This window comes from Microbulbifer discodermiae (genome assembly GCF_040742695.1).
In the GTDB taxonomy this organism is placed as follows: Bacteria; Pseudomonadota; Gammaproteobacteria; order Pseudomonadales; family Cellvibrionaceae; genus Microbulbifer.
Genome location: NZ_JBFLAB010000036.1, coordinates 1 through 43,535 on the forward strand (window position 1 = coordinate 1; position 43,535 = coordinate 43,535).

53 protein-coding genes and 3 tRNA genes are annotated in these 43,535 nt (G+C 55.6%); 21 read left to right on the forward strand and 35 right to left on the reverse strand.

The features are described 5' to 3' along the window. From AB1S50_RS12965 to AB1S50_RS13030, 14 genes are all read right to left on the reverse strand, one after another. The coding region (locus tag AB1S50_RS12965; RefSeq protein WP_367151206.1) for a terminase large subunit at positions 1-1,359 on the reverse strand (1,359 nt) is incomplete at its 3' end. After that, entirely contained in the window at positions 1,356-1,817 is a 462-nt protein-coding gene (locus AB1S50_RS12970) for a phage terminase small subunit P27 family (RefSeq protein ID WP_367149261.1), read from the reverse strand. The genes AB1S50_RS12965 and AB1S50_RS12970, both read right to left, overlap by 4 nt. Before the next feature lie 103 nt (positions 1,818-1,920). Continuing rightward, positions 1,921-2,295, reverse strand: coding sequence for an HNH endonuclease (locus AB1S50_RS12975; RefSeq protein WP_367151207.1), 375 nt, complete (start codon positions 2,293-2,295; stop codon positions 1,921-1,923). Next, positions 2,295-2,543 carry a phage holin family protein gene (locus tag AB1S50_RS12980; protein WP_367151209.1) on the reverse strand — a complete coding sequence of 83 codons (249 nt, stop codon included), beginning with the start codon at positions 2,541-2,543 and terminating at the stop codon, positions 2,295-2,297. Before AB1S50_RS12980 ends, AB1S50_RS12975 begins: the two co-directional genes overlap by 1 nt. Then, positions 2,540-3,049: a hypothetical protein gene (locus AB1S50_RS12985; protein ID WP_367151210.1), complete on the reverse strand. Its 510-nt coding sequence runs from the start codon at positions 3,047-3,049 to the stop codon at positions 2,540-2,542. Before AB1S50_RS12985 ends, AB1S50_RS12980 begins: the two co-directional genes overlap by 4 nt. A 90-nt stretch (positions 3,050-3,139) precedes the next feature. Then, positions 3,140-3,616, reverse strand: a complete 477-nt coding sequence (locus tag AB1S50_RS12990; protein ID WP_367151211.1) for a hypothetical protein — start codon at positions 3,614-3,616, stop codon at positions 3,140-3,142. Positions 3,617-4,337: 721 nt separating this feature from the next. Further along, positions 4,338-4,940, reverse strand: coding sequence for a hypothetical protein (locus AB1S50_RS12995; RefSeq protein WP_367151212.1), 603 nt, complete (start codon positions 4,938-4,940; stop codon positions 4,338-4,340). Between the two features lie 44 nt (positions 4,941-4,984). Next, positions 4,985-5,362 carry a D-Ala-D-Ala carboxypeptidase family metallohydrolase gene (locus AB1S50_RS13000; RefSeq protein ID WP_367151213.1) on the reverse strand — a complete coding sequence of 126 codons (378 nt, stop codon included), beginning with the start codon at positions 5,360-5,362 and terminating at the stop codon, positions 4,985-4,987. A 181-nt stretch (positions 5,363-5,543) separates the two neighbouring features. Continuing rightward, positions 5,544-6,401: a hypothetical protein gene (locus AB1S50_RS13005; RefSeq protein ID WP_367151214.1), complete on the reverse strand. Its 858-nt coding sequence runs from the start codon at positions 6,399-6,401 to the stop codon at positions 5,544-5,546. A gap of 318 nt (positions 6,402-6,719) precedes the next feature. Further along, positions 6,720-7,070: a PaaI family thioesterase gene (locus tag AB1S50_RS13010; protein WP_367151215.1), complete on the reverse strand. Its 351-nt coding sequence runs from the start codon at positions 7,068-7,070 to the stop codon at positions 6,720-6,722. A gap of 136 nt (positions 7,071-7,206) precedes the next feature. Then, positions 7,207-8,862 carry a hypothetical protein gene (locus AB1S50_RS13015; protein WP_367151216.1) on the reverse strand — a complete coding sequence of 552 codons (1,656 nt, stop codon included), beginning with the start codon at positions 8,860-8,862 and terminating at the stop codon, positions 7,207-7,209. A gap of 177 nt (positions 8,863-9,039) precedes the next feature. Beyond that, positions 9,040-9,408, reverse strand: a complete 369-nt coding sequence (locus AB1S50_RS13020; RefSeq protein ID WP_367151217.1) for a hypothetical protein — start codon at positions 9,406-9,408, stop codon at positions 9,040-9,042. Positions 9,409-9,720: 312 nt separating this feature from the next. Further along, a complete protein-coding gene (locus tag AB1S50_RS13025) occupies positions 9,721-11,409 on the reverse strand; it encodes a DUF5906 domain-containing protein (RefSeq protein WP_367151218.1) in 1,689 nt (562 codons plus the stop codon). Beyond that, positions 11,406-12,464 (reverse strand): PriCT-2 domain-containing protein, encoded by a 1,059-nt coding sequence (locus AB1S50_RS13030; protein ID WP_367151219.1) that lies wholly within the window; start codon positions 12,462-12,464, stop codon positions 11,406-11,408. The genes AB1S50_RS13025 and AB1S50_RS13030 overlap by 4 nt, the downstream gene beginning before the upstream one ends. A 420-nt stretch (positions 12,465-12,884) precedes the next feature. Here AB1S50_RS13030 and AB1S50_RS13035 point away from each other — a divergent pair, with 420 nt between their 5' ends. After that, positions 12,885-13,058 (forward strand): hypothetical protein, encoded by a 174-nt coding sequence (locus tag AB1S50_RS13035; protein ID WP_367151220.1) that lies wholly within the window; start codon positions 12,885-12,887, stop codon positions 13,056-13,058. Positions 13,059-13,069: 11 nt separating this feature from the next. On the opposite strand, the gene AB1S50_RS13040 is transcribed toward AB1S50_RS13035, so the two are convergent. Continuing rightward, the gene (locus AB1S50_RS13040; protein WP_367151222.1) at positions 13,070-13,240 is read right to left on the reverse strand and encodes a hypothetical protein; all 171 of its coding nucleotides are present in this window, start codon (positions 13,238-13,240) and stop codon (positions 13,070-13,072) included. Between the two features lie 137 nt (positions 13,241-13,377). Then, positions 13,378-13,674 carry a helix-turn-helix domain-containing protein gene (locus tag AB1S50_RS13045; protein WP_367151223.1) on the reverse strand — a complete coding sequence of 99 codons (297 nt, stop codon included), beginning with the start codon at positions 13,672-13,674 and terminating at the stop codon, positions 13,378-13,380. Positions 13,675-13,711: 37 nt separating this feature from the next. On the opposite strand from AB1S50_RS13045, the gene AB1S50_RS13050 reads away from it, so the two are divergent. From AB1S50_RS13050 to AB1S50_RS13100, 11 genes are all read left to right on the forward strand, one after another. Beyond that, entirely contained in the window at positions 13,712-14,383 is a 672-nt protein-coding gene (locus AB1S50_RS13050) for a LexA family protein (protein ID WP_367151224.1), read from the forward strand. 243 nt (positions 14,384-14,626) lie between these two features. Beyond that, positions 14,627-14,953 (forward strand): response regulator transcription factor, encoded by a 327-nt coding sequence (locus AB1S50_RS13055; RefSeq protein WP_367151264.1) that lies wholly within the window; start codon positions 14,627-14,629, stop codon positions 14,951-14,953. Beyond that, positions 14,950-15,141: a hypothetical protein gene (locus tag AB1S50_RS13060; protein ID WP_367151225.1), complete on the forward strand. Its 192-nt coding sequence runs from the start codon at positions 14,950-14,952 to the stop codon at positions 15,139-15,141. The genes AB1S50_RS13055 and AB1S50_RS13060 overlap by 4 nt, the downstream gene beginning before the upstream one ends. Then, entirely contained in the window at positions 15,138-15,470 is a 333-nt protein-coding gene (locus tag AB1S50_RS13065; RefSeq protein WP_367151226.1) for a hypothetical protein, read from the forward strand. The genes AB1S50_RS13060 and AB1S50_RS13065 overlap by 4 nt, the downstream gene beginning before the upstream one ends. Then, positions 15,467-15,781 (forward strand): DUF7673 family protein, encoded by a 315-nt coding sequence (locus AB1S50_RS13070; RefSeq protein ID WP_367151227.1) that lies wholly within the window; start codon positions 15,467-15,469, stop codon positions 15,779-15,781. The genes AB1S50_RS13065 and AB1S50_RS13070 overlap by 4 nt, the downstream gene beginning before the upstream one ends. Next, positions 15,778-16,152 (forward strand): dATP/dGTP diphosphohydrolase domain-containing protein, encoded by a 375-nt coding sequence (locus tag AB1S50_RS13075; protein ID WP_367151228.1) that lies wholly within the window; start codon positions 15,778-15,780, stop codon positions 16,150-16,152. The genes AB1S50_RS13070 and AB1S50_RS13075 overlap by 4 nt, the downstream gene beginning before the upstream one ends. Next, positions 16,145-16,306 (forward strand): hypothetical protein, encoded by a 162-nt coding sequence (locus tag AB1S50_RS13080; RefSeq protein WP_367151229.1) that lies wholly within the window; start codon positions 16,145-16,147, stop codon positions 16,304-16,306. The genes AB1S50_RS13075 and AB1S50_RS13080 overlap by 8 nt, the downstream gene beginning before the upstream one ends. Continuing rightward, the gene (locus tag AB1S50_RS13085) at positions 16,303-16,599 is read left to right on the forward strand and encodes a phage antirepressor KilAC domain-containing protein (protein ID WP_367151230.1); all 297 of its coding nucleotides are present in this window, start codon (positions 16,303-16,305) and stop codon (positions 16,597-16,599) included. Before AB1S50_RS13080 ends, AB1S50_RS13085 begins: the two co-directional genes overlap by 4 nt. 76 nt (positions 16,600-16,675) lie before the next feature. Next, positions 16,676-17,128, forward strand: coding sequence for a hypothetical protein (locus AB1S50_RS13090; RefSeq protein ID WP_367151231.1), 453 nt, complete (start codon positions 16,676-16,678; stop codon positions 17,126-17,128). A gap of 167 nt (positions 17,129-17,295) precedes the next feature. After that, positions 17,296-17,514, forward strand: a complete 219-nt coding sequence (locus AB1S50_RS13095; protein WP_367151232.1) for a DUF4224 domain-containing protein — start codon at positions 17,296-17,298, stop codon at positions 17,512-17,514. Positions 17,515-17,615: 101 nt separating this feature from the next. Next, entirely contained in the window at positions 17,616-18,596 is a 981-nt protein-coding gene (locus tag AB1S50_RS13100; protein ID WP_367151233.1) for a site-specific integrase, read from the forward strand. 24 nt (positions 18,597-18,620) lie between these two features. On the opposite strand, the gene AB1S50_RS13105 is transcribed toward AB1S50_RS13100, so the two are convergent. The 3 genes from AB1S50_RS13105 to AB1S50_RS13115 all read right to left on the reverse strand — a co-directional run bounded on the left by AB1S50_RS13105 (position 18,621) and on the right by AB1S50_RS13115 (position 19,015). Continuing rightward, positions 18,621-18,696, reverse strand: a tRNA-His gene (locus tag AB1S50_RS13105). A gap of 150 nt (positions 18,697-18,846) precedes the next feature. After that, a tRNA-Arg gene (locus AB1S50_RS13110) sits at positions 18,847-18,923 on the reverse strand. Positions 18,924-18,938: 15 nt separating this feature from the next. Then, positions 18,939-19,015, reverse strand: a tRNA-Pro gene (locus tag AB1S50_RS13115). 314 nt (positions 19,016-19,329) lie between these two features. Between AB1S50_RS13115 and folD the strand changes: the two genes are divergently transcribed. The 3 genes from folD (at position 19,330) to AB1S50_RS13130 (ending at position 21,982) form a co-directional block, all read left to right on the forward strand. Next, positions 19,330-20,175, forward strand: coding sequence for a bifunctional methylenetetrahydrofolate dehydrogenase/methenyltetrahydrofolate cyclohydrolase FolD (folD, locus tag AB1S50_RS13120; RefSeq protein ID WP_367151234.1), 846 nt, complete (start codon positions 19,330-19,332; stop codon positions 20,173-20,175). 5 nt (positions 20,176-20,180) lie between these two features. Further along, the gene (gene rsuA, locus AB1S50_RS13125; RefSeq protein WP_367151235.1) at positions 20,181-20,885 is read left to right on the forward strand and encodes a 16S rRNA pseudouridine(516) synthase RsuA; all 705 of its coding nucleotides are present in this window, start codon (positions 20,181-20,183) and stop codon (positions 20,883-20,885) included. A 74-nt stretch (positions 20,886-20,959) separates the two neighbouring features. Continuing rightward, a complete protein-coding gene (locus AB1S50_RS13130) occupies positions 20,960-21,982 on the forward strand; it encodes a class I SAM-dependent methyltransferase (RefSeq protein WP_367151236.1) in 1,023 nt (340 codons plus the stop codon). Positions 21,983-22,321: 339 nt separating this feature from the next. On the opposite strand, the gene AB1S50_RS13135 is transcribed toward AB1S50_RS13130, so the two are convergent. The 11 genes from AB1S50_RS13135 to AB1S50_RS13185 all read right to left on the reverse strand — a co-directional run bounded on the left by AB1S50_RS13135 (position 22,322) and on the right by AB1S50_RS13185 (position 35,626). After that, on the reverse strand, positions 22,322-22,777 hold the full coding sequence (locus AB1S50_RS13135) for a hypothetical protein (protein ID WP_367151237.1): 456 nt from the start codon (positions 22,775-22,777) through the stop codon (positions 22,322-22,324). Positions 22,778-22,877: 100 nt separating this feature from the next. Beyond that, a complete protein-coding gene (locus AB1S50_RS13140; RefSeq protein ID WP_367151238.1) occupies positions 22,878-23,642 on the reverse strand; it encodes a spermidine synthase in 765 nt (254 codons plus the stop codon). Continuing rightward, on the reverse strand, positions 23,618-24,088 hold the full coding sequence (locus tag AB1S50_RS13145) for a GAF domain-containing protein (RefSeq protein ID WP_367151240.1): 471 nt from the start codon (positions 24,086-24,088) through the stop codon (positions 23,618-23,620). Before AB1S50_RS13145 ends, AB1S50_RS13140 begins: the two co-directional genes overlap by 25 nt. A 318-nt stretch (positions 24,089-24,406) precedes the next feature. Then, positions 24,407-24,856 (reverse strand): hypothetical protein, encoded by a 450-nt coding sequence (locus AB1S50_RS13150; protein WP_367151242.1) that lies wholly within the window; start codon positions 24,854-24,856, stop codon positions 24,407-24,409. Between the two features lie 149 nt (positions 24,857-25,005). Continuing rightward, the gene (locus AB1S50_RS13155) at positions 25,006-26,253 is read right to left on the reverse strand and encodes a hypothetical protein (protein ID WP_367151243.1); all 1,248 of its coding nucleotides are present in this window, start codon (positions 26,251-26,253) and stop codon (positions 25,006-25,008) included. Between the two features lie 4 nt (positions 26,254-26,257). Further along, on the reverse strand, positions 26,258-29,884 hold the full coding sequence (locus tag AB1S50_RS13160) for an ATP-binding protein (protein WP_367151244.1): 3,627 nt from the start codon (positions 29,882-29,884) through the stop codon (positions 26,258-26,260). Further along, positions 29,874-30,698 carry a DUF4194 domain-containing protein gene (locus AB1S50_RS13165; RefSeq protein WP_367151245.1) on the reverse strand — a complete coding sequence of 275 codons (825 nt, stop codon included), beginning with the start codon at positions 30,696-30,698 and terminating at the stop codon, positions 29,874-29,876. The genes AB1S50_RS13160 and AB1S50_RS13165 overlap by 11 nt, the downstream gene beginning before the upstream one ends. Then, the gene (locus AB1S50_RS13170) at positions 30,691-32,118 is read right to left on the reverse strand and encodes a Wadjet anti-phage system protein JetA family protein (protein WP_367151247.1); all 1,428 of its coding nucleotides are present in this window, start codon (positions 32,116-32,118) and stop codon (positions 30,691-30,693) included. The genes AB1S50_RS13165 and AB1S50_RS13170 overlap by 8 nt, the downstream gene beginning before the upstream one ends. Positions 32,119-32,132: 14 nt before the next feature. After that, entirely contained in the window at positions 32,133-32,321 is a 189-nt protein-coding gene (locus AB1S50_RS13175; RefSeq protein ID WP_367151248.1) for a DUF3012 domain-containing protein, read from the reverse strand. 206 nt (positions 32,322-32,527) lie between these two features. Then, on the reverse strand, positions 32,528-33,901 hold the full coding sequence (gene cysS / locus AB1S50_RS13180) for a cysteine--tRNA ligase (RefSeq protein WP_367151249.1): 1,374 nt from the start codon (positions 33,899-33,901) through the stop codon (positions 32,528-32,530). 51 nt (positions 33,902-33,952) lie between these two features. After that, the gene (locus AB1S50_RS13185; RefSeq protein WP_367151250.1) at positions 33,953-35,626 is read right to left on the reverse strand and encodes a glutamine--tRNA ligase/YqeY domain fusion protein; all 1,674 of its coding nucleotides are present in this window, start codon (positions 35,624-35,626) and stop codon (positions 33,953-33,955) included. 219 nt (positions 35,627-35,845) lie between these two features. Here AB1S50_RS13185 and AB1S50_RS13190 point away from each other — a divergent pair, with 219 nt between their 5' ends. The 4 genes from AB1S50_RS13190 (at position 35,846) to AB1S50_RS13205 (ending at position 38,787) form a co-directional block, all read left to right on the forward strand. Continuing rightward, positions 35,846-36,355, forward strand: a complete 510-nt coding sequence (locus AB1S50_RS13190; RefSeq protein WP_367151251.1) for a peptidylprolyl isomerase — start codon at positions 35,846-35,848, stop codon at positions 36,353-36,355. Positions 36,356-36,377: 22 nt separating this feature from the next. Beyond that, the gene (locus AB1S50_RS13195) at positions 36,378-37,106 is read left to right on the forward strand and encodes a UDP-2,3-diacylglucosamine diphosphatase (protein WP_367151252.1); all 729 of its coding nucleotides are present in this window, start codon (positions 36,378-36,380) and stop codon (positions 37,104-37,106) included. A gap of 77 nt (positions 37,107-37,183) precedes the next feature. After that, entirely contained in the window at positions 37,184-38,338 is a 1,155-nt protein-coding gene (locus AB1S50_RS13200; RefSeq protein ID WP_367151253.1) for a saccharopine dehydrogenase NADP-binding domain-containing protein, read from the forward strand. Beyond that, positions 38,335-38,787, forward strand: coding sequence for a DUF2269 family protein (locus AB1S50_RS13205; RefSeq protein ID WP_367151254.1), 453 nt, complete (start codon positions 38,335-38,337; stop codon positions 38,785-38,787). The genes AB1S50_RS13200 and AB1S50_RS13205 overlap by 4 nt, the downstream gene beginning before the upstream one ends. Here AB1S50_RS13205 and AB1S50_RS13210 read toward each other — a convergent pair whose 3' ends face one another. Both AB1S50_RS13210 and AB1S50_RS13215 read right to left on the reverse strand, forming a co-directional pair. After that, a complete protein-coding gene (locus AB1S50_RS13210) occupies positions 38,788-39,420 on the reverse strand; it encodes a malonic semialdehyde reductase (RefSeq protein ID WP_367151255.1) in 633 nt (210 codons plus the stop codon). It lies immediately after the preceding gene. A gap of 185 nt (positions 39,421-39,605) precedes the next feature. Further along, positions 39,606-40,082 (reverse strand): DUF3429 domain-containing protein, encoded by a 477-nt coding sequence (locus AB1S50_RS13215; protein WP_367151256.1) that lies wholly within the window; start codon positions 40,080-40,082, stop codon positions 39,606-39,608. 84 nt (positions 40,083-40,166) lie between these two features. Between AB1S50_RS13215 and AB1S50_RS13220 the strand changes: the two genes are divergently transcribed. Beyond that, positions 40,167-40,427 carry a DUF3081 family protein gene (locus AB1S50_RS13220; protein ID WP_367151257.1) on the forward strand — a complete coding sequence of 87 codons (261 nt, stop codon included), beginning with the start codon at positions 40,167-40,169 and terminating at the stop codon, positions 40,425-40,427. Between the two features lie 24 nt (positions 40,428-40,451). Here the strand turns inward: AB1S50_RS13220 and miaE are convergent, their stop codons facing one another. The 3 genes from miaE to AB1S50_RS13235 all read right to left on the reverse strand — a co-directional run bounded on the left by miaE (position 40,452) and on the right by AB1S50_RS13235 (position 42,232). Further along, on the reverse strand, positions 40,452-41,090 hold the full coding sequence (miaE, locus tag AB1S50_RS13225; protein ID WP_367151258.1) for a tRNA-(ms[2]io[6]A)-hydroxylase: 639 nt from the start codon (positions 41,088-41,090) through the stop codon (positions 40,452-40,454). A 108-nt stretch (positions 41,091-41,198) separates the two neighbouring features. After that, complete coding sequence (locus AB1S50_RS13230) at positions 41,199-41,927, reverse strand: hypothetical protein (protein ID WP_367151259.1); 729 nt, start codon at positions 41,925-41,927, stop codon at positions 41,199-41,201. Positions 41,928-41,938: 11 nt separating this feature from the next. Further along, complete coding sequence (locus AB1S50_RS13235) at positions 41,939-42,232, reverse strand: hypothetical protein (protein ID WP_367151260.1); 294 nt, start codon at positions 42,230-42,232, stop codon at positions 41,939-41,941. A gap of 182 nt (positions 42,233-42,414) precedes the next feature. On the opposite strand from AB1S50_RS13235, the gene AB1S50_RS13240 reads away from it, so the two are divergent. Further along, a complete protein-coding gene (locus AB1S50_RS13240; RefSeq protein ID WP_367151262.1) occupies positions 42,415-43,341 on the forward strand; it encodes a hypothetical protein in 927 nt (308 codons plus the stop codon). The last annotated feature ends 194 nt before the right edge of the window (positions 43,342-43,535 follow it).

The window sequence follows — 43,535 nt, forward strand, 5'->3', positions numbered from 1 at the left end:
CGTGAGCCGCTGGGACAAGTACTCAGCCTGCCAAGGGTCATAGGCCACGCATTCGATGCGGAAGCGGCCGGCGAATTCTTCCAGGTCGCGCTCAATGTAGCCGTAGTCGGTGACGTTGCCCGGGGTTACTACTAGGCGCCCATCTCGCTCCCAGCCGCTGTACTGGCTGTTGCGGCCATCCTCCACCGCCGCTTCATTCAGGTAGTTGAGCAAGAAGCCGTGCAACTTGTCTCCGCGCTTGAACAGCAGGGCCATGGAGGCGATGTCCGTTTTGCTGGCGAGGTCGAGGCCGATCCAGCAGGGTTGTCCGTCGAAGTCTTCCAGTGTCAGGGGGGACTCGCAGCGATCCCATGCACGCATATCCATCCATGCCGTGTCGGCGTTCACCCACACGTTGAGGTGCTTGGTAAGAAAATTGTTCTGCGCAGCGGACATGGCCATGGCCTTGCGCGCCTTTCTGGTGATGTCTTCCGGCTTAACCGAGACGCCCCAGTTGGGGTTGGCCTTCGCCCAGCTTGCGGGATCTGTCCAGTCGTCCCCCTCGTCGAGGGTGTAGATGATTCCGAAATATTCTTCGTCTCGCTCCGCGCCGTTCAGCACCTTGGCGGCGTAGCTACGCTGTTCGTAGCAGATCCCGGAGCGGTTGAAGCCCGCCGTGGTAATCAGCCAGAGCAGCGGTTGCGAGCGCGCGCCGGTGGCCGTCTCGATCACGTCGAAAACTTCGCGCGTCTTGTGCGCGTGCAGCTCGTCGATGATCGCGCAGTGCACATTAAGGCCGTCCAGGTTGCCGCCCTGGTCCCGGGACAGAGCCTTGAAGGTGCTCGCCGTCTCCTCCACATAAATTGCGTGGGCGCTGGTGTTCACGCCGAAGCGCGCCCGCAGGCCGGAGCTGCGCTCTGCCATGCGCTTGGCATCGGCCCAAACGATGCGCGCCTGGTCGCGGGTAGTGGCCGCGCTGTATACCTCCGCACCCGCTTCCGCATCCGCCGCCAGGCAGTACAGGGCCACGCCGCTGGAGAGCGTGGACTTCGCGTTCTTTCGCGGGACTTCAACGTAGGCGGTCTTGAATCGCCGGTTACCGCGCTCATCCACCCAGCCAAAAATCGCGCAGAGGATAAATATCTGCCAGGGATCCAGGGTGATGCGCTGGCCAGCCCATTCGCCCTTGATGTGCGGCATCAGTTCGATGAACTTGCAGACCCGGGCGGCGAGCTCCGGGACGAAGTAATAATCCCAGTCCCGCTCCAGGTCGGCGAGCTGCCGCTCGCAGGCTCGCTTCACATGCTCACAGGCAACGACCTTTCCGGCTACCACATCCCGCGCGTAAGCGGTTGCGATGTCCGCATACTGTCTGCTCACAGATCCTCAAACCCACCCAGAGATAACTGCTTCTGGTCCGGTGCCTTCACCCGGCTTGCGGCCGCAGGTGTGAGGCCAAACTCGCTGGCCGATTTCAGCACCTGGTCCCACAGCTTATTGCGAATCGTAAACAGGGCGCTCTGAATCTGCAGGCCGTTCGGGGTCTTGTCCATCATGTCATCCAGCTTCTTGAGCTTGCGGGTGACCTCTTCGAACTTGCCCACAGAATCGCAATGTGCCGCGAAGGCTGCGGTATCCAGCAGGGACACCAGACCGGCCTCCGCCAGCTTCGGGCCAATTTCCTTCCAGTACTTCTTCGCAGTGCGAGGCAGCCAGACCGGGCACGGCGGCAGGCCTATCGGCTTGAACTGGCCCGCGCCATGGTCGTCGCGGTCTTTACGGAAACTCCCCTCCAGCACCTTCAGCTGTGGAGCTTTCCGGGGTCTACCTGCCGTCATATCAATCACCGAGAGCATCCAAACCGGATACCCCCCCTACTTGAATTTAGCCAATATGAAAATTTGATTAGGGCGGCGGTCTTGGTGAGATAGACTGTAGAAATCAACCCCTCCCCTCCCTTCTCGCACCCTTGCCTTCTTGCGCGGTCTTGCGCTTGTGATGCTCCACACATAGAAGCTGCAGGTTGTGCGGCTCGTCTGTGCCGCCCTGTGCCTTTGGTGTTATGTGGTCTACATGTGAACCAGACTGGTACTTACCTTCGGCCTTACACGCCTGACACAGACCGCTGTCTCTTTCGATGATGATTGCTCTCAGTCGTCGCCACTTGGCTCCGTAGCCGCGCTTGGCACTGCTGCCACGCTCTCTCTGCCATTGGTGCCAGTTAGTGGCCTGCTGCTGGTGGCTATCACAGTAGCCGTTTGCATTGCTGTGCGCAGCCTTACACTTTCGGCAGGGCTGCTTGGCCTTCTGTGGCATCAGACCTTATTTCGTTCGCGCTGCTGTATCAGGATGTGGTGGCGCTGGTGGGTCTCTTCCGCCCGACGGTTATCCTGGCGTTTGTAGTACCAATTCATCACAAAGGAGGCGACAGCTACCAAAGCACAGATGAAGCCAATGGGGTTTTGGGTAAACAGGCTGTAGAGACTGCCAATCGCACCGGCGGTTACCGTAGTGGCGTGGCCGGCCTTCTCCGCCAACTCTCGCATTAGGTCGTGAACGGTCATGGTTTCACCATCGCCTTTGTCTTTTCCTTACTCCCCTGGCTGGAGCCGTACCAGAACTGCAGGATCATTGGTATTGCACCGGTGATCACGCCGAGCATCAGAGTTCCGGTCTGTTCGAATGCCGGGGTTACCTCGACGCTGCCGGAGAACAACAGGTAGGTCAGGAAGAAATAGCCGCTGATAAACACAAACGACAGCACCGCCTGAACCCACAGGCCCCCTTTAATACCAAGTTCCCGTGCACTCTTGCGGTCTTCTACCTCAAGCTGGTACACATCGATGTCCAGCTCGCGCATCTTCACCTTGAAGTCGTTGTCGAGACCCCGCAGCTCCAGCAGCTTGTCAGGGCTCGCGTTCTGTACCAGCTCCGCGATGTCCTGCTCACTACCCTCGCCATCCTGCAGGAAATGATCGGAGAGGAACTTCACCGCAGTACCCGCCACCGGACCACCCAAGGCAGCGCCCAGGGTCGGAGCCACGCTTTTAACGATTGCTTTCCAGCTCATAGTTATCTCCGGGCATAAAAAAACCGGCTCAGGGGCCGGTTTGTTTATTTAGGTGTAAATGTTGCAACAAGCACAACATATCCTTATTTGTTATGAGTGTATTCTCTTGTTTGCATATGAATTTACGATACTACTACATATAGCTGGCGGCACTGTAAATATTAACAATAAGACTACACTGCTATCTAAATAGCTTGGAAAGCCTGTTAGTATTGTTAAAATAACAAACAATATAAACCCGTTTGCTACGCCCATTAAGTAGTTGGGAATTTCTAGCTTGTTCTTAAGCGACAAAAATAAAATCCAATTTATTGAACATGATGCCGCAGCTGGAATTAAGCCCATAAAATAGGCGAAAAACAAAACCTCCAAAAGTGACTCTCCCGCCACCCCAGCAAAAATAATGGCCCCGATAAATGGACCAACAATACAAAAGACAACCAGAGAATAAATAGCTGACTTCATTATCTCGATGCTGCGATTACTCATAAATTTTAAATACTGATCACCATGACCACTATTATCCTGATAACAGTCTTGGAAGCAATGATATACCATTCCCTTCATTCGCCCTCCCTTGGATATCTCCAGATTATGAGACCTTAGGAATTAACTTTCTCTAAGTATAAAAAACCGGCTCAATGGCCGGTTTGGGTAGTTGAATAAGAGCAGCTAGCGGAGGGCCGTAGCATACTGCCTGCGATTGCTAAACTTGACCGAGCCTAGGCGCCTCTACGCCTTTTGAAAGCTGACACGAGGAGGAACAAACCAAAACCAATAAACATTGGACTCATGCCAAGCGACATAAACCCGCCAGTATATTCTTCCTGCCTTTCTATAAAGCTGTTGTATAAGACCCAAATAACTAGCCCAACTCCAATTCCTAGCGAAGCGAAACCAAAGAGAGCTTGCGGGATACCGAAGATAAACCCCACTACCTTTATTAGCCAAGAACGAGTTTTCAAACTTTTTAAGTAGCTTCCAAAATCTACCCAGCTTAGGATTAAAACCGGCAACCCGACAAAGATGAAGACTCCAATAAAAATGCCAGCCCATAACTCAGTTTCGCTTGCTCCTATAAGTTTGCAAAGTAGTAAATAAAAAGGATGCTGAGAACAAATTGGATTACTGGCTTCTTCATTCTTTTTACCATATGCTACCGCTCAATCTGTATCTCTGTACCAATACTGACAAAATCCTAAACTCATCCATTTCTTTAACATATGGTTTAATTGGCCTAGGATTATTCGATTTGTATAAATAGCCATATCCAAATTGGGACGATAGTTTAATTCCTCTGGCTGCCTTGTACGGACTGTTCAGTTAGCAATTTAATGACCTTATACCATAGGTCTTTTTTAGTGGAAATTTTTTCGTAGGCACGAGGATGTGAGTTTCTGCGAAGAAATATCAGATATTCTTGCCCAACCTCAAACAACCCATACGCTTCGCAATCTCCTGGCTGGATGCTATTGCCTGTATTAAATGCCCAAAAGTGAGGCATAAGGTGATTTTGAAAATCTCCTGGGCCATTTTCTTGCTCTTTTGCTGAGTACCCATTCAAAGTAAAATTTTCTGGAGGGTTCCCTTTTAGAATTTCTTTTACTTGGAATTCAAATGATGGTAACCGGTCTTCTTTGGTTGGTATTTCATTCATCGCCGTGGCTAGCACTATGATAGGTGTATTAGCCACTAGCCGTGCATCGCTCTCCATTAAATATGCAGGCGGAGCAAAACATGCCCACACCGTTGCTGGAGCAAGCAATGAGATAAAGAACAATGCTCGAATCATTTTGCACCTAACATTTATATACTGATCATCATGACCAGTATTATCCTGATTACTACCCTGGAAGCAATTCTGCGCCGGTTCCCCTTCGTTAATAATCATCAAATCAGGCCATTGAACAAATATTATACAACCCAGAAAGGCTGCTAGTAGCTCCAGACTGTGGGCCGGGCCCGCTCGCCCGGTACGGGTTCAAGGTCATCCAGATGGATGAACCGGCCGCCATGAGCGCCCTTCTGCTTCACACCAATACCGGTAAAGCCCTCCTCCTGCGCGATACTCAGCATCTCATAGGCCCGCCCACCAGCAACTGATACATCCACCGCCTGCCCCGTGGTATGCGTCATGGTGGAGCCGATCTTGGCGCAGTGCGCGGGGCAGCGATAACCCGAATTGATCACCATCGGTTTGTTAAACCGCTCCCTCACCCTGATCAATCGGCACAAGGTGTCATCCGAGAAGTGGTTCTTGCCACAACAACGGCAAGCCAACTCCTCTTCTGTGAAGTAATCGTTCTTGAACATAGGATCACCAGAAATGAAAAGCCCGCACTGGGCGGGCTCAACAATAGTTTCGACTGTAAAATACTCTACTAAGGAGTATTATTTTTTTAGAATGCCAACAATTTCCACACTTAATAAAATAGTGTTAACTTTCTCTGATAGAGCTTCTTATACATATAAACTTCGGCCATGCAAGAATAACTTATAGTGATGAGATTATTTTATTTTTTGTAGCGTCACTAGAGGTTTCAAATACAACTCTATTGTCCTGCAGCAATCTATACACTCCGTACCCATAATGAATAACATTTCCCCAAGCTCTATTCCTAAAAATCACCTGATTAATTGACTCCCAACGAGAATTATAAAAAACATTATAGTCGCCAGAAATATCAACGGCATACTTAGCAACGTTGCCCTCTAAAGAAGCTCCAAACCATGTATTATTGTTTGGAGGTCCATGCGGATCTTCGGAATTATAGTCATCTACAAGGACAATGTGTGAAACTCCATCCAATACCTCTCCCTCATTAGACCAATGCGAGTATCGTCCACCGTAAAAATTGTTCTGATTTACCCATCCTCTATTCCAAGGCTGTAACAGAAGATTTCTTTGATTATTCTCCAAGTGCCTTATATGTACATTGTTATATGCTGTACCTTGGCCATTTCCGATCAGTGCCAATCCATACTTAAAATTTCTAATATTGGCAATTTCAATATGTGAGTTGATAACGTTTACTATGTAAACCCCTGTCCCAGGATCAGTCCAAAGTCCGTTACCAGGGTCGGTACTAACATTAATTACGTGAGGCAGGATAAGCTTCACATTGGAAAGCCCTTGCACAACTAGAGCCCTAATTGAACCATCTTCTACGTATACCGTATTATCTTGCGCATCCATACTGCACTTGACATAGATTGGCTCGTTAATACGATAGTCTTGATCCAGTCGCACGAACCCGTCATTTAGACACGAAGAATCAATAAGCTCTTGTAATTCTTCACCGGTCCCCTCAGAGAACGCTAGTTGAGAACAAAGCAGAAAAGCTAAAGTCATTACCCTCTTTATCATTCCAATCCTCACTTGGTAAAAATCTAAATTACCGACAATTGATATTAAGTTTTGTAAATATCCCGGATAGAAGCATAACGCGCCCAGCTGAAAAGTCTACAGAGTGTAATATCATGTAATAGTAAAACTACACACTTTGTTCACATTTCCAATAAAAAAACCCTGCAGATCCGCCCGCAGGGCTTTTAAGAGGGAGAATGGTCCCGCTGTGCATACTTCTGCGACAGCTTACCTAAAAATAGTACCTAGGCTCCTATGCTGTTAATGTATAAAAGCTGCATTTAAATACAGTTAGGTTACATTTTACTTAGATAATTTTACCACTGTTCCCTGAGCAATGGCACACAACAATCTCGACTCCTCTTCCACAGCCGTAATTTCGCACTGGCAAACAGATTGTCGCTTACCGGCACTGATGACCTTGGCCTGAGCACTGAGATAATTTCCCTTCGCTGGTTTTATATAGTTAATTTTGAACTCTGATGTCAGAGCATCCCCACCCAGAGCTATACCGCCTGCAAAGGTGATTGCAGTATCTGCAAGATATGAAAGTACACCACCATGGACGAAACCATGCTGTTGTAATAGTTCAGGCGTGATGGAAAGCCTAATTTCGACACTTGACTTATCAGCCTGGTAAAGTTCGGCATGCAAAAACTGCGTAAAAGGTTACGCATCAAATATTTCTTTTGCCAAACGAAGGATATCCTCCATAGATTTATTCCCTTTGTCACCCTGCCAGGATCGATAGAGTAAGATTCAATGATTACTGTATATTAGTAACTGATATTCAAAGCCGCAACTTGTTGCGCAGCGCCAGGCCAATCAAGAAAATAAAAATCAGGGATAAGATACTTTGTCCGTATGCGACAAAATTAACCAATTGCAGTTCGGAAATCTTTTGCCCATAGAGTGCCGTCACATAATCTGGTCGGGCAGCCCTACTCCAGGGCACAAAAGGCAGTGCATTTGAGACAGATAACCAAAGAGCATCCCAAAAACTCCCTTTCCAAGATTGATCATAAAAAACCCAAGCTGACCCAAAAATCGTGAAAAGCAGACCAACTACTGGGCGTAATATACTGCGTCCGAAATCACTAAAAAAATCATACAAAAAAATGGGAAAGTACTGGAAGAGATTTAGCTCGTGGATATATTTTGCACGATTTTCCTTAGCGAAAAAATCCATCTCACGCGTATGATCCCTAGCCTCTGCCGCCATACGCCGCAAGCCTCTTAACCGATCGGAGGCCTCCTCATTCACTGCTTTTTTTAAGAATATGCCATACCATTCTTCTTGATACCCTACTTCGGTATTGTGAAGAGAAATCTCACGACCAAAATTGACTTGCCGAAAATCAGGCACCCGATGAAACCTTGCCTTGTCCAACACAATTGCACCAGGAAATGATGCCCCTCTGAAGCTCACATCACCATCACCAAAGATTACCTGATCGAAGTGCACGTCACCATCTCCGAATCTGGCACCAAAGAAGTCCACGTCCCCATCACCGAAGTTGGCTTCCTCGAAGGACACGACCCCGTCACCGAAGCTGGCCTTATTGAACGTCACGCGCCCGTCACCGAAGTTGGTCTCGATAAAGTACACGACCCCGTCACCGAAGCTGGCTCGATCGAAGTTCACGTCACCATCTCCGAATCTGGCACCATAGAAGGACACGCCACCATCACCGAAGTTGGCACAAAGGAAGTCCACGTTCCCATCACCGAAGTTGGCTTTCTGGAATAGCACTCCCCCCTTACCGAAGCTGACATCCATGAAGCTCACGTGCCCTTCACCGAAGCTCGTATCCGCGAAGGACAAAAATCCGTCACCGAAGCTGGCATACTGAAAGGACACGACCCCTTTACCAAAGCTCGTGCGCCAGAAGGTCACACCCCCGTCACCGAAGCGGGCGTTATTAAATATCAGGTCCCCGTCACCGAAGCGGGCGCCATTAAATGCCACATCTCCGCCATCGAAGCTGGTTTCCGCGAAGTTCACGTGCCCGTCACCGAAGCTAGCCCCTTGGAAGGAAACAGGCCCCTCACCGAAGCTGGCACCCCCGAAGTTCACATGCCCTTCACCGAAGCTGGCACGCTCGAAGTACACGCGCCCTTCACCGAAGCTGGCATGGTCGAATGACACGTACCTATTACCAAATGTGGCTTTATTGAATTTTGCTGATCCAGGGAAGCGAAACTCTGAAAAATTAACTTCTTTCTCTTCCGAAAAATCCCAATCAGTAAAATCTACTACCCAACCAGCATGCGTATCCGCCCATTGATTCCAGGCCTCCCGACCCTGCTTGTAGAGGTCATAAGCCTCCTGACCGGCTAATACCTTGCCTGCTTCCGGCTCTACAACGGTGTTACTCGCCTGGGCATCCTCTTCATTCGCCTGGGTAGAGCTGCGGTTAGTTTCGTCCACTTCTCCTGTTGTCATGGGTAGACCTTATTTATATTTTTTGACTTTACTAGAAGAAAATTACGCCATTCAAAATAAAAGAAATTAGCGATACTCAGAAACGCAAAAGCCCGGAGAAAATCCGGGCTTTACTTGAAGTCAGCATTACTAGCTTGCCTACATTCCACTACCTTTTTGCCACGCTGTCAACACTTTTTATGCAACTCTTGGCAATGGGCCGCGATACAGTTCCGCGTAGAACAGAATGTGAATGCCATCAATGCGCCGATACAGTGTCCGCTTGGAAACGCCTAGTTTCTTAGCCGCCTGGTCATGCGTTAAATATGGCGGCAAATAAAACAAGCGCGCTGTATCCCCAAAATCTTTCGGTAGCTTCAACACAAATTGCTCTACCTCCCGTACATCAGAATTAATCGGTATCGTGCCCTCTGCGCTACCCGACCCGACCACCCAGGCCGAATAGCCCAATGGTGAGCCAACACCAAGCCCCTCCATCGCTGCCGCCCACTCCTGGAACCGCAAATGCACACGCTCAATCATCACACCCCCTCTGGTTTCACCCATACCACCTAACCCGTATACCCCCGTATATGTCCCGTATATCAAAAAAAACAGGTATACGGCTCTACAGCCCGCATGGTTGCTACACTTTCTCAGTGTCCCGTATACCCGTAGGGCAAATTGTCGTCCCTCGCGCGAGAAAAAAATCTTCGAGTCCACCAGCTGGGGAACCGTCACGGGTTACGCGCGCGCGGGCGCGCGCGATATGGCTATACAGGTATACGGGAACCGCAAGAACCCCAGCAACCACGCGGCCAGCAAAGCCGTATACTGTATATCCGTCATGTACGGGCCCTATACGGGGGTATACGGGGCTCATGTCGGCTGCTCCTCGTGGAAGGCCCCGATCTCATCGCGAAACGCCCTCACGCACTCCGACAGCCACTCCTTCTGTGTTTTCCCACCAGGTGGTGCGTGCATGAGAAAGAAGGTGCCCTGCACCCCCTTCTTGATTCCCCTGCCGAATCCACCAGGGCTATCGTACTCAAGCCGGTTCTTTTTCTTCACCCTGGTCGCCATCGCCTCTGAAAAGCGGTTCATATCCATCTGGTGAAAGCCCCCCGCCCTGCACCACTTGCGGTACACATGGTAGAGATCACCGCTGAGGCAGGTGTGGAAAGGCGCATCGGTTTCCTTCGACTCCCAAGCCCGATAAAACACCTCCCAACTGGGCAGGCCGAAGCTGATCAATCGTTCTTTGGCCTCGGTCATTGGCGGTTTGGTCCGGGTATGGAAATCCCCCAGCTGCTGGTCCAGCAGCCAGCCGTAGAAGGCATCCGCACCGCCGTTCTCCAGCTCCTCACCCACTCCCTTCTGCAGTTCCAGTGGCAGCGTTTTCTCCGGCCACACCACCAGGAATCGCCGATCCATAGGTTCCACCGGGAATGGCAGCACCTCATTGGAGAGAAAGGCGCTATTCATATAGTTCGCCTCCTCCCACCCGCTGACAAATTTCTTCTCGATGCGGGCGGTGGCGCCGGTAATCATCTGTTTGATGTTACCCGTCTGGGAATACTTCTTGTCCCGGGAAAAGATTTCCTCAAACACACCCCACAGCAGACTCGACTTCCAGTCCGTATAGGTACTCTCAATCTGGTGCTGACCCAGGGTCGCACTGTATTCCCCGTAGACCCTGCGCATCACCACATCGAAGAACAGCGACTTTCCCGACCCATGCACATCAGAGTGCACCAGTAAGGCCGTATCCATCTTTGAGCCCACATACTGCAACGGGTAGGCCAGCCATCGCACCATCCACCTCCACACCTCGTCATCACAGTTGCACAGGTGCCACAGCAGCGCGCGGATATTCCGGCATTTATCCAGGTCGCGCACCGGATTCAGGGGTAGCCGCTGGAAGGTATTGATATGCGTCTTGGGATTCACCTTTCGGGTAGGGTCAAAAACCACGTTCTTTTTCGGCACGATTTTTCGGTCAGGATGCCGGTACCAAATGTCATAGGTATCCGGGAAGATATGTTTTATCACCTTAAGCGGGCTGCGCTCCCAATGCTTGCGGTCCCACACCTCCTCCGTGCCCTCCAGCAACGTGAATCGCCGCAGCATCTCGCCGACTCCCCCTGCCCCCTTCTGGGCGGCCTGGCGCGCGGCGACGAACTGGCGCACGTCCTGCTCCAGCACCTTGCGCTTTTCCGAAGCATCCATGAACTGCTTCGCTACGGCGGCGCCAACTTCGGCCCGGAAAGCCGTCGACTTCAGCTCCCGGTGCAAATGCTCGTCCCACACCTTGGTAGTGCCGGATATCAAGGCAAAGCGCTTGAGTGCATCCTCAAGTGTAATTTCGCGCGCCTCTGCGATCAGTGAGGGTGCGGGAGATTCCGGCGGGGGCAGATCAACAGCCGCGGGCGCCTCATTAGGTGGGGAGCGGGGGAGGAAGGACACATTCTCCATAAACACATCAAACTGCCGCCGCACTTCCGCCAAACCGTGGGCGACATGTATATCGTTGAAATCCAGATTGGTCTTTTTCTTATCGGCACTCACGCGACCTTCTCCAGCTCTCCATTTAGCGATGGAATCCAAACGCCACCGCCCACGGCTTTCGCCGCCTCAGTGGCCTTGGTGATGCCCGGGTTGCCCTCAGTACCGCAGTCATCGTCCGCAGCGAACACCATATGCTGCTCCGAGTAGCGCTCCCGCAGCTGCATCGCCACCGACATCAGGTTTCCGCAGTCGAAACAAACCACAACCGGGCATTCGTAGCGCTCGCCGATCGTGGTCGCTTCGCGGATACTGGCACCGGTTGCATAGCCCTCTACAAGAATCAATGGCTTGCCCGGATCCGGCTTCCCGATCCAGTAAAAGAGCCCTGACTTGCGCCCGTGCCGAAGGAACGTCTTGCTGTTTTCCGTCAGTACCTGCAGATTCCAGATCTTGCCGTCGATATCCATTAACGGCAGCGCCGCATGCTTCTTTTTGAAAAACTGGATTTTGATGTCCTGGCGCTCACGCTCCTCTTTGGGCATATCAAAAATTGGCTTGATCTTTGTCCAGTCCGTGAGCATCTTAACCTCATTCCCACGCTCCACCAGTAGAAGTGGCCCGGAGAAGAAGCGCAACCCGTAAGCCTTTACTTTCTTGCGGCCCAGGTACGGGCTACGCCCCATTGGCTTTAGATTGGCCCATATGGACTGCGCTATCACGGCGATACGTTCAGACCAGGCCGCCTCCTCCGCTGCCTGCCGTTCAGTATCCAACGCCCTCCGGCGTTCACGTGCTACGCGCTCCTGAGCGGACTGTTGCTTTTCTTCCGCAGTTAGCGCCCGACGCTCAAATACAAATCCGCATTCCCTGGCCAGGGAAAACAAAGTGCCAATACCAATACCACCGCCGGCCTTAAAACTTTTCCAGCTAGACTTTACGGAAGCGCAGTTGTAGTTATCGGCTCCCTGACTCCAGCAATCCCAAAGATCAAAACCATCGTCACCAAACTCCGACTTGATGGCCATACCCACCTTGATCCAGATATCGCGCTCATCCGCCCTGTCCAGGAAATCCAGCGCTCGGCGCACATCCTCCAGCGTACATTGATCGTGCATGGTCCAAATCCCCCTAAGGCGGAACCCCACTGAATGCAAAGAAAGAGTCCTGTTTATCCCTATGCAGCACACGCCATAATCGGCAGCTCACGAAGTAATTCCTTTGCCTTTCGACGCGCTTTTGGCAAATTGAAGCGGGGCGGCCATCGTCTTCGGCCACAGGTATCCAACCAAACCCGCAAGAAAAGCTCCGCATCAAATACCGGCATTTTCAATGACTTCTGCAGGGGTTCCGGTAACCGGCGGCCGTGCCTTTTGGCTACAGATTCCAGGTAGCGGATTTCATCCGTAGTAGTCCAACCCCGAGACTGATTTAGTCTGGTCATAAGTCCTCCTGAGACCTCCCATATTTCACTGGGCAGATTTCGGCATTCCCTGTATGCTGCTGGCTTCTATACCCACCGCAACAAAGATTTTCCTATGGACGATTCAGACGAGCGCATTGCCGCAGACATCCTGATTGCCTCTCTTCAGCGCGGAGGCGGAAATTCCTCCCACTGGCCATCAGGTGAAATGATCGAAGACGACGCCGAGAAGCTTGCCAATGCCTTTCAAATCATTTATGACGCGGTGCACAACGCGCACAAAAACTAATAACTGAAGTGCTAGCTCGGCCCCAGCTGGGCTTCATTCGCGCCTTTAATTCCTTCCTTTGGGCTAAGCAGCACCACGTCATTGCGGTCGAAATGCATAGAAAGGCTTTCGGCCACCATTGCAGCGCCCTCCTTTGATTTTAAGAATTCCTCAATTGCCTTCTGAAGGTCTTGCTTATCCATACTTCACCCCCTGTATGAAATTCCATAGGTATAGGCCGATTAACCGAACCGCTTTTGGTTGGCAGACTGGGCGCTCCACCAATCAGGAGGCGTCATAATGATCGTTGTACTGCTATCACCTACCAATCCCAGGCCGGTCAACTTGCCTGCTGGACTTCTTCAACTATTGGGAAAGCTATCTGTTCCTCTAAAGGGCCAAAAATATCCGGCCTCAGATCGTAGCGAGTGACGGCACCGCTGGTTGCCTGCTCAATTCTTCTACAATGGCGAGGAGGGACTTTCCGAACCCCTTTGCACCACTGCGATACACATGCTGGCGGAATCTCCAGCATGTCAGCTATTTTCTTCTGTGTTCCGACCAGGGAGACGGCCTTGGCGATAGCGTTCATACATTTACGATAGCGTATGCTATCGATCTTGGCAATAGCAAACATCAGTTTACGTTTTGCTAATATCTGAAAGAATTGCAAGATGGATATAAGCGAGATCAGGCGGGAAAATCTCCGCCAACTTGTCAACAAACACAAAACTACCGCTGAGTTCGGCCGCCGATTTGGGGTGGACCCCACCTATATTTCTCAACTACTGAATAAGCATCGAAATTTTGGGGAAAAGGCCGCCCGAAAGATGGAGGAGAAGCTGCAACTAAGTAGCTTTGACCTCGACAAGCCGCATAGGGAAGATTTTGCCGTCAAAGAAGAGGCGGAGACGTACCACTCCAACGTGGCTCCTGGGCCCAGAATTCGTGGCAGGGTCCCATTAATCAGTTGGGTGCAGGCCGGTGACTGGGAGGAGATTGTCGATAATTTCCGACCTGGCGAAGCTGATGAATGGCGCGAAACCTCCGCTCGTGTAGGTCCACACGCTTTTGCATTACGCGTCAAAGGAGATTCGATGACAGCCCCAACTGGAATCTCTATTCCTGAGGGCTCGGTAGTAATAGTGGATCCTGACGCAGACTACTCAAGCGGTTCCATCGTCATTGCTAAGCTAGTGGACACACAAGAAGCCACTCTTAAACGTCTAGTAATTGATGGCCCCAATAAGTACCTAAAGCCACTTAACCCAGCTTACGCCCCCATCCCTATAAATGGCACTTGTCGCATTATCGGGGTAGCTAAAAAGGTAGAGCTTGACCTGTAAGCAATGGATGGCTGCAGGAAACAGCAAGTCGTAACTCCGCACCCTACCCCGCACTAGATCAACTAAATACACCCCAAATCCTGACCAAATTCAACATAGTGGTCGCCTTTTTGCCAAAATGAATAGCAATTGCTATTGCACTATCTGATAGCGTTTGCTATTTTTCTTGGCAACAAGGAGAACAGCCATGCACATCACTAACTTATTCCCCATGCAGCAAGGTCCTATAGAGGGATCCAGGTGATGAAGTACAAGCCACTGGCTCCGCGCCAGGCAGAAGCCCTAACCCACCGGGCACGCGGCCTTTCTTATGCTGAAACGGCCGCAGCTATGGGGTGTTCTGTCGCCAATGTCGACAACTTGTTGAGCGAGTGTTTTTTTAAGCTCCGCGCCCGCAACAGCACCGATGCGGTTGCCAAGGCTGTTAAGCACGGCCTGATTCAATTTGCCCTCCTAGCAGCAGTCATTGCCGGTGCGGGACCAGACGCTAACGAATTGATGCGCACCCGCTTCCAACGTCGCCCCACCATCAGAACCATCCGTATCCGCAACCGGGAGGACCTGGCATGACCGCCACTGTGTTTATACACCCGACCGCAATGAATGAGCGCAGTATCCAGCGAATTCAGCGCCGTACCGGCCACATTGCAGTTATCGAGGGCAACGGTCGCCGTGTGCGTCTGGTGAATCCAAGACCGGCGCTTGCGCGCCCAACGACCCACAACGACTGGCCACCCTTCGGAGGAGACGCTGCATGAACAACCTTTACTATCAAGCCTTCGATGATGAGCCGGAAACCGCCTATAGGGAAGACGTCCTAGAAACCCAACAGATCTTTCTGGGCGATGAGCAAATTGGTGAGATGCACCGCCGCAACGAAGAGCAGGTGAACAGAAGTAATAAATTCCACGCAGTGATCAAAGTGAACGCCCCGCCGGACTATCGCGCCGGACTCGCCCAAGGCTTTGGCGCAACCCGCGAAGAAGCCGTTTCCCGCGCTTTCAACGACACCCGCGAAAAAGTCCAGATCTTCCTACAGCAACTGGACGCCCTCGACAGAGCCATTCATGGAGTAGACGCCGCATGACCACTACGACCTTCACTGACGCCGCCAAAAGCGTCGAGGCACTGATGAAGCTGGAGAGATTGCAGTGCGGCGGCAGCGAGGTTGCCGCCCTGGTACTGCTCAGCGCCTACAACAGCTACGACTTTACTCTACCGGTGGCCGAGCTCACCCGCTTGGACGGCGACTACTACCGCCACGCCATGTGCGTGATCACCCTGCGCTACCACGGCCACGAGCCGCACACGGTGATCAACAACGGCGACAAGCGCTTCAGGGCCCTCTGCCAGCGCTGGGCACACCGAATGGCGTGCAACACGGAGAAAGTGGCGTGAGCAACGGATATCAACCCCAACAATCCAAGCCCTCATCGCCGCCCCACTCCCAGCAGAAAGCGCTGACCGGCCAAAAACACGACGAGGGCAAACCCCGCTGGGAGCTGCTGCCCTGGAACGGCATGGAAGAGGTCGTACAGGTACTTACCTATGGTGCCGAAAAGTACGCCCCGGATAACTGGCGCCAGGTACCCAACTATCAGAGTCGCTACACCGCCGCCGCCCTGCGCCACATCAGTGCCTATATGCGTGGTGAAGAACAAGACCAGGAAACCGGCCGGCATCATCTGGCACACGCCACCTGCTGTCTGCTGTTTCTACTCGAACTGGATTGCAACCCAGCCCAACCGGTGCCGCCCCGCCATGAATGAATTCTCACAGCTACTGGAGATCGTTGCTGACCTCAAAAGCACTGTGAAAGGGCAGCAGCTGCAAATTGAGAGTCTGCGCGAGCACATTGCCGCACTCAGTGAGGCAGTCCATGGCGAAGCAGAAATCAACGCAACCGAGGATCAAACCGCATGAAAAAGGAAAAGATGCTCACCCTCACCCAGGCCGCGCGGACGGTCGGTATTGGTAGAAATACCTTGCTACAGAAGCTGCGTGACAGTGGCCTGCTCTGCGACCAGGCACCGATGCGAAACTCACCAACAAAACATGCCGTTGAAGAGCATTTGCTCTTCCCCAAGTGCACGCAATACTTGCGCGGCTCGGTACAGGTACAACACATCACCGCATTGGTCACGGCCAAAGGCATGGTGTGGATTCGCAGCCTGATTGATTCTGAAATTACAGAAAAAGCAGCCAATAGCAACTGAGAGCTTCTATAGCGTCCCAGCGCTTTTAATCAGAGGTAATTATAAGTCAGTCGAATTTTAAATTAAGGAGAAGGACATGTACGTTCATAAGAAAATGGAATCCGAACTTTGGACCGTTGGATTCTATAAGCCAGATGGTCAGTGGGAACCGGATTCGGATCACTCAAGCCTTGAAGATGCAGCCAATCGGGTTGTCCAATTGAATGGCGGCTGTCCTGAGAAAAAAGAACAACCAAAAACTAAACACTACTACCTGCAACTGGACAATAAGCCATTGTTTGTTAGTGGACCAGAAACAGCAATTATCATTCTCGGGTATTCCCCCACATTTGAGGATAACAGTTTACGCCTCATTTTGAAGGGGAACCATTACAAGGAATTAGCCAAGCTCAGTGACAATGGCGGATTTGAAGCCTGCCTTGCATATTTTGAGGAACACATTGACCAAGCGTCGCCCTACAGTGAACACCATATCCCTGCCAACAGAAAAATAATCACCAGGGTCAAAGACGATTTTGGAACACGCTAGTAGTAATCCATTTTATCCAGCGCCCCGGCGCACTCAGTCAGCAGTAACCGTTAGGGCCGCCAGTAAGGGGCCCTGTTTAAAGAATGAAGGCAAAGCGTGTGAGCGATAACGCGAAAGTTTGCAGGTAGGCGCAGATTTAATCACGCCAGTGTTTACAGGATAGAACGATGAGCGAGATACTAACCGACGCCCAATTGTGCAGATTGACCGGTGCTACGTCTTCAGACCTTCAAAAGCTTGTACTTGAGGAGAATCGGATTCCTTACGTACGACGCAAAAATGGTACACCGGTTGTTACCTGGACCATGGTCAATCAAGCCAAATTGGCCACACGGTCAAACGATAAAAGGTTCCCCGCTGGCTTCAACCTGGAGACTATGAGCTAATGGGAAGACGCAGGAAGCCCGAAAATAATTGGATGCCCCCCTATGTAGTTCGGTACCCGCGAGGTTACCGAGTACGCCGACGTGGGTACACCATTAAACACTTGGCCGATAGTGATGCCAGTCGATCTGAAGTATGGGCAGCGTATGAACGCTGGCAAACCAATCAACAAGCCACTGACGCTACTGTTAATGACTTGATAGATTTCTATTTCGCATCCCCGCAGTATACGCAGCACCTAAAGCCCAGTACCCAGCGGGACTATGATCGCTACAGTAAGCGTATCCGCCAAGTATTTGGCGCTATGGACCCAGATGCAATTACCTCCCCTCTTATTCAAATGTTTATGGATGCCCGTGGGTCAAAACATCCCACTGCGGCCAATCGCGAGAAGACATTCCTTGGAATTGTTATGACCTGGGGGAAAAGTCGGGGGCTGGTGAATATCAGCAACCCCTGCGATGCGGTTAAGCCGATGCCAGAGAGCCCTGGAGGTCGCTACGTTGAGGACTGGGAGTACGAGGCTTTTTGGAAGTATCTAGGTACCAAAGGGCATGTCATGCACCAGTGCGCCATGGAGATAGCCTACCTGTGCGCTGCGCGCCAACAAGATGTTCTCGCCCTCTCCAAAAATCATATACGAGAGGAAGGTTTATTAATCATTCAAGCTAAGACTGGGAAGCAGCAGATCAAACTGTGGTCGCCCCGTCTAAGGGAGGCGATTGATCTGGCTCTTTCAACGAACACTCACGCCAAAATACAGACTCCCCACATACTTCGAGGTCGTACCGGCCGAGGCTACACCCGCACTGGGTTCAACGCTGTTTGGCAAAGAGAGCAACGCGCAGCTCTGGAAGGCGACGTAATCAAGAAACGATTCCGGTTCCATGATCTCAAGATCAAATCCATTTCTGACTTTGAAGGTGATACTCAGCGCTTCTCAGGCCACAAAACAAGGTCCATGGCAGAGCACTACAATCGCACTCCTGACCAAGTAGTCACACTGAATAAAGCCAGAATTGGCACCACGGTTTGGCACCCAGACGAGAAAGACAAGGTGTCTTCTGATCAAGAGGATTCGTAAGTCTTTGATTTAGATGGGGAATATTGGGGTGGCTGACGGGGATCGAACCCGCGACCTCAGGAGCCACAATCCTGTGCTCTACCAACTGAGCTACAGCCACCATCAATTTGTCTAGTTCAGCGCCTTGTGGCAACGCCGACTCACACCCTGCTTGTATGTCTAGCGTCTGTGCAGGGGGACCAGACTAAGCACTAACTTTGAATCAAGACTGCCAGATCAGCGTCATCTACCTGAAACCATTCCGAAAGAATGGCGCACCCGGCAGGACTCGAACCTGCGACCATCCGCTTAGAAGGCGGATGCTCTATCCAGCTGAGCTACGGGCGCTAGGCAACCCTGTCCTGGTCGGGGCAGAGGGATTCGAACCCCCGACATCCTGCTCCCAAAGCAGGCGCGCTACCAGACTGCGCTATGCCCCGAATCTACCAAGTTGGCAACGGAGTTTTACAAACACCCTCCGCGATCTCTTTGGTCGGCTGTCACCTCCCGTCGAGAGCGCGCATGATACTTGCGCCCCGGGAGGGAGTCAACGCCGCTAAGCTGTTCTTTTTACAATAGTTTAGCCCTGAGTATGGAATCCCGGGCGAGGTGGGATTTTGTCGGCCCGCTGTGCGAAAATAGCCCGCTTTTGGCAAGGTCTGCCGACCTGCGGGTGGGCGTGACGATACTCCCACTGCCGCCCCGCCATTCCCCGCAGGGTGGTTACGGCTCACTGACTGATAGAGAAATTCCTATGTCTGCATTGGTTCTGGACGGCAAGGCCCTGGCACAGAAAACCGAACAGGAACTCTCCGCAAGGGTTGCGAAACTGAAGGAGAGCAGCGGCGGCCAGACACCGATTCTCGCCACCATACTGGTAGGTGACGATCCGGCCTCGGCCACCTATGTCAAGATGAAAGGCAATGCCTGTCGCCGGATCGGCATGGATTCGCTACAGGTGGAAATGCCGGCCTCGACCACTACAGAGCAGTTGCTGGCCAAAATCGAGGAGCTGAACAGCAACCCCAATGTCCACGGAATCCTGCTGCAGCACCCGGTACCATCCCAAATAAACGAACGCGCCTGCTTCGATGCGATCCGGCTGGATAAGGATGTGGATGGCGTCACCTGCCTCGGCTTCGGCCGGATGGCAATGGATGAGAAGGCCTACGGCTGTGCGACCCCCAAGGGCATCATGCGCCTGCTGGAAGCCTATGACATTGAGCTGGCCGGCAAGCACGCGGTGGTCGTCGGGCGCAGCCCCATTCTCGGCAAGCCCATGGCGGCCATGCTGCTGAACGCCAATGCCACGGTCACCACCTGCCACTCACATACCCGGGATCTGGCCGATCACGTCCGCCGTGCCGATATTCTGGTGGGCGCAGTTGGCCGGCCCGAGTTTATCAAGGCGGACTGGGTTGCGGACGGTGCGGTGGTTGTGGACGCCGGTTACCACTCCGGCGGTATCGGTGACATCGAACTCGCCCCCTTGTTGGATAGAGTCGCTGCCTATACACCGGTTCCGGGCGGTGTGGGGCCCATGACCATCAACACGCTGATCTACCAGGCGGTGGATTCGGGCGAACGCAAGATCGGTTGACGCCGTTGCCCCAGACTATAAGGCTGGACAAGGCGGTAAGCCAGGTGACCAACCTGTCGCGCGCGGACGCCAAGCGCGCGGCCAAGTCCGGACGCATCACCGTCAATGGGGAAATTATCACCAACCCGGCCACGAAAGTGGTGGATGAGGACATTCTATGCCTTGACGGCAGGCAGCTGAGCCAACCGGGGCCTCGCTATTTTATGCTACACAAGCCTCTGGGCTACGTCAGTGCCAGCAAGGACAGTGAACACCCCACGGTGCTGGATCTGATCGACGAGCCCAACAAACACCTGCTGCATGTGGCGGGCCGGCTGGATATCGACACCACCGGCCTGGTACTGATCACCGACGATGGACAGTGGTCCCACAAGGTCACCTCCCCCCGGCATCATCACCACAAAGTCTATCATGTGCACCTGGCGGACAGTATCGCAGAGAATGCGGCGGACAAATTCGCCAAGGGTGTCTGGCTGGACGGAGAACAAAAGCGTACCAGGCCGGCACAGCTGGAGGCGCTGTCTATGAAGGAGGCGCGCCTCACCATCAGCGAGGGGCGCTATCATCAGGTAAAGCGCATGTTCGCCGCGCTCGGCAACCGGGTATTACAGCTGCACCGTGAGCGCATCGGGACCATTGTACTGGACGAAGAACTGGCCGAGGGTGATTACCGGCCACTGACGGAAATCGAGGTCAATTCCATTCAATAGCTTGCCGATGTCAAACCCGACGAAATGGCGGTACCCGCAGGGCCCCAGCCGACACAAATGAAACCAATTCGCCAATGACTTTTGCTTTACTTACACAACTCCTGCAGCAAAACCCGTCCGAGACCCTGTGGATTGCGGATGAAAACAGCAAGCCATTACTGGTACAAGGGTTGGATTTTCACGGTGATCTGTTAACCAACCGATGGGACATTGCCAAACTCTCTGAGCACCAAACGGCGCGCACATTTTTCAACGACTTTCGCTTAGACGAATTGAGCCGGCGCTACCGATCCGTTGTCTACCCGCTATCGAAGGAAAAAGCGGTAGTGCACCACATTATCAACTGCTGCCCTTCGGTGCTTGGCCAGGGTAGTGAACTGAAAATGCTTGGCAGCAAACGGAGCGGCATCAAGTCTCATGCGTCCAAATCAGCCGCATTTTTTGGCTGTGCTCCTCAGCTGCGCAAGTGTGGCAGTGATTACATCAGTGTCAGCCTATTTAATAGCGATGCGGAGCTTGGTAAAACGCTCGATGACGACAACTACCCGGAATTGAGAAAACCACCGGCACTGGGTGGCCTGATCAGCAAACCGGGGCAGTTTGGCTGGGACAAAATCGATATAGGCAGTGATCTGCTGGCGACTCGATTCGAGCAGTACCTGCCACCAACCGGTGCACGAATCGTAGACTTGGGCTGCGGTTACGGTTATCTCAGCAGCCGCTTGAAAAAACTCGGCAACTTCCATATCACCGCCACAGACAATAATGCCGCGGCGTTGCTGGCCTGTGAGAGGAATTTCAAGCTATTGGAAATCGAGGGGGTGGTGGTACCCTCGGACGCCGGTGCTGACCTAGAAGCAAATATCGCTGATTTTCTGGTTTGCAATCCACCATTTCACCAGGGGTTCCAGGTGGAGGGTGACTTGACGGATCGCTTTTTGCAACAGAGCGCACGGCTGCTTTGCGATAGGGGGCAGGCTTTGTTCGTGGTCAACGAGTTTATACCTTTGGCACGCAAGGCCAAACAGTTTTACGCCGAGGTGAAGCTCCTCTGCAAAGCACAGGGCTTTTGTGTTTATCGGCTTGCCAACCACTAGCAGGTTGTTGAAAAAGGCATCCTGCCTGTTTCAAAATACGAAAAATGTGATTTTCACTTTTCTCCCAAAATCAACGACTTAGGCGTCGTTGATTTTGCCGGAACATCCATATTCCGGCACCAGGCGTCGAAATTCTTCGAATTTCGACAACCAGTTAGAGAAAATGGCTTGCGGTTGCAAGCCCTACATTACTGCCAACTGGTTGCTGAAAAGACCTTACCTGCAGGTTGCTGTTCCGAACAGCCAGGTTGAGGCCGCTAAGCCTGGCTGAAATAAGCCAGGAATGGCTATTTTCAGCAAGCTGCGAATATTGATCCGGCAACTGAATAAGTGCCCGGATTAATAATCACGCAAATTGAACAGATCTATGGAGAGCGCGTGTTCCTCCAGTTCCTCCAGTTCCAGCAGCCGCTGGAAAGCGTCTTTGGCCGAAGGGGTATCCGCACCCTGCAACAGGTCCCGGTACTGATCCGAAAGATACATATCGATGTCCATGGCCAGCTTGGCGATGCCCTCCAGGTCGTTGACGTTGAGGTTGCGCGCCCGCTGCAGGAACTCCGGCTCCCGCCCCTCAGGTGCAAACTGAACCCAGGTATGCAGGGCACCGGGGGAGATATCCTGGCGGAAATTCTCCAGCGAGTGCTTCATGGAGTCCTCGCGGCGGTGAAGCTGATCCAGTAGTAATTCGACACGCTTGTCCGTCGCCAGCTGCTCGTACTCCCCATACTGGCGGGCGAGCTTTGCATGAAAATCCTTGCCTTCCTGAATGACATCTTCCACAGTTTTGTAGCGCATCGGGACTTACCAGAAAAGCATCCTGATAAAACAAAGTATAGACATGCAGTAACAATAAACGCCAAGTGAAGCTTGGGGCAGGTACAGGAAAACCGGTTGCTCAACGCAGGCGCCGTAAAAGACCGGTCAGTCTCCTCGCCGGATTGGCTGGATTTATTGCAGCCGGGGCCCGCTGCTTGAGGTGATGGATAGAAAGTGGCTGACGGCTCACTGCAATCACACTGTTCTCGTAGCCCGGTAATTCGGCGGACCAGCTTCCCTTAAGCTGGTCGCGTAGTGGCTTTTGCCGCCAGCCACTGGCAAGCAGCTGCCGCCGGCTGCCGAAATTGGCCACCAGCAGGCCATGGACTTCGGTAAGCCCCAACAGTCGCTTGCACCAGCTAAGATCGGCAGCGACACTCCGCTCCGGCTCTCCTCTGCCATGGCCAAAGAGATCGTCGATAACCAGGTCAAAACGCCGGGGGGAACGGGAAAGGCAGTCCACGAAGCGGACGGCGTCGTCGTGGACCAGTTGAACACCGCTCACACCAAAATAGCGTCGCGCTATGTGCAGATGCATCTTATCTATGTCTACACCGATGATTTCAGTGGGGTCGAGAAACCGTTGCAGCAGGAGAATCAAGGCGCCGCCCCCCACGCCCAGCATCAAGATAGAGCGGATCTGCTGTGAGGGCAGAAAGAATACCGGCAGTAACATCAATTCCCACAAGCTACCCTTCAATGGGTCCCGGGGATTCCATTGCGAGTGAAGCACTCCGTTGCTGTACAAACGAACGCTGGCACCGTGGCTGCGCACCTGATACAAGTCACCACCGAGGTGTTTTTGCCACAGCAGCGCCATCAGGACGCAGGAAGATCGGAGCAATCGAGCAGGATCTGTGCGAATGCCTGGAGGCCGGCGAGGTCGTCACTGGAGAAGCGGGCCAGCCTGGGGCTGTCCACATCCAATACACCGAAACAGCGGTTGCCGGCATAAAGCGGAATCACGACCTCGGAAACGGACACCGCATCGCAGGCGATATGCCCGGGAAACTGGTTTACATCCTGTACCAGCTGCGCCTTGCCACTCGCCACTGCGGTGCCGCAAACCCCGGTACCGACCTGGATCCGCGTGCAGGCGGGTTTGCCCTGAAAAGGGCCAACCCGCAACTCGTCACCGTGGAGAAAGTAAAAACCTGCCCAATTGATTTCAGGCAGTTCCATAAACAACAGGGCACTGGCATTGGCAGTATTGGCCAGCCAGTCGCGCTCACCGGACAGAAGGCCCTCAAGTTGCGCGTTGAGAGAAGTGTAAAATTCGTTGCTGGACATTCTGAGCCTTTCTCACTAAATGACAAATAAAACCATTGACCCGGCAATCCAATAGATGATCCCTCATCGAGCCAATTGTCGCCCTTAAAAAAACCTGCGCAATTACGCGGAATTGCTGGCTGTTCAATGGCTCACGCCGGCCTCTGCCCGGCGGTGGTCACCTCTGTGCCGCATTAACCGGGCAACTTATTTAGTTACCGGGTTAATAGTGCCCCTATCGCCTACTTTCAGACCATAGCTCTTTGTGTTGCAAAGTTGCTGAAACTGCTTCTTTGTGAGGCCCCTATTGGGACCGGCATTGGCGTGCAGGGGCCAATTTTACTGATAGGGGTCCACTGTGGAAGCGTCATCACCGTTCTGTCCCTGGTATTCCTCCGCGTCCACGGTAGGGCGGCTCCACTCCCCCCGGTCCTCGTCTTCCTCATCGCGGCGGATTACCGGTGGCGCTGTGGTCACATCCGATGCGATCAATTTCCGTTCACTGCCGGGGCTGGCCTCGCGCCCCTGGCTGGGCGGGATTTGCACCGGGGCGGTGCGCCGGTCTGGCCGGGCCCTGGCCCTGAGACTGGGCTGACGCCGCCAGGCGAGCTTCGCCGCTTCCAGTTCGCCGTTGAGGCGAGTTACCTCGGCTTGCAAATCACCCAATTGGGCCTGCAACTCGGTGAGCTGGGTCAATACCCCTTTGACCTTGCGACTTTCCTGTTCATACAGAATGGCGGCGCCACCCAATATCACCGCAACTATCACCAACATCGAAAACTGACGCATACCTCTTCCCCATCCCCTAAGGCGACTCTACCAATCGGTGGTCAACTTGACAGTCCAACATCTTCGGTTATGGCAGCTGGCCGGTGCAAGTACAGAGTCGGCATTTTTGAAACATCCCTACCCGCCTGCCTGGCTTGATCCGGCAATCGTTAAGCGCCCACGCTGGACCATTCCTGATCCACGAAGCGCCCTGTTTGCTGCAGCACCGGCAGCAGGATCTCTCGGCCGTATTCACACAAAGCTTCACCACAAGGCTCTGCCTGATTCTGCTTGCCAGCCTGTATGGGAAGATGCCCACCCCCCGACTTCAACTCAGCCACCATAGGGCCATACCCCTCCACCCAGCACTGAAGATGAGGAAATTGAACCCGCAACCGGGCGGCAATACTCAATCCAGCATAATCCAGGTCCCCCCAAAAAAGCACCGGCAGCGATGGCTCCTGGTGTTGCTCCGACCCGATGGCAAACCAAGCGCTCTTGAATGCCTCTAGATTGTCCCCCGTCCCATGGCCTGAGCCCAAACTGCAGAAAACGACACTGTCTCTGTCCCGCAAGCGCCTCGCAGTACCCTTGAACCCTTGCGAATAAACAATTGCCGTCGAAGGAGGCGGCGCCACCGCCAGCGCGAGAAAGGTATCCTGATTTTCGACAAACAGCACTTGGCACAGATCGGCTGGGAGATGGATATGAACCAGTAGTGGGCGCTCTTTAAGCTTGATAACCAACTCCGGAAACATCTCGCGACAAAGTCGCAATCGGGTTTCTGACGCTTCCAAAAATTTGGAATCCCCATTAAATGCCAATGCGGACAACTGACGCCAGGTTATCGATTCAGCGGACTGAAGGATCTTGGGAATGGAAGCCCAGCAATCGACATACGCCTCTATCGCAGAGACCGCCGGACGCGCAAAACCGGCGGGAACCGCCAAGGGAAGTTCCAACAGCTGGCTCAGAGCCCGACAGTCCGCCGCAACTGCAGCAACGGCCCTCTCCCAATCGTCTGCCGGTGTAATCTTCAACGGTCGGCCCAGTAGTTTTCGCAGGCGTGGCTCGGACTCGACCAACCACCGAACACGGCTATTCAGCCAAAGGGGCTCGCCAAAGCCCGGGGCTTTGCGTGCTGGGACGATTTCAAACAAGCCACTCGAACGCGCGAAATCCTCCACTTCCTTCCAAACTTGCTCATCGCCGCCACGTTGTGGCTCAAAGAACTTACTGATCAGCGGTCGGAGCGCACCGCGAACATCATCCGGTCGCTTGAGAATCAAGTCGCGAACTGTTTCTCTATTAGCGCTACTTTGACGGTCGCGCTGGTCAAGCAGTAGGCTCAGCAATGCGCGAACAATGTCCTCATTAAGCAACTCTTGCAGTAAGCGGCGATCTTCCTCCGGGTCCACAGCTTCACCCCTCCACCAGTTCCAAAAAATCCAGCGATACCTGCTGGCGAATGGCGCGGCGGTGATTGGCCCAAAGAGCGGCGATCTTGTCCCGGTTGCAGACCTTGCGATCCACATAGACGCGGGTGTGGAGTTCCCCCACCGGCTGCGGGCTGGGGCACTTGCTGAACACGAACTGGTTCGAGATCAGGTCCATAAAGGGTCCCGACTTGCTGCTGGGCATAATAAACAGCAACTGTAAGCCCAGTGTTTCAGTCAGGTAGCGGATCACCTCCCGGGAGCGCACCTCGTCCATCTTGGAAAAGGCCTCATCCACCAGCACCATCTGCAAATGGGTATTGCCGTCGTTGAAGCGAAAGGCGGACGTCACTGCGGCGGAACGGATGATGTATGCGGGGGTTTCCAGCTGGCCGCCGGATCCGGTGCCATACTGGCTGAGGGCAATGGGTTCCTTGCCCTCCGGCTCCTTGTAGATCTCGTAACTGCGGTAGTTGCGGTAGTCGCTGATACGGTCCAGCTCGCGGCGGGCCAGCTGTTCGTCCTCACTCAGCAACATCGCCAGCAGCTTGTCGCGCACCTGCCGGTGGCGCGGCTCCAGCTCGGCATCGAACAGACTCTGCTCTTCCCCCAGGTTGGGCAGGTCGATCACGGCCCTGAAGAAGCCCCAGTACTCACGAAATTCCGGTACCCACTGATAGTCGAAGCGGAAGCGCTCGCGGTCGGCTCCAAAACGATGGAATTCCAGTTCCTTGTTGAGATCGTCGAGAACCCGCTTGCCGTCGTTGATGGACTGGTAGATGGCATGGCACAAATGGGTCACGAAAGTGGTGTTGAAGGACTTTTTCAGCCCCCGTAACTGCTCGTGGCGATCCACCAGCAGGTTGTTTTTCAGTCGGTTGCGCAAGGCCTCAACCTGACTGTGTAACCCACACACCAATTTGAACAGCGCTTCACCGTGACCATCGCCGTAATCCGGTTCGAATGCCAGAGCATCGCCGGCCGTGGTCGAGGCGTTGTGATCCATTACCCCCCGGTCCAGCTGGCGGCAATATTTTTCCAACAGCCCCTGCCACTGCTCGATATCAGCGCCAAAATCGAACCTGTCCCCGGCCTGTGCGGCCTGGTCATCCGCCTGCTGTAGTGCCTGTTGGACGTCGAAATCCGGGTGTATCTGGGCGATACTGCGCACCGCCCCCTCGCTGTGGTCGAGCGCCTCCCCCAGCCTTTCCAGGTCGTCCGCCAGCACCTTCAGTTGTTTGGCGGTATTGTCCAGGTCCCGCTCCAGCCTGCCCGCATCCTGCAACAGACCCGCATGGTTTTTTTGTTGCGCCTGCTGCTGCGCTTTCACTTCCGCCAGCTGTTGCTCCAACAGGCCGCTATCACTCAGGTCGAGATTCTGCAACCCCTGTTCGGCACTGCGCCAATCCCGCTGTGCCGCAAGAGCGGCGTCCACCTGGACCTGCAGGGAAGGCGGGGCAAGTTCCCCCAGCGCTGTCGCCACACGGCGCAGCAGCTGCAGCTGCTGGTTGACCTGGCCGGCCTCCTGCAACAGCTGCTCCAGGGCCTGTTGCTGGGCCGCCAGCGCCCGCGTCCGCGCGCCCTGGCCAAACACCAGGTCGCTGTCATCGATGTCGCAGCGCCACATACTGTAATTCCCACTGGCCAGACCATCGGCTGTGAGTCCGCGCCGGGTGCCGCGCAATTCCTGCTCGTCGCGCACCTGTATCACCGAGCCGTAGGAGGCGCGTAAATAATACTCGGCCGTGCGGTGGTTAAACTCCATCAATTCAACGATGGAGCCCTTGGGCGGATCGCTGCGCTCGGCATCGCGCCTGGCCCTGTCTCCCTGCACCACGCGCGCGCGATTGTTCCGCCCCGTCAGGCCGCGAACTATCCGGATGGCAGCCGCCTCGTATTCCGGTTCCACCAGGATGGCAAAGCGCGCACCGCCCAGATAGCCTTCTACCGCCATTTGCCAGCGCTCGTCCAGCACCTCGATATAGTCGCATAGCACGCGGGGATCAGCCTGCGGACACTGTTCGCGAATGGTCGCCAGAGCCTGTTCCACCGACTGGGGATAGCGGACCCGGTTGGCGCGCAGATGCAAGATCCGGTTTTCCTGTGCCTGAAGCTGTTTTTGCAGCTGCTGCACCCTTAGATCCCTTCGGGAGGCCTGCTGATTGATCTGCTCCCGCAACGGCAGCTGGTCTGCGGCAGCGCTGTCGATCGATCCGCACAGCTGCCCGTGCAGGCTGTCGGTGGACACGGCGTTTGCTCGCATGGCTTCCAGGGCCGCCAGGTCTATCCAATCCTTGCCCAGTAGCTTGTGTAAATCAGGCAGCTCGTCCTCGCGGCACACTTGCCTGACCTGGGACAGTAAACCCGGATCGCGCAGGGCGGAAATTTCCAGCTCGGCACTGGTCTCCGTCAACAGCTGTAACAATTCACCGGCTGCCTGGCGGTTGCGTCGCCAGATAGACTGCTGTGCCGACAGCGAGGTACCCAGGGCGGAAAGCTGTTGCTGGGCGCGGGCGATACGCTGTTCCAACTCATCCTTGGTGCGAAGGGTGGGAATACCCAACCGCTGGGCCTGCAACTTCACCAGTTCCTGTCCCAGTTGCTCGACCCGCTCCTCTGCCAGCCGCGCCTCGCGTTCATTGTTCTGCTGATCGGCGCGCAACTGTCGCTGAGCATTTTTGCCGGCCACATAGGTTTTTTGCACCCGCATCTGCCGGTGGCGGGTATGCAGATATTCCTGCACCCGCAATTGCAGCCACTGCTCGCGATACAGATTGGCAGAATTGGCGATCTGTTCCAGGGACGCAACGCGCTCGACGATTTGGCGCGCCTCCTGCTCCATCCCGTGGATAGTCTTCATCAGTTCGGAGACAGAGCGAATGGCCTCGCCCAGGTCGCGCTTTTCCAATACTTCCTGGGCCACAAAGTCGTTGATACTTTTGACGGGCTTGTAGGCCATAAAGTTGGAAAAGGTCCGCGCCGCATGGATCGCCTCGCGGTCCGGCACGGCGTCGCGACGGCCCCGCATGGCTCCGTAGAGCCGGCGCAGGTAGGCCTTTTTCTTATCGTACTGCTCCACCTTCTCGAACTGTTTGCTGACAATGCCGTAAAACTTGTCCAGAGGCAGAAGGTGGCGGCCGTCTTTGTAGTCTCGAATAAAATCACCGAGCGAGAGCTGCTCACCGGGGAGGATAAAAAAACGCAGTTCGGACTGGCGCGCCTGGGCGGGCTTGGCGCTGCGATCGAGATGTGCCCGAATAGCCATCACCGCCGTAAAGGGCTCGCCCTCTTCGCCGCTGGTGGGATAGAAAACTCCGGCGATATAGCAATCGGTAGGCTGCAGTCGCGCGTAGCTGCCGTCATCACAGCCCAGGACATAGGATGCAAGCGTGCGCACCTGCTTGCCGCCCCGCCCCCGCTGGGTGGTTTCATCCTGCCCCGGATTGAAGCTAAACAGCGTATCGTGGGCCGCCGTCATCAACGCCTGAATGGCATCCGCCGCAGTGGTCTTGCCGGAGCCGTTGCCACCGGAAAACAGATTGATGGGGCCGAATTCATACTCCAGTTGCGGTATGTTGCCCCAGTTCACCAGAATCAGCTTTTTAAGAAACACTGTCGCTCTCCTCCAACTCCGCGACCTCCCCGCCACCTCCGCTGTCGGCGTCCGCAGCCGGGTTGAACAGGCTGTGGTCCCCCACTGTTGGAGTCAGTCTCTGCGGCGACTCCGCCGACCTCCCCCCCTGGGCCAAAGCGGAACCTTCGCTTTCGCTGTGTTCCCTGTTGCCGGTCGGGTGCGGCTGGTCCGCACCGTCCAGCAGCTGGAGCAGATTCTCCTCGGTGACAAACCGTACTATGGTCGGGCGCACACGCAACAACACATCGGCAGCGGTCTGACTATCGTCATCACTGTATTGCAGCAGGCGCAACTGGCGCAGCCTTTTCAACAGACCCCTGCGCTCCGCGAGCCGCTCCGGCAGCGACATTTTCAACAGGTTGCGCAGACCCAGCTCAAGGGCTTCCAGGTTCAGGGCGACACAGCCGTGATCATCCACCTGCCCTTCCCTCAGCGCCTTGTCATATTCGACACGCAGCACCAGTATCGCCGCCACTTCCTGCTGGGACAGGCGCGCGCGGAACCCTCCGTGGTGCGGCTCCTCTTGGTCGGCCATTCCAGGCACTTCAGCGCCCGGCGGATACAAGCGAATAAACTGGAAACGCCCGTCGTGCTGCAGACGCAGGCCCAGTGGCCCCAGCCACTCCCGCACCAGCGACTCACAGCGCTGGAAGCGGTCGTACAGTAACCCTTCTATCTGGCTCTCGTCCCGGCATATGACGCCGTAGTCCAGCAACCGCACCAACAGTTCGGAAAACTCCGTCCGGGTAACACGGCACTCCCGCAGTGCTTCTTCCAGTGCCTGTTCAATCACTTTCTTTCAACTCGAGATAGTATTCGTCCAATTGTGCGAAATAATCATTGCTCGCTACTTCGCCGGTAAAGGTCACCGTCAGGCCGGCGGAACCGGTTGCCTGGCCGACTGCAGCGGACTCCAGTGCATGGCTCATGGCGAGCAGGTCGCGGGCGTCGTGCAATGGCAGATCGCGGCTGCTGACGCGGCGCCCACGCCCCAGAGCTTTTTGCAGATAATCGCGCAGATCGCCGCTGTTGAAGTTGAACGCCTGATCCAGCATCTGCTGCAACAGGATGTCCCGGCGGCTGTCATTCTCCAGCGGCACATCCTCTGCCACGCGGGTATTTACCGGGGCGCGGCGCTGGCGCTGCCACAACTGGGTTTGTTTAGGGTCGAACAGCCGCAATTGAAAAGCAGCCAGTTGATCCCCCAGCTGTGTCAGCAGTGCACCGCTCTGCGGTGCACTGCCCAGCCGCTGACAGAGATCCGCGAAGCCGCCCTCTCTCTGATTAGTAAGAAAGCTGAGTTGGCGGATAATAATATCGGCGCGCTTGGTGAACGCCTGCAGCGAGCGGCGCAACGCCGGCAGCTTGACTTCACAGGCCCTGCGCATCCGGTCCTCAATGGTATCGAGCATCAGCCACAACAGTGAACGGCCCTCTTGCACCAACTCCGGTAACAGCTGGCGCAGCTTCAGTTCCCAGGCTGCCTTGCGTTCGCGGCCCTTGCGCCGAATACGGCCTATCACCCGCCCTATGGCATCGCGGTGCTTTTCGACACTGTCGGCAGACAGGCGAATCGCCAGATCCGGCTGGAAACGGCTCTCCATAAAGGAAAAAAACTCGTCAGTAGCCTGCTGCACCAGCAGCTGGGCCTCCACCTCGCGCACCAGTTCCCGCTTGCGCTCCTCCAGTTCGGCGATCATATCGGTAAAATCTGCGACGATGCGCTCTGAATACTCCCAGGCATCGATCAGGTCGTGAACCTCGCCGCGGCTGGCAAAAGCCTCCAGTGCGTTCAGGGTATTGCGGGTATTGCGATGGCGCGTTCGCACGCGGGTGCTGTTGATTTCCACCAGTGGCTGGGTAAACAGGCGGCCGCGGCGGCTGAAAGGATAGGCGGTGCTGAGTGTGGCGCTGTCCACCTGCTTTTCCAGCCAGCCGTATTCCAGCAGGCTGTTGAGCACCCACAGGGCCTGTTCGCGCAGGTTGCGAAAGCGGCTCTCCGAGTCGCTGCCGTCATCGCCGTCGAGCTGCGGCGCGCGGGTCAGCGCCTCCGCGAAAATTTCCAGAATCTGCTCGCGCGTCAATGACTCGCCGTAATCCGCCTTGGCCGTATAGAGGCGCTCGTAGAGAAGGCGCAGACACTCTACCACCTGTTCCCGGTATTTGCCGGTGAGAGGGCGAAAGAAATGCTGGTGGGAACCACTAAAAAACAATAGGATGATCCCAATCAGTTGCCTTCGGGTTTTTGGTTCAGCACGCAGTACTTGGTGTAATCGCCTACATCTTCCAGGGTCCACTCCCCCTTGGGCACTTCATCCATTTTCTTGCACCAGGCATCGGAACCCCGCTTGGGCTCACAGGCCGTCAGAAAAACCACTGCCAGCACCGCCAGCCCCAAACTGCAGACTCTGCTCATCGGCCAACCCCCTCTGTTGTTATCTTGCTGTTACTGCTGGCCCGGCCAGCAGACTGCCGGATCCATACGGCGTGAGGCCAAGCAAAGAGCGGCACACGCCATTAACTATCAAGCCATCGGGCGCCGTAGCGCAGCATTTAAAGGGCAACAATCCAATCGATGAATTTACCTTGTCGCTGCCACCGGCATGCCCGCAAGACGCCGGTCTATTCCCGGCGCCACTTGGTGCCTTCGCGACTGTCTTCCAGTACCACACCCTTGCCTTTGAGTATCTCGCGAATCTCGTCCGCGCGGGCGTAATTCCTGTCCCGCTTGGCCTGATGGCGCTCGGCAATCAGCTGTTCAATCATCTCTGCCGACACCTCCTCGCCACCCCGCGCCTGCTGGAACCAGGTCTCGGGATTCTGCTGCAAGAGGCCAAGCATCTCACCGGCACGCAACAGTGCACCTTTTAGCTGCGGCTTTTCGGAAGCCTGTGTTTTGTTGAGCTCCTTTGCCATCTGGTGCAATTCGCTGATGGCTACGGGGGTATTGAGGTCATCGTGCAGTGCCGCCAGGAAAGCGGTGCCGTCCAGCTCTGCTGCGGCCGCGTCGATGTTCTCCACATCGCGCAGAAAACCGTAGAGGGTATCCAGGCTGCGCCAGGCCTGATCCAGCAACTCGCCACTGAAATTGAGCTCCGAGCGGTAGTGCGCGGACAAAAGCGCGAAGCGCAGCACCTCGCCGGGATACTGCTGCAGCAAATCATGGACTAGGCGGAAGTTGCCGAGCGACTTGGACATCTTCTCGCCATTGATATTCACATAGCCGTTATGCATCCAGTAGCGCACAAAATCCACACCATTGGCACAGCAGCTCTGGGCGCGCTCGTTTTCGTGGTGTGGAAAAGTCAGGTCCCGACCACCGCCGTGAATATCGATGGTGTCCCCCAGGTGCTTCTTGATCATCGCCGAACATTCCAGGTGCCAGCCGGGGCGGCCGCGGTCCCAGGGGCTGTCCCAACCCGGTTCGTCATCCCGGGACGGCTTCCACAGCACAAAATCGCCGGCATATTTTTTGTAGGGGGCCACCTCCACCCGGGCGCCGGCCAGCATGTCATCCAGCGACCGCCGGGAAAGTTGTCCGTATTCGGGCATGGACTCCACCGCAAACAATACATGTCCTTCAGCCACATAGGCGTGGCCCTTTTCAATCAGAAACTCCACCATGGCAATCATTTCCGGCAGGTGCCCGGTGGCGTATGGGATTACATCCGGCTGGAGATTGTTGAGGGCGGCCATATCCTCGGCATAGGCCCCGGCAAAACGCTGTGAAAATACACCGATGTCCTCGCCCTGATCGCGCGCGGCCTTCATGATTTTGTCGTCGATATCAGTGATATTGCGCGCGTAAATCACATCGTCGTATTCCCTTTTCAGTAGCCGGTAAAGGGTGTCGAACACTACCGCTGGGCGCGCATTGCCAATATGTACCCGGTTGTACACAGTGGGGCCGCACACATACATACGCACTCGCCCCGGCTGCAGGGGTTGGAAAACTTCCTTGGTACCTGAAAATGTGTTGTAGACCTGTAGGGACATTGCTCTCTGTCAGATTCCGTTTATTTCGTAGATGTGTATCGGGCGCCCCGGCTACTTATCCCGCTCTTTGGCCCAGGAGTCCCGCAGGCCGATAGTGCGGTTGAACACGGGTTCGCCGGCGGTGCCAACTCGATTGTCGCGGCAAAAATAGCCGTTGCGCTCAAACTGGTAGGGCTGTTCGGGCATTGCGTCGGCCAAACCGATCTCCGCCTTACAGCCGCGCAGCAGCTGCAAACTGTCCGGGTTGACATGTTGGAGGAAATCCCTGCCGCCGGCATCGGGTGCCGGCTGGTTGAAAAGGCGATCGTAGAGGCGCACTTCACAATCCAGATTTTTTTCCGCGGACACCCAGTGAATCACACCCTTGGGTTTTATGCCATCCGCCGGATCCCTGCCCAGTGTGTCCAGATCCACGCTACAGTGGATTTCCTGAATTTCACCTGCACTGTTTACCATCACTTCATCCGCCTGGATTACATAGGCGTTGCGCAGCCGCACCTTCTTGCCGAGCACCAGTCGCTTGTACTTTTTGTTGGCCTGCTCGCGGAAATCCTCCCGCTCGATATACAGGGTGCGGGTGAACGGCAGTTGCCGCACGGGCAGGTCTTCACGCGCCGGATGCCCGGGCGCAGTGAGCTGTTCCATCTGCCCTTCGGGATAGTTGGTCAGGGTTACCTTCAGCGGCTGCATGACGCACATGGCCCGCGGCGCATTCTTGTCCAGGTCGTCGCGGATGGCGTATTCCAGCATACTCACATCCACGACCGAATCCGAGCGGGTCACGCCGATCATGTCACAGAAATTGCGAATTGCCGCCGGAGTGACACCGCGTCGGCGCATTCCCGACAGGGTCGGCATACGGGGATCATCCCAACCGTCCACATGCCCCTCATCCACCAGCTGTTTCAGCTTGCGTTTGGAAACCACGGTGTAGCTGAGATTGAGACGCGCAAACTCGTATTGATGCGGGCGTGACGGAACCGGTAGATGCTCGATAAACCAGTCGTAAAGCGGCTTGTGGTCCTCGAACTCCAGGGTGCAGATGGAGTGGGTAATGCCCTCGATGGCATCGGATTGCCCATGGGCGAAGTCGTAGCTGGGATAAATGCACCATTTGTCGCCGGTCTGGTGATGTGCCATCTTCTTGATGCGATAGATCACCGGGTCGCGCAAATTAATATTAGGCGCCGCCATATCGATCTTGGCACGCAGGCTGCACCCGCCCTCCTCTATCAGACCGTTTTTCATTTGCTCGAATAGTTCCAGGTTCTCCGCCACTCCGCGATCGCGGTAAGGGCTGTCGGTACCTGGCTCAGTCAGAGTGCCACGGTAATGGCGCGCATCCTCGGGGGATAAATGACACACATAAGCCCTGCCCTCACGAATCAGGTACAGCGCCCACTGGTATAGCTGGTCGAAGTAGTCGGAGGTGTACTTCACCTGGCCGGCCCACTGGAAGCCCAGCCAGGAGACGTCGCGCTTGATCGCCTCCACATATTCCCCCTCCTCTTTGGCGGGGTTGGTGTCATCAAAGCGCAGGTTGCAGCTGCCGCCAAACTCCTGTGCCAAACCAAAGTTCAGGCAGATGGATTTGGCGTGCCCAATGTGCAGGTAGCCGTTGGGTTCCGGCGGGAAGCGGGTTTCCAACCGGGAAATCCGGCCCGCAGCCAGGTCATCGCGAATCAGATTCTGTAGAAAGTGAGCGGGTTTGCTCTCGGACGCCATGCTAATCTCTGTTACAGCTTTGCAAATGTAAACGCCGGATTATAGCCCAGTTGAGGGGGGAAACGTCAGGCCCATCCTGCAGTTTGCAGCGGCGTGCACCGGAGGCATGCCCGGACTGATCGCTTTTTGAACGCTCCGAACTATCCGCACAGATTGCCATTTTACCGCTACCGCTGAAGAGGTATCATGCCGCCCCTAAATGGGCCCAAAGGACAGTTTATGATCACCCTACACACGACTCACGGCGATATCGCCATCGACCTGGACTTCGACAAGGCACCCAAGACTGCGGCCAACTTTCTGCAGTACTGCCGCGATGACTTCTATACCGGCACCGTCTTTCACCGGGTGATCGACAATTTTATGATCCAGGGCGGCGGCATGACTGCCGATATGGAGCAGAAGCCCACCCGCGAAAATATCGAGAATGAGGCGGATAACGGCCTGAAGAACGAGACCGGCACCCTGGCCATGGCCCGCACCATGGACCCGCACTCCGCCAGCTCCCAGTTCTTCATCAACGTCAAGGACAACGACTTCCTCAACTACCGCAGCAAAGACTCACAGGGCTGGGGCTACTGTGTATTTGGCAAGGTGGTGGACGGCATGGATGTGGTCAACAAAATCAAAGGCGTCAAGACCGGCAACAAAGGGTTTCACCAGGATGTCCCGCTGGAAACCATCGAGATTACCGGCATAACCATTTCCGACGCCTATACCGACAAATAACCTAGTAGTCAGGCCGGGCACCTTGGTCAGTTACCTGATTTCCGATCTGCACCTGGACGGGAGCCGCCCGGACGTCACCCGCGCGTTTTGCGACTTCCTGCGCCGGCGTGCGGCGGGCGCGGAAGCCCTGTATATCCTGGGAGACTTCTTCGAAGTCTGGATCGGCGACGATGACGACGCCCCACTGGCTGCCCGGGTGGCCAGTGAGCTGGGGCGCTTCAGCGACACCGGTGCCCAAGTCTACCTGATGCACGGCAACCGGGATTTTCTCCTCGGCCAAGACTTCGCCCAGCGCTCCGGGGCCCTGCTGCTGCAGGATCCGAGCCTAGCCACTCTGGGTGGCCGCCGGGTCCTGTTGATGCACGGCGACAGCCTCTGCACCCGCGACCGGGACTACCAGGCCTTTCGCCAACAGGCCCACGACCCCGACTGGCAGCAGGCACTGCTGGCCAAGCCGCTGGAGGAGCGACGCCGGATCGCCGCACAGATCCGCACAGTTTCCAAAACCATGAACAGCCGCAAGGCGGAAGACATCATGGACGTCACCCCGGAGGAAGTGGAGGCCGCGATGCGCCGCTACGGGGTCCACACCCTGATCCACGGCCATACCCACCGACCCGGGCGCCATCAACTGACTGTGGATGGCCAGGCTGCTGAGCGTATCGTGCTGGGGGACTGGGGCGAGCTGGGCTGGTGCGTCAAAGCCGACCAGAAATCCCTTGAACTGATCCACTGGCCCACGGCAAGATAAGCGAAGCACCCAATCTGCCTGTCGCTGTGGCATAAAGAACAACACTGGGATGCAGTGAGTCGGGAGCCGCACCGGTCGTGAAAACCTTGAACAAGCGCGTATTGATCCTGGGCGGCTATGGCACCTTTGGCTCCCGCATCGCGCAGCTGCTGGGCAGTGATCCCGCCCTCCACCTGATCATCGCCGGACGGGACAAGCTGAAGGCGGCGGAGACTGCCTCGAGACTGCCGACTTCCGCCGAAAGCTTGAGGCTCCAGCGCGACGCCATCAACCTGAGCGCTCAGCTTGAAGACCTGCATCTGGATCTGCTGATCCACTGTGCCGGGCCCTTTCAAAATCAGGACTACCGGGTGGCGCGCGCCTGTATCGATGCCCGCATCCCCTATATCGATATCGCCGATGCACGCCGCTTCGTATGCGATTTTCCACGCCTATCCAATGCCGCGCAGCGGGCCGGAGTCACCCTGGTATCCGGGGCCAGCAGCCTGTCAGCCCTCAGCTCCGCCGTCCTGCAGCAGGCGCAGCGGGAACTGGCGGAAATCCACACTGCCGACATCGTTATCGCGCCGGCCCATCGAATCTCCCGCGGACCGGCCACGGTGCGCGCCGGCTTTGAGTCTCTCGGCCGGGGTTTTCCGGTGTTGCAGGATGACCGCTGGCACGAAACTTTTGCCGGAGGAAGTTTGCGACATACCAGACTGGCCCATCCGGTAGGTGGGCGCTATGTGTGCGATTTCGACGTGCCCGACCTGGAACTCTGGCCGCGCCAGTTACCGGCGTTGAGTTCGGTGCGCTTCGGCACCGGGGTACAGCCCCGCGCCCTGCAACTGGGACTGGCCCTCTGCGCCCGGCTGGCGCGACTGAACCTGCCCGCCACTACACCCCGGCTGGCGCGGCTGGCCGGAAGTTTGGCGAGCCGGTGGCCCGGCGGCTCGCCCCATGGCGGTATGAAAGTTCTTATTAGCGGCAGAGACGGGAGTGGTATGCCCTGCACTTATCAGTGGCAAATTCTGGGCCTGAACGCCGACGGGCCCTGGATACCGGCGGCGCCGGCCGCAGCGTTGGCGCGTAAGTTTCTATCCGGGCAGGCACCGGCTCAGGGCGCCCATACCTGCTGGCAACTGCTTACACTGGAGGACATTCTGGCCGAACTGGCGCCCTACTCTGTGGTCACCGCCACACAAAAAAAGACCCCCGCTGAATTGGCCCGCAAAGGGGCCAACAGGGTATGAATACCTATCTGGTGCTCAAAACCCTGCATGTGCTCAGCGCGATGGTGGTTCTCGGCACCGGTATCGGAATTGCCTGGTATACGTTAAGGGGTTGGCAGAGCAGAGACCGGCGGATTCTGAGCTGGATCAGCCGTGAAACCGTAATCGCGGACTGGCTGTTTACAGCCACCGCCTGTCTCCTGCTACTCGCCAGTGCGGCGGGCATGCTGATCAGCAATCCCGCCTGGCTGCACCAGCGCTGGCTGCATCTGGCTATGGTGCTGACAGCCGCTGTGTTCTTGCTGTGGCTACCAGTGCTGGCACTGCAATACCGATTACGCAAAGCCAGCGCCAGGCCCGGCGAAATCGATACCACTCCTATCATGGGTATGTGGTGCCTGCTGGGGGCCTGTGCCCTGCCTCTGATGATCGCTATCGTCTACCTGATGGTGGCCAAGCCGGCACTGTGATCAGAGTATTTTGCAGACCTCGTCAAATTCAAACCGAGGACTGCGCGGATGCAGCAATTGCGGATCGCCATAGCCCAGGTTACAGAGAAAATTCGACTTGATCGGGCTCTCCGGAAGATGTTCCTGCTGAAAACAGGCCCCTTCGGCCGGTTCCTGGAAAAACTCCAGATCCACCATTGCATTGTCGAAGCCGGACATGGGGCCACAGTCCAGGCCCAGAGCGCGCGCCGCCATAATAAAATACCCCCCCTGCAAAGTGCCGTTGCGAAATGCCGTGGCGGCCGCCAGTTCCGCATTGTCCAGATACCAGTCCCGCGCGGGTGTGTGGGGAAACAGTTTCGGCAGATAGTCGTAGAAGCGCATATCGTAGGCAATGACGGCGGTCACCGGCGCCGCCATGGTCTTGGCGATATTGCCCTCGTTTAACGCCGGCCTCAGTCGCTCCTTGGCCTCTTTACTGCGCAGAAACAGCAACCGCGCCGGGCAACAGTTGGCACTGGTCGGCCCCATCTTCATCAGGTCGTAGAGTTTTTGCAGAGTGGCGTCGTCAACCGGCTTGTCCAGCCAGTGACTGTGAGTGCGCGCGTTACAGAACAGCTGATCGCGAGCTGTAGAAGAAATCTCATCGGCCATATCTTTCTCCCAAATAAAATCCATTCCACCACTTTCAACCAAACCGATACGGCGACTGGCTTTCGCCCGGGGCATCCTCACCAATTAACAGGTTGCAGAAAAGCCGGGGGAAAGCTTTTCTCAGTCCGGATGTGCGACGCGGCAACAGTGATGTCCCCGCTGCCAAGCCACTTTAGCCCCGGATTTCAATGCCACACCTCCAGCGCCAACATCGACAGATGACAGGCGATCACCACATAGGTGACGCGGCTGCGGGTCTTAAAATAACCCCGCAACTGGCGCCCGTTGGGATTGAGCCGCGCCTCCGCCCAGCGCATATAAGCAAAGCCCGATGCCAGTATCGCAAGACCCCAGGGCGTCCTGTAAACCAATAACCCCAGCCAGGCACTCAGGCACACCAGGTTACTGAGTAAAGTCAGGGCCAGCCGGTGGGGATGGTCGGCGCGGTTCAGCGCAGCGGCCCACCAAATGCCGCACAAAAAACTCAGGATGCAGGCACTGTAGGCGGCAAACAGGAAACCACCGTCAATACCACCCAGGTTTTCCCCGGTGACTTCGAGCCAGATCCCCAGCGCGAAAGGACCTATGCCAGTGTAAGCGAGCAAATCAAACAGTCTGGTCGATTTCGTCGCTGGTTTTTTGGGTTCGCGGTACTGACTCATATGCGCTAAGCTGACAGGTTGCAAACACCCTCGGGAAACCGGGACCGGAAAAATAATCTTAGCGCAAATGGGAACGGTGGCAGCTTGGAAACTGAACATAAAATCGACGTCAAGCAGGCACTGCGGGTGTTCGACAAAGTGACCCGGGAGGGTGAAAAACGCGATGGTAGCTGGTACTACCGCGGCTTGACGGTAAGTACCGATTTCGATGGCTATACGGTGTTTATCTCTTCAGGGAAAGTGCAACTGACCATCTTCTTTCACAACAAGTACACCGTAGACTGTGGCAATGCGCGGGATCTGCAGGACTTTATCCACCTGCTGGCAATCGTGGACCGTGCCTGAACCGGCATCCCCAGCCATACACGGCTAGTGGCTTTCCCGAGCCCCGTTCACCGGCACGCCGCTGTGAAAACGGAAGTCCCCGTCATCCCCCTGTACCAGCTTCCGCTCTACTTCGAGCAGCTGCTGCACCCTCGGTGCTATATCCTCGCCGGCCGCCGCCTGCTGCGCCAGGTGGAGATAGTCGCGAAAATGGCGCGCCTCGGATTTCAGCAGCGACAGATAAAAATCCTGCAGTTCCTCATCCAGCAGCGGCGCGATACGGGCAAAGCGCTCGCAGGAGCGCGCCTCTATGATGGCACCACAGATCAGTGTATCGATCAGCCGGCCCGGCTCTGCGCCGCGCACTTCTGCCCGCAGACCGGCGGCATAGCGGGAGGCACTGATATGCGGGTACTCGATACCCCGCCGCTGCATAATTGCCAGCACCTGTTCGAAGTGACGCAGCTCTTCCCTCGCCAGACGGGACATTTTGTGCAACAACTCAAAGTTGTCCAGGTAGCGGAACATCAGATTTAGCGCGGTGCCAGCGGCCTTTTTTTCGCAGTTTGCATGGTCCACCAACATCAACTCCGGCTGTGCCAGCGCCGCCTGCACCCAGGCATCCGGGGTCGGACAAAGCAGAAATTCGTGGATGGCGGACAGATCGGGCACTTGGGGGTTCATGCTGCTTCCAGGGGATTGAATACTGCGGGCTGAGCGTGGCGGGATTATACCGGCGGCGGCACCTGAATGGCAGTCACAGCAGCTTCAGCATTGCCGGGGTAAACCGCCTCAACGGGACACAGAGGCGGAATCCGCCAGTCCACATGCCCTGGCCACATCGTCGCGATAATGCTGCCAGCCACGGGACACCAGCCCCATCCACTGCAATACCCTTGGGCGGGCATTTTCCGGTACCAGATCCAACATAAGATGCCAGGCCTCCCTGCGGCTGGGTCCCGCCAGGGCACAGCCGGCCCGCGTCAGCGCCGCAGCCGTATCTGACCGCCGTCGTGACGGAGACTGGTGTGATGGCCTGACCGGTATAGGCCTGCGTCCAAGTGGCGCTTCACTCAACTCCCCTTCCGAACCTTCAAGGAACAGGATGGTGACGGCAGCCGCCACCTCCCACCCCTGATCGCAGGTCGCCCTATCCAGTACCGCGCGAAATTCAACCGCCTTGGGCAACAGAGTGATCTCCTGGAAACGCGCCATATTCATCCCCAGGGCCCGGGGACAGGCGAGGAACAAGTCCTCGTGGGGGCCGCTGCCACTCAAGCTGCCGGTCTCCAGCTCGAAAAGGCGTTCCGCCAGTATCCGGCGCGCCTGGCGCTGTCCGCACTGCACATAGGCGCGCCCCAGGAGGACCGGGAAATCCCGTACATAGGTGGCATACTCCTGCTGCAGATGAATAGGCAAGAGTGCCCTCGCTACCTGACCCCGGACAAACGCCGGCCAGGCCCAGTGTTCCTTGTGTTTCACTACCCGCAACAGGGAGTCCCTGAATTCTGAACGGTTCATGGTGCCCTATGTTAGGCGGCAACCGGTCCCGGCAGTAGTTTCGGAGAGAGCGTCGCACTGCCATGGTTAGCGATTGTTGGGGATTGAAAATTAATAAGATGATAACGGCTTAATAAGTGTATTATTATTTTAAAAGCCAAATAGACTGCGGGATCGACGCCAAGCAAGGATTTGCAGCCTGCAGGCGGAAAACCGATGCCGACCATTGAGAATTCAGGAGTTTGCATGATCACCCAGGTTTCTAACAGGCGGTTGAAATTCGCAGAATTTCGACGCCTGGTACCGGAATATGGATGTTCCGGCAAAATCGACGACGCCTAAGTCGTTGATTTTGGAAGAAAAGTGGAAATCACATTTTTCGCTTTTCGTGTTTTGAAACAGGCAGGATGCCTTTTTCAACAACCTCCTAGGGCGGCAATCCATTGGGAGTCACCGATGGGATTGCTGAACAAATGCTATTTCAATGTGGACATCGCCGGATAACACCATGCGCACAACCCACCGGCTGGCTGCACAGGTCAGCGCTCGCCTGGAAGAGCTCCACCGCAGTGCTGCCGTGCTGCGCACGGCCATGGAGAATCTGCAGGAGTCACCCAAGCCCTGGCAGTCCTACCTGCTTGAGCCGCCTTTTGCGGTGGAGGCAGCGAATCGGCTCGACGTCACCTTTACTGCGCCTTTCGCCCTGGCCGGGGCCCTGTTCGCACAGCTGGACCACAGTGGCCAATCCGGGGAGGCCGGCGATGCCCGTGTCACACTGCAGATTCCCGGTTTGCTGGCGGTGCCCGCCGGCACCATCCGCAAAGCCACTCAGTTGAACCGGGACAAAGAGGCTTTTGCCGGGGCGGTTGCGGACTACCGGCGCGCGCTGGGCCATTTGCCGTCACCGGAGCGGGACCGCCTGTTGCGCGATCTGCTTGTGGCGGCGGGCTACCCCCGCGCCCACTTGCGCCAGTGTTATCGACAGGTTCTGGTGTGTCCCCGCCAGCCCCATGCCATTGCCCTCAGCTGGGTCAAGGCGCGCAAGTCGATCCGCAAGGTTTCGCCACAGTGGTGTGAAAAGAAACTGATACAGCTGGACCCCACTGGCGCGGACGCCGGCATTCAGTACCAGTTGCAGCTGCTGGGGGAGATGCAGCACTCCCAGTACCAGGATCTGCGCCAGGTACAGGTTCAAAGTCGCCCCAACCTGCAGGTGGCGGAAATTTTTCGTACGAAAAGTGGGGACGACTACCGGCAGGTTGGCTATGGGGCCATGCCGGTGCTGGTGCTCGGCGACGATGCTGGCAGCCTGCCGGACTTCACCCGGGTGGACCACCAGCCCGGCGCCGGGCAGCGCCGGCAGCGACGGGACCTGGCCCTGGGGCGGGAGCCTTTCCTGCCGGCACTGAGGGTATTTCTGCGGCAAACCCACTGAGGTGGCATGGGCTCCAATTCCGCTACCGCGGGTGACCTGCTTTCGATGCAGCCCTAGCAGGCTGTTGATTTTGTCGCCTGAGAACATTGGGTTAGATACAATACGGAAAACGATAACCCACAGAGGATTTTGGTTCAGTGCGCGGTATGGATGTTTTTCAGGAGTCTCTTTTCACAACAGTGCAGTTGGAATCG

Excerpts from the sequence above, each read along its gene's own strand:
- AB1S50_RS12970 (WP_367149261.1), bottom strand. The coding sequence starts at position 1,817 with ATGACGGCAGGTAGACCCCGGAAAGCTCCACAGCTGAAGGTGCTGGAG.
- AB1S50_RS12975 (WP_367151207.1), bottom strand. The coding sequence starts at position 2,295 with ATGCCACAGAAGGCCAAGCAGCCCTGCCGAAAGTGTAAGGCTGCGCAC.
- AB1S50_RS12980 (WP_367151209.1), bottom strand. The coding sequence starts at position 2,543 with ATGACCGTTCACGACCTAATGCGAGAGTTGGCGGAGAAGGCCGGCCAC.
- AB1S50_RS12985 (WP_367151210.1), bottom strand. The coding sequence starts at position 3,049 with ATGAGCTGGAAAGCAATCGTTAAAAGCGTGGCTCCGACCCTGGGCGCT.
- AB1S50_RS12990 (WP_367151211.1), bottom strand. The coding sequence starts at position 3,616 with ATGAAGGGAATGGTATATCATTGCTTCCAAGACTGTTATCAGGATAAT.
- AB1S50_RS12995 (WP_367151212.1), bottom strand. The coding sequence starts at position 4,940 with ATGATTATTAACGAAGGGGAACCGGCGCAGAATTGCTTCCAGGGTAGT.
- AB1S50_RS13000 (WP_367151213.1), bottom strand. The coding sequence starts at position 5,362 with ATGTTCAAGAACGATTACTTCACAGAAGAGGAGTTGGCTTGCCGTTGT.
- AB1S50_RS13005 (WP_367151214.1), bottom strand. The coding sequence starts at position 6,401 with ATGACTTTAGCTTTTCTGCTTTGTTCTCAACTAGCGTTCTCTGAGGGG.
- AB1S50_RS13015 (WP_367151216.1), bottom strand. The coding sequence starts at position 8,862 with ATGACAACAGGAGAAGTGGACGAAACTAACCGCAGCTCTACCCAGGCG.
- AB1S50_RS13020 (WP_367151217.1), bottom strand. The coding sequence starts at position 9,408 with ATGGGTGAAACCAGAGGGGGTGTGATGATTGAGCGTGTGCATTTGCGG.
- AB1S50_RS13030 (WP_367151219.1), bottom strand. The coding sequence starts at position 12,464 with ATGCACGATCAATGTACGCTGGAGGATGTGCGCCGAGCGCTGGATTTC.
- AB1S50_RS13035 (WP_367151220.1), top strand. The coding sequence starts at position 12,885 with ATGGACGATTCAGACGAGCGCATTGCCGCAGACATCCTGATTGCCTCT.
- AB1S50_RS13040 (WP_367151222.1), bottom strand. The coding sequence starts at position 13,240 with ATGGATAAGCAAGACCTTCAGAAGGCAATTGAGGAATTCTTAAAATCA.
- AB1S50_RS13045 (WP_367151223.1), bottom strand. The coding sequence starts at position 13,674 with ATGTTTGCTATTGCCAAGATCGATAGCATACGCTATCGTAAATGTATG.
- AB1S50_RS13050 (WP_367151224.1), top strand. The coding sequence starts at position 13,712 with ATGGATATAAGCGAGATCAGGCGGGAAAATCTCCGCCAACTTGTCAAC.
- AB1S50_RS13055 (WP_367151264.1), top strand. The coding sequence starts at position 14,627 with ATGAAGTACAAGCCACTGGCTCCGCGCCAGGCAGAAGCCCTAACCCAC.
- AB1S50_RS13060 (WP_367151225.1), top strand. The coding sequence starts at position 14,950 with ATGACCGCCACTGTGTTTATACACCCGACCGCAATGAATGAGCGCAGT.
- AB1S50_RS13065 (WP_367151226.1), top strand. The coding sequence starts at position 15,138 with ATGAACAACCTTTACTATCAAGCCTTCGATGATGAGCCGGAAACCGCC.
- AB1S50_RS13070 (WP_367151227.1), top strand. The coding sequence starts at position 15,467 with ATGACCACTACGACCTTCACTGACGCCGCCAAAAGCGTCGAGGCACTG.
- AB1S50_RS13080 (WP_367151229.1), top strand. The coding sequence starts at position 16,145 with ATGAATGAATTCTCACAGCTACTGGAGATCGTTGCTGACCTCAAAAGC.
- AB1S50_RS13085 (WP_367151230.1), top strand. The coding sequence starts at position 16,303 with ATGAAAAAGGAAAAGATGCTCACCCTCACCCAGGCCGCGCGGACGGTC.
- AB1S50_RS13090 (WP_367151231.1), top strand. The coding sequence starts at position 16,676 with ATGTACGTTCATAAGAAAATGGAATCCGAACTTTGGACCGTTGGATTC.
- AB1S50_RS13095 (WP_367151232.1), top strand. The coding sequence starts at position 17,296 with ATGAGCGAGATACTAACCGACGCCCAATTGTGCAGATTGACCGGTGCT.
- folD (WP_367151234.1), top strand. The coding sequence starts at position 19,330 with ATGTCTGCATTGGTTCTGGACGGCAAGGCCCTGGCACAGAAAACCGAA.
- AB1S50_RS13130 (WP_367151236.1), top strand. The coding sequence starts at position 20,960 with ATGACTTTTGCTTTACTTACACAACTCCTGCAGCAAAACCCGTCCGAG.
- AB1S50_RS13135 (WP_367151237.1), bottom strand. The coding sequence starts at position 22,777 with ATGCGCTACAAAACTGTGGAAGATGTCATTCAGGAAGGCAAGGATTTT.
- AB1S50_RS13145 (WP_367151240.1), bottom strand. The coding sequence starts at position 24,088 with ATGTCCAGCAACGAATTTTACACTTCTCTCAACGCGCAACTTGAGGGC.
- AB1S50_RS13150 (WP_367151242.1), bottom strand. The coding sequence starts at position 24,856 with ATGCGTCAGTTTTCGATGTTGGTGATAGTTGCGGTGATATTGGGTGGC.
- AB1S50_RS13175 (WP_367151248.1), bottom strand. The coding sequence starts at position 32,321 with ATGAGCAGAGTCTGCAGTTTGGGGCTGGCGGTGCTGGCAGTGGTTTTT.
- cysS (WP_367151249.1), bottom strand. The coding sequence starts at position 33,901 with ATGTCCCTACAGGTCTACAACACATTTTCAGGTACCAAGGAAGTTTTC.
- AB1S50_RS13185 (WP_367151250.1), bottom strand. The coding sequence starts at position 35,626 with ATGGCGTCCGAGAGCAAACCCGCTCACTTTCTACAGAATCTGATTCGC.
- AB1S50_RS13190 (WP_367151251.1), top strand. The coding sequence starts at position 35,846 with ATGATCACCCTACACACGACTCACGGCGATATCGCCATCGACCTGGAC.
- AB1S50_RS13205 (WP_367151254.1), top strand. The coding sequence starts at position 38,335 with ATGAATACCTATCTGGTGCTCAAAACCCTGCATGTGCTCAGCGCGATG.
- AB1S50_RS13210 (WP_367151255.1), bottom strand. The coding sequence starts at position 39,420 with ATGGCCGATGAGATTTCTTCTACAGCTCGCGATCAGCTGTTCTGTAAC.
- AB1S50_RS13215 (WP_367151256.1), bottom strand. The coding sequence starts at position 40,082 with ATGAGTCAGTACCGCGAACCCAAAAAACCAGCGACGAAATCGACCAGA.
- miaE (WP_367151258.1), bottom strand. The coding sequence starts at position 41,090 with ATGAACCCCCAAGTGCCCGATCTGTCCGCCATCCACGAATTTCTGCTT.
- AB1S50_RS13230 (WP_367151259.1), bottom strand. The coding sequence starts at position 41,927 with ATGAACCGTTCAGAATTCAGGGACTCCCTGTTGCGGGTAGTGAAACAC.
- AB1S50_RS13240 (WP_367151262.1), top strand. The coding sequence starts at position 42,415 with ATGCGCACAACCCACCGGCTGGCTGCACAGGTCAGCGCTCGCCTGGAA.